At 68.3% G+C, this 47,830-nt stretch carries 40 protein-coding genes (1 of these 40 running past the window's edge); 13 read left to right on the top strand and 27 right to left on the bottom strand.

From position 1 onward, the window contains the following. The 18 genes from ACNFIA_RS27510 to ACNFIA_RS27425 all read right to left on the bottom strand — a co-directional run. On the bottom strand, nucleotides 1-414 hold a 414-nt coding region (locus tag ACNFIA_RS27510; RefSeq protein WP_416790166.1), incomplete at its 3' end, for an electron transfer flavoprotein subunit beta/FixA family protein. Nucleotides 415-730: 316 nt separating this feature from the next. After that, a complete protein-coding gene (locus tag ACNFIA_RS27505; protein ID WP_416790164.1) occupies nucleotides 731-1,870 on the bottom strand; it encodes an acyl-CoA dehydrogenase family protein in 1,140 nt (379 codons plus the stop codon). Nucleotides 1,871-1,883: 13 nt separating this feature from the next. Further along, the gene (locus ACNFIA_RS27500) at nucleotides 1,884-3,077 is read right to left on the bottom strand and encodes an acyl-CoA dehydrogenase family protein (protein WP_416790162.1); all 1,194 of its coding nucleotides are present in this window, start codon (nucleotides 3,075-3,077) and stop codon (nucleotides 1,884-1,886) included. A gap of 536 nt (nucleotides 3,078-3,613) precedes the next feature. Continuing rightward, complete coding sequence (locus tag ACNFIA_RS27495) at nucleotides 3,614-4,765, bottom strand: thiolase (RefSeq protein WP_416790160.1); 1,152 nt, start codon at nucleotides 4,763-4,765, stop codon at nucleotides 3,614-3,616. Continuing rightward, the gene (locus tag ACNFIA_RS27490; RefSeq protein ID WP_416790159.1) at nucleotides 4,762-5,151 is read right to left on the bottom strand and encodes a Zn-ribbon domain-containing OB-fold protein; all 390 of its coding nucleotides are present in this window, start codon (nucleotides 5,149-5,151) and stop codon (nucleotides 4,762-4,764) included. Before ACNFIA_RS27490 ends, ACNFIA_RS27495 begins: the two co-directional genes overlap by 4 nt. Nucleotides 5,152-5,165: 14 nt before the next feature. After that, nucleotides 5,166-5,612, bottom strand: coding sequence for a PaaI family thioesterase (locus tag ACNFIA_RS27485; protein ID WP_416790157.1), 447 nt, complete (start codon nucleotides 5,610-5,612; stop codon nucleotides 5,166-5,168). Next, nucleotides 5,609-6,586: an NAD(P)H-dependent flavin oxidoreductase gene (locus ACNFIA_RS27480; RefSeq protein ID WP_416790156.1), complete on the bottom strand. Its 978-nt coding sequence runs from the start codon at nucleotides 6,584-6,586 to the stop codon at nucleotides 5,609-5,611. The genes ACNFIA_RS27485 and ACNFIA_RS27480 overlap by 4 nt, the downstream gene beginning before the upstream one ends. A 16-nt stretch (nucleotides 6,587-6,602) precedes the next feature. Then, complete coding sequence (locus ACNFIA_RS27475; protein WP_416790155.1) at nucleotides 6,603-7,694, bottom strand: Zn-dependent alcohol dehydrogenase; 1,092 nt, start codon at nucleotides 7,692-7,694, stop codon at nucleotides 6,603-6,605. Between the two features lie 9 nt (nucleotides 7,695-7,703). After that, the gene (locus tag ACNFIA_RS27470) at nucleotides 7,704-9,110 is read right to left on the bottom strand and encodes a coniferyl aldehyde dehydrogenase (RefSeq protein WP_416790153.1); all 1,407 of its coding nucleotides are present in this window, start codon (nucleotides 9,108-9,110) and stop codon (nucleotides 7,704-7,706) included. A 26-nt stretch (nucleotides 9,111-9,136) separates the two neighbouring features. Next, a complete protein-coding gene (locus tag ACNFIA_RS27465; protein WP_416790152.1) occupies nucleotides 9,137-9,931 on the bottom strand; it encodes an enoyl-CoA hydratase/isomerase family protein in 795 nt (264 codons plus the stop codon). Between the two features lie 67 nt (nucleotides 9,932-9,998). Next, entirely contained in the window at nucleotides 9,999-11,147 is a 1,149-nt protein-coding gene (locus ACNFIA_RS27460; RefSeq protein WP_416790150.1) for an acyl-CoA dehydrogenase family protein, read from the bottom strand. 66 nt (nucleotides 11,148-11,213) lie between these two features. After that, nucleotides 11,214-12,041 carry an SDR family NAD(P)-dependent oxidoreductase gene (locus ACNFIA_RS27455; protein WP_416790149.1) on the bottom strand — a complete coding sequence of 276 codons (828 nt, stop codon included), beginning with the start codon at nucleotides 12,039-12,041 and terminating at the stop codon, nucleotides 11,214-11,216. Between the two features lie 15 nt (nucleotides 12,042-12,056). Beyond that, a complete protein-coding gene (locus ACNFIA_RS27450; RefSeq protein ID WP_416790147.1) occupies nucleotides 12,057-12,464 on the bottom strand; it encodes a MaoC family dehydratase in 408 nt (135 codons plus the stop codon). A 10-nt stretch (nucleotides 12,465-12,474) separates the two neighbouring features. Continuing rightward, nucleotides 12,475-12,918: a MaoC family dehydratase N-terminal domain-containing protein gene (locus tag ACNFIA_RS27445; RefSeq protein ID WP_416790146.1), complete on the bottom strand. Its 444-nt coding sequence runs from the start codon at nucleotides 12,916-12,918 to the stop codon at nucleotides 12,475-12,477. 16 nt (nucleotides 12,919-12,934) lie between these two features. Further along, entirely contained in the window at nucleotides 12,935-14,119 is a 1,185-nt protein-coding gene (locus ACNFIA_RS27440; protein ID WP_416790144.1) for a lipid-transfer protein, read from the bottom strand. A 35-nt stretch (nucleotides 14,120-14,154) separates the two neighbouring features. Further along, nucleotides 14,155-15,711 carry an acyl-CoA synthetase gene (locus ACNFIA_RS27435; RefSeq protein WP_416790143.1) on the bottom strand — a complete coding sequence of 519 codons (1,557 nt, stop codon included), beginning with the start codon at nucleotides 15,709-15,711 and terminating at the stop codon, nucleotides 14,155-14,157. A 305-nt stretch (nucleotides 15,712-16,016) separates the two neighbouring features. Next, on the bottom strand, nucleotides 16,017-17,705 hold the full coding sequence (locus ACNFIA_RS27430) for a GMC family oxidoreductase (RefSeq protein WP_416790142.1): 1,689 nt from the start codon (nucleotides 17,703-17,705) through the stop codon (nucleotides 16,017-16,019). Between the two features lie 48 nt (nucleotides 17,706-17,753). Further along, nucleotides 17,754-18,884, bottom strand: coding sequence for a CaiB/BaiF CoA transferase family protein (locus ACNFIA_RS27425; RefSeq protein WP_416790141.1), 1,131 nt, complete (start codon nucleotides 18,882-18,884; stop codon nucleotides 17,754-17,756). Between the two features lie 261 nt (nucleotides 18,885-19,145). Between ACNFIA_RS27425 and ACNFIA_RS27420 the strand changes: the two genes are divergently transcribed. Then, nucleotides 19,146-21,863, top strand: a complete 2,718-nt coding sequence (locus ACNFIA_RS27420) for a LuxR C-terminal-related transcriptional regulator (protein ID WP_416790140.1) — start codon at nucleotides 19,146-19,148, stop codon at nucleotides 21,861-21,863. Nucleotides 21,864-22,455: 592 nt separating this feature from the next. Here ACNFIA_RS27420 and ACNFIA_RS27415 read toward each other — a convergent pair. From ACNFIA_RS27415 to ACNFIA_RS27395, 5 genes are all read right to left on the bottom strand, one after another. Beyond that, entirely contained in the window at nucleotides 22,456-23,289 is an 834-nt protein-coding gene (locus ACNFIA_RS27415) for an HpcH/HpaI aldolase/citrate lyase family protein (protein ID WP_416790139.1), read from the bottom strand. A 14-nt stretch (nucleotides 23,290-23,303) separates the two neighbouring features. Next, nucleotides 23,304-24,494, bottom strand: a complete 1,191-nt coding sequence (locus tag ACNFIA_RS27410) for a CaiB/BaiF CoA transferase family protein (protein ID WP_416790138.1) — start codon at nucleotides 24,492-24,494, stop codon at nucleotides 23,304-23,306. A gap of 79 nt (nucleotides 24,495-24,573) precedes the next feature. Then, nucleotides 24,574-25,923 (bottom strand): MmgE/PrpD family protein, encoded by a 1,350-nt coding sequence (locus ACNFIA_RS27405; protein WP_416790137.1) that lies wholly within the window; start codon nucleotides 25,921-25,923, stop codon nucleotides 24,574-24,576. Nucleotides 25,924-25,941: 18 nt separating this feature from the next. Further along, complete coding sequence (locus ACNFIA_RS27400; RefSeq protein WP_416790136.1) at nucleotides 25,942-27,102, bottom strand: acyl-CoA dehydrogenase family protein; 1,161 nt, start codon at nucleotides 27,100-27,102, stop codon at nucleotides 25,942-25,944. Nucleotides 27,103-27,149: 47 nt separating this feature from the next. After that, nucleotides 27,150-27,977 carry an FAS1-like dehydratase domain-containing protein gene (locus ACNFIA_RS27395; protein WP_416790135.1) on the bottom strand — a complete coding sequence of 276 codons (828 nt, stop codon included), beginning with the start codon at nucleotides 27,975-27,977 and terminating at the stop codon, nucleotides 27,150-27,152. 150 nt (nucleotides 27,978-28,127) lie between these two features. Between ACNFIA_RS27395 and ACNFIA_RS27390 the strand changes: the two genes are divergently transcribed. Continuing rightward, nucleotides 28,128-29,042 carry a LysR substrate-binding domain-containing protein gene (locus tag ACNFIA_RS27390; protein WP_416790134.1) on the top strand — a complete coding sequence of 305 codons (915 nt, stop codon included), beginning with the start codon at nucleotides 28,128-28,130 and terminating at the stop codon, nucleotides 29,040-29,042. On the opposite strand, the gene ACNFIA_RS27385 is transcribed toward ACNFIA_RS27390, so the two are convergent. The 3 genes from ACNFIA_RS27385 to ACNFIA_RS27375 all read right to left on the bottom strand — a co-directional run bounded on the left by ACNFIA_RS27385 (nucleotide 29,022) and on the right by ACNFIA_RS27375 (nucleotide 34,832). Continuing rightward, a complete protein-coding gene (locus ACNFIA_RS27385) occupies nucleotides 29,022-31,439 on the bottom strand; it encodes a LuxR C-terminal-related transcriptional regulator (protein ID WP_416790132.1) in 2,418 nt (805 codons plus the stop codon). The genes ACNFIA_RS27390 and ACNFIA_RS27385 overlap by 21 nt on opposite strands. Before the next feature lie 156 nt (nucleotides 31,440-31,595). After that, the gene (locus ACNFIA_RS27380) at nucleotides 31,596-32,963 is read right to left on the bottom strand and encodes a DUF1329 domain-containing protein (RefSeq protein ID WP_416790131.1); all 1,368 of its coding nucleotides are present in this window, start codon (nucleotides 32,961-32,963) and stop codon (nucleotides 31,596-31,598) included. Nucleotides 32,964-32,975: 12 nt separating this feature from the next. After that, nucleotides 32,976-34,832 (bottom strand): DUF1302 domain-containing protein, encoded by a 1,857-nt coding sequence (locus ACNFIA_RS27375; protein WP_416790129.1) that lies wholly within the window; start codon nucleotides 34,830-34,832, stop codon nucleotides 32,976-32,978. 319 nt (nucleotides 34,833-35,151) lie between these two features. On the opposite strand from ACNFIA_RS27375, the gene ACNFIA_RS27370 reads away from it, so the two are divergent. Continuing rightward, on the top strand, nucleotides 35,152-37,125 hold the full coding sequence (locus ACNFIA_RS27370; RefSeq protein WP_416790127.1) for an alkyl/aryl-sulfatase: 1,974 nt from the start codon (nucleotides 35,152-35,154) through the stop codon (nucleotides 37,123-37,125). A gap of 37 nt (nucleotides 37,126-37,162) precedes the next feature. On the opposite strand, the gene ACNFIA_RS27365 is transcribed toward ACNFIA_RS27370, so the two are convergent. Further along, complete coding sequence (locus ACNFIA_RS27365) at nucleotides 37,163-38,059, bottom strand: LysR family transcriptional regulator (RefSeq protein WP_416790126.1); 897 nt, start codon at nucleotides 38,057-38,059, stop codon at nucleotides 37,163-37,165. Nucleotides 38,060-38,169: 110 nt separating this feature from the next. Between ACNFIA_RS27365 and ACNFIA_RS27360 the strand changes: the two genes are divergently transcribed. The 10 genes from ACNFIA_RS27360 to ACNFIA_RS27315 form a co-directional block, all read left to right on the top strand. After that, nucleotides 38,170-38,643, top strand: a complete 474-nt coding sequence (locus tag ACNFIA_RS27360; protein WP_416790124.1) for a MaoC family dehydratase — start codon at nucleotides 38,170-38,172, stop codon at nucleotides 38,641-38,643. Next, nucleotides 38,640-39,788: an acyl-CoA dehydrogenase family protein gene (locus ACNFIA_RS27355; protein ID WP_416790175.1), complete on the top strand. Its 1,149-nt coding sequence runs from the start codon at nucleotides 38,640-38,642 to the stop codon at nucleotides 39,786-39,788. The genes ACNFIA_RS27360 and ACNFIA_RS27355 overlap by 4 nt, the downstream gene beginning before the upstream one ends. Nucleotides 39,789-39,796: 8 nt before the next feature. Next, nucleotides 39,797-40,795 carry an acyl-CoA dehydrogenase family protein gene (locus tag ACNFIA_RS27350; protein ID WP_416790122.1) on the top strand — a complete coding sequence of 333 codons (999 nt, stop codon included), beginning with the start codon at nucleotides 39,797-39,799 and terminating at the stop codon, nucleotides 40,793-40,795. An 81-nt stretch (nucleotides 40,796-40,876) separates the two neighbouring features. Next, nucleotides 40,877-42,199 (top strand): MFS transporter, encoded by a 1,323-nt coding sequence (locus tag ACNFIA_RS27345; protein ID WP_416790120.1) that lies wholly within the window; start codon nucleotides 40,877-40,879, stop codon nucleotides 42,197-42,199. Nucleotides 42,200-42,223: 24 nt separating this feature from the next. Then, nucleotides 42,224-43,504: a CaiB/BaiF CoA transferase family protein gene (locus tag ACNFIA_RS27340; protein WP_416790119.1), complete on the top strand. Its 1,281-nt coding sequence runs from the start codon at nucleotides 42,224-42,226 to the stop codon at nucleotides 43,502-43,504. Nucleotides 43,505-43,600: 96 nt separating this feature from the next. Beyond that, the gene (locus tag ACNFIA_RS27335; RefSeq protein ID WP_416790117.1) at nucleotides 43,601-43,807 is read left to right on the top strand and encodes a ParD-like family protein; all 207 of its coding nucleotides are present in this window, start codon (nucleotides 43,601-43,603) and stop codon (nucleotides 43,805-43,807) included. Further along, on the top strand, nucleotides 43,804-44,577 hold the full coding sequence (gene map / locus ACNFIA_RS27330; RefSeq protein ID WP_416790116.1) for a type I methionyl aminopeptidase: 774 nt from the start codon (nucleotides 43,804-43,806) through the stop codon (nucleotides 44,575-44,577). The genes ACNFIA_RS27335 and map overlap by 4 nt, the downstream gene beginning before the upstream one ends. A gap of 228 nt (nucleotides 44,578-44,805) precedes the next feature. Continuing rightward, a complete protein-coding gene (locus ACNFIA_RS27325) occupies nucleotides 44,806-45,552 on the top strand; it encodes an AraC family transcriptional regulator (protein WP_416790115.1) in 747 nt (248 codons plus the stop codon). Nucleotides 45,553-45,653: 101 nt separating this feature from the next. After that, nucleotides 45,654-47,141: an efflux transporter outer membrane subunit gene (locus ACNFIA_RS27320; RefSeq protein WP_416790113.1), complete on the top strand. Its 1,488-nt coding sequence runs from the start codon at nucleotides 45,654-45,656 to the stop codon at nucleotides 47,139-47,141. Continuing rightward, nucleotides 47,138-47,830: the 5' portion of an HlyD family efflux transporter periplasmic adaptor subunit gene (locus ACNFIA_RS27315; protein ID WP_416790112.1), read on the top strand. 456 nt of this gene lie beyond the right edge of the window; the window shows 693 of its 1,149 coding nt (coding positions 1-693); it begins with the start codon at nucleotides 47,138-47,140; the stop codon falls past the right edge of the window. The genes ACNFIA_RS27320 and ACNFIA_RS27315 overlap by 4 nt, the downstream gene beginning before the upstream one ends.

Below are 47,830 nucleotides of genomic sequence, written 5' to 3'. Positions count from 1 at the left end.
CGCGTAGCCGGTCAGCGCAGCCAGCATCTGGCCGGTCTGGTTGTTGTCGCTGTCGATGGCCTGCTTGCCGAGGATGACCAGCTGCGGCTGCTCTTTATCGACGATGGCTTTGAGGGCCTTGGCGATGGCCAGGGAGTTCAGTTCGTCGTTGCTCTCGACCAGCACCGCGCGGTCGGCTCCCAGCGCCAATGCGGTACGCAGTTGTTCCTGCGCGCCATTGGGGCCAACCGAGACCACCACGATCTCGCTGGCGACGCCTTTCTCTTTCAGGCGAACGGCCTCTTCCACGGCGATTTCGCAGAAGGGGTTCATGGACATCTTGACGTTGGCGAGATCGACGCCGGAGTTGTCCGCCTTGACGCGGACCTTGACGTTGTAATCGACCACGCGCTTGACGGCTACGAGGATTTTCATGGGAACTCCTGAAAAAAACCGGGCCTCGCGGCCCGGAACAAGGGGTGACTCTGGAATGGGTGCAACCTGTAGGAGCGAGCTTGCTCGCGAACAGACCCCGCTGCGGAGCTGTTCGCCAGCCACGGCCAGGTGTCCCCTTTGGTCGTACGAAAAACGGTCCGACCGCCAGCGTTATCCGGACCATCGGCGGATAACGATGGCGCGTGATACGCCCTGCGTTCTGCGGTTGGGTCGGGTTCGCGAGCAAGCTCGCTCCTACAGGTTCCGGCTTGCGCCGCTGCGCTCTTCGTAGGAGCGGCTTGGGTCGCGAACGGTGTCAGGCCGCCTCCATCAACCGGGCGAAGGCCTGCAAGTGATGGTCGTCGTCGCCGAACTGGTGGCTGATCATCACCAGGTGCTTGGCGTAGTGCGAGCCCAGGTATTCGTCGGTCAGGCCGATACCGCCGTGCAGCTGGATGCACTGCTCGGAGATGAAGCGCCCGGCGCGGGTGGCGATGTACTTGGCGGCCGCCAGGGCGCGGCTGCGCTCGGCGCTGTCGGGCTGGTCGGCGACGCAGGCGGCGAGAATCGCCATGCTGCTGGCCTGGTCCAGCTCCGCGCGCATGTCCACCATGCGGTGCTGCAGCACCTGGAAGGAGCCGATGGCCACGCCGAACTGCTTGCGGGTCTTCAGGTAGTCCAGGGTCAGCTCGCAGGTGGCTTCCATCGCGCCCACGGCCTCGGCGCACTGCGCGGCGATGGCGCGGCCCTGCTGGTAGCGCAGCGCGTCAAAGGCCTGTCCCGGTTCGCCCAGCACGCGCTCACTGGCGACGAAGGCGCCGTCCAGGTACAGCTCGCAGGCCTTGAGGCCGTCCGCGGTCGGGTAAACGCGGCGCTTCACGCCGGATTCCGCCGGGTCGAGAAGGAACAGGCCGATACCCTGCTCGTCCTGCTCGCCGCCGGCGACGCGGGCCGACACCAGGATCAGCCCGGCGCTGTGCCCGCCGATCACCGCGACCTTGCGCCCGGAGAGACGCCAGCCGCCGTTCACCGGCTCGGCGCGGGTGGCCACACTGTTCAGTTCGTAATGGCTCTGCGGTTCCTCGAAGGCCACTGCCAGTTGCAGCTCGCCGCTGGCGACGCGGGTCAGCAGCTGGTCCTTCTGCGCGTCGCTGCCCAGCTGGGCCAGCAGGCCGCCGGCGAACACCACCGATTGCAGGTAAGGCTCCAGGCACAGGCCGCGGCCCAGTTCGGTGTGCACCAGCATGCTCTCCACGCCGCCGCCAAAACCGCCGTAAGCCTCGGGCAGAGACACGCCGGTCAGCCCAAGCTCACCGAGTTGGCGCCAGAAGTCGGCGCTGAAACCCAGCTCGCCGCGGCGGTAGGCCTCGCGCTGTTCGAATCCATAGGCGTCACGTACCAGACGCGCCGCCGTGTCTTGCAGCATCTGCTGCTCTTGCGTGAGTTTGAAGTCCATGGTCGGCTGCCTCTCAGAGTCCGAGGTTCACTTTGGAAACGATATTCTTCTGGATTTCGTTGGAACCGCCGTAGATCGACAGCTTGCGCATGATGAAGTACTGGCTGGCGGCGGTGGCGCTGTAGTCGGTGTGCAGCAGGTCACCCGAGCAGGCCTCCATTTCCTCTTCGAGGAACGGCAACGCGTAGGGGCCGACGGCCTTGCGCAGCAGGTGGGTGATGGCCTGGCGGATCTCGGTGCCGCGTACCTTGAGAATCGAGCTTTCCGCGCCGCTGCCACCACCTTCGCGGGCGGCGGCGAGGATGCGCAGGTTGCTCATCTCGGCGGCCATCAGCTGCATCTCCAGCTCGGCGACCTGGGCGCGGAACAGCGGGTCGTCGATCAGCGGCTTGCCGCCCTTGCGCTCGCGCGCCGCGATGGCCTTGAGCTGGCGCAGCAGCTGCTTGGAGAAGCCGATGCCGGCCAGCCCGGTGCGCTCGTGGGTGAGCAGGTACTTGGCGCACGTCCAGCCGTCGTTTTCCTGGCCCACCAGGTTGGAAACCGGCACCTTGACGTTGTCGAAGAAGACTTCGTTGACCTCGTGCTCGCCGTCCAGGGTGATGATCGGGCGCACGCTGATGCCGGGCGTCTTCATGTCGATCAGCAGGAAGCTGATGCCGCGCTGGGCCTTCGCCTGCGGGTCGGTACGCACCAGGCAGAAGATCCAGTCGGCGTGCTGGCCCATGGTGGTCCAGGTCTTCTGGCCGTTGACGATGTAGTGGTCGCCCTCGCGCACGGCGCGGGTCTTCAGGCTGGCGAGGTCGGAGCCCGAGCCCGGCTCGGAATAGCCCTGGGCCCACCAGTGGGTCATGTCGAGGATGCGCGGCAGGAAGTAGGCCTTCTGCTCCTCGGTGCCGAAGTGGATGATCACCGGGCCGACCATCACCGCGCCGAACGGCAGCACGCGCGGCGCGCCGAAGATCGCACACTCTTCCTCGAAGATGTACTTCTGCACCACGCTCCAGCCGGTGCCGCCGTATTCCACCGGCCAGAGGGAGGCGTGCCAGCCGCGATCGTTCAGGGTACGCATCCAGAAGACGTTGTCTTCCTTGGAGAGGCGCTTGCCGAGCTTGACCTTGGCAGCCAGTTCGGCCGGCAGCTTGTCGCGCAGGAAGGCCCGCACTTCCTCACGGAAGGCCAGCTCTTCGGGCGTGTAGTGGATGTCCATCGAGGCGTTCCTCAGACCTGTTGTTCTTGTGGGCCGCTTTCACGGCGGGGGTTCACTGTCGAGTATCGGGACGTGGCGCGGGGCTGGCTGTAGTTCGTTCGGACCAATTTCGGGAGGGATTTTTTATCTTGTTCGGAAAGCAGAAAGCCCGCGCGGCATGGGCCGGGCGGGCTTTCTGTGCTTACCTGATGATTGCGTGCCTGGGCTACCCCCTCACCCCCAGCCCTCTCCCTCAGGGAGAGGGGGCAGCACGTGCCGGCTGACGCATTGGCTTCCTCCTGCACCGAACGGTCCCCTCTCCCTTCAGGGAGAGGGTTTCTCGTAGGAGCGAGCTTGCTCGCGAACAGGAGTCACCGGCCGCACCTACGCATCCGGAAAATCGGGTTCGCGAGCAAGCTCGCTCCTACAGGGTCATTTCCCCGTGGGATGTTCGTAGGAGCGGATCTTATCCGCGAAATCCTGACAGGACGTGCCATGCCCACCCTTCGCGGACAAGGTCCGCTCCTACAAGGGCAGGCACCGCGAACCATGTCCGGTCAGAGCGCCGCCTCGCTCCCCAGCAATGCCGTCACCTGGCTCGATAGCGTCCCGCCGTTGCCATGCAGCAGCGCGATATCGGCCTTCTTCAACTGCCGTTCCCCGGCCTGGCCGCGAATCTGCGTCACCGCTTCGAGGATCAGGAACATCCCGTACATCCCCGGATGCACGCAGGACAGTCCGCCGCCATTGGTGTTCACCGCCAGCTCGCCGCCAGGGGCGATGCGCCCACCCTGGACGAAGCGCCCGCCCTCGCCCTTCGGGCAGAAGCCGAGGTCTTCGAGGAAGAGGATGGTGTTGATGGTGAAGGCGTCGTAGAGCATCACCAGATCAATATCGGCGTGACTCACGCCGGCCATCTGCATGGCCCGCGGGCCGCTTTCCGAGGCGGCGGTGACGGTCAGGTCCGGCATGCACACCACTGAACGGTGCCACTGGGCGCCACCGGCGCCGAGGAAGTACGCCGGTGTGTTCGGCAGATCCCGCGCACGGTCGGCGCGGACCATCACGCAGGCGCCGGCGCCATCGGTCACCAGGCAGCAGTCGGCGGCGCTCAGCGGGTCGCTGACCATCCGCGCGGCCAGCACGTCGTCCATGCTCAGCGGGCCGCGGGCGAAGGCTTCCGGGTTGAGGTTGGCCCAGCCGCGAGCGGCCAGCGCCACTTCCGCCAGTTGCTCGCGGGTGGTGCCGTACTGGTGCATGTGCCGGCTGGCCGCCAGCGCATAGGAGGTGATCGGGTGGCGCGGTTTGTAGGCCGTCTCGTGCCATTGCGGCTCGCTCATCGACACCAGCTTGCCGCCGGCCGTGCGCTGGTTGGAGCCGTAGCAGATCAGCGCCACGTCGCACAGGCCGGCCTGCAGCGCCAGGGTCGCCTGCAGCAGGTGCCACTCGAAGCTGGAACCGCCGACGTTGGTGCCGTCGACGAACCTGGGCTTGATCCCCAGGTACTCGCACACCGACAGCGTCGGGAAGGCATGGGAACTGGTGGCGGAGAACACCGCATCGACGTCGGAGAGTTTCAGCCCGGCATCGGCGATGGCTTTCAGCGACGCCTGGCCGAGCAGTTCCATGGCGCTGAAGCCGTGGGCTTCACCGATGCCGGCGCTGCCGATGCCGACGATGGCGGTCTTGCCACGAAGGGACGTGTTCATGCCTGACCCTCCTCGACCACGTCGAACACCACCAGGGCCTGCCCGTCTTCCTCGATGACCCGCGCCTTCACGCGGCTGCCGATGGGCGCGGTTTCGCGGCCTTCGATGCGCGCCATCATGCGCACGCCTTCGTCGAGATCGATCAGCGCCACGTTGTGGCTGGCATTGCGCGAGCGGTTCACGGTGATGGCGTAGAGGCGCCCGGTGCCGGTGGCCTCGACCCACTCCAGGTCGGTCTCGCCGCTGCCGGGGATGGCCACGCGGGGGTAGAACACATGGCGGCCCGTGGAGGCGCTGCGCTGGAGCATGAAGCGGCCCCGCTGGAGGAACCGCTGGTACTGCGCCTCCGGCCCGATGGGCGCGGCGGCTGGGGAAGTCTCGACCATGACTGGCTCCTGGTTCATGGCGCACGGCCGTGCAGGCTGCGCGTGTTGTTGATGAAGGTGCCCTTGCCGCGCGCCACCAGGGTGTCGCCGTCGAGCAGGTCGCAGCTGGCCACGCTGATGCTGCGGCCGAGCTTGTGGATCTGCACCCGGACCTCGATCCAGCGCCCGAGCAACGCCGGGCTCAGGTAATCCATGTCGAGGTTGATGGTCGCCGGTGGCAATTCAGTTCCGGCGGTGAGCTTGATCGCCGTGCCGAAACCGGTGTCGGCCAGGGTCGCGAGGAAGCCGCCGTGGGCGATACCCAGCGGATTGAGGTGTTCGGGCAGCACCCGCGCGGCCACCCTGCGCAGTTCCACGTTGACGTAGACGCCGCGGCAATGGGTGACGAAGCCCGGCCGTTCCATGGGCTGGAAACCGGCGGGCACGGCGCCCTCCTCCTGGATGAAATCACGGGCACTCATGCGTCGCCCTCCGCGTAGCGCCGGGCCCGCTGCAGGCTGGCCCGGCACTCACTGACCATGCGCTCGAGCAGTTCGGCACAGCTGGGAATGTCGTCGATCAGCCCCACGCATTGCCCGGCGGTGACGATGCCGTCGTCCGCCTCGCCGCTTTCCAGTGCCGCACGGCCGCGGGCGCCGGCCACCAGGTGGCGGATGTCCTCGAACTGCGCGTTGCCGCGCTGTTCGATGCTCACCACCTCCTCGGAGATCGGGTTGCGCAGTACCCGCGCGGTGTTGTGCAGGGTGCGGAAGATCAACCGGGTGTCGCGCTCGGTGGCGCCCACCAGCGCACGCTTGATGTTGTCGTGGATCGGCGCCTCGACGGTGGCGCAGAAGCGCGTGCCCATGTTCACCCCTTCGGCGCCCAGGGCCAGCGCGGCGGCCATGCCTTCGCCATCGGCGATGCCGCCGGACGCGATCACCGGCACCTGCAGGCGCCGTGCCGCCAGCGGGATCAGCACCAGGCCGGGGACGTCGTCCTCGCCCGGATGCCCGGCGCACTCGAAGCCGTCGATGGATACCGCATCCACCCCCAGGCTCTGTGCCTTGAGTGCATGGCGCACGGCCACGCACTTGTGGATCACCGTCATCCCCGCGGCCTTGGCGCGGGCGATGTGCTCGCCGGGGTTGTTGCCGGCGGTCTCCAGCACCTTCACGCCGCTGGCGATGATCACGTCCAGGTAGCGCTCGTAGGGCGGCGGGTTGATCGACGGCAGCAGCGTCAGGTTCACGCCGAAGGGCTTGTCGGTGAGGCGCCGGCAACGCTCGATCTCCTCGCCCAGTGCCTCGGACGTCGGCTGCGTCAGCGCGGTAAGAATGCCCAGGCCGCCGGCGTTGGATACGGCGGCGGCCATCTCGGCGCGACCGACCCACATCATGCCGCCCTGGATGATCGGGTAGCGGATGCCGAGCAGTTCGGTAATACGTGTCTTCATGTCGGTTCTCCGCGATTCACTGGTCGAAGACGATGACCGAGCGCGCCAGTTCGCCTCGGCGCAGCTCGTCGAAACCCTGGTTGATCTGCTCGAGGCTGATGCGCTGGGAAATCAGCTCGTCGAGTTTCAGCCGGCCCTGCAGGTAGAAATCCACCAGCCGCGGCAGGTCCACCGGGAAGCGGTTCGAGCCCATGAATGAGCCCTGGATGCGCCGTTCGGCGAGGAAGTGCAGGCCGCTCAGTTCCAGCTTCACGCCGGGCTTGATCATGCCGATGACCGTGGCGCTGCCGCCGCGCGCGAGCATGGCGAAGGCCTGCTCGGCGGTCTGCTTCAGGCCGATGCATTCGAAGGCGTGCTGCACGCCGCCCCGGGTCAGCTCCAGTACCTGCTGCACGGCGTCGCCGTCGGCGGCATTGATCACGTCGGTTGCGCCGAAGGCCCTGGCCAGCTCCAGCTTCGACTCCAGCCGGTCGATGGCGATGATCCGCCCTGCTCCGGCCAGCGCCGCGCCGTTGATAGTCGACAGGCCGATGCCGCCGCAGCCGATCACCGCCACGGTCTCGCCCGGTCGCACCTGGGCGGTGTTGAACACCGCGCCGGTGCCGGTGATCACTGCGCAGCCGAGCACGGCGGCACGGTCCAGCGGCATGTCGCGGCGGATGGCGACGCAGGCGTTCTCGTGCACCAGCATCTGTTCGGCGAAGGCCGAGAGGTTCATGAACTGGTTCACCGGCTTGAGGCTGGCGACTTCGCTCAGGCGCGGCTCATCGTTCTTGCCGCGCTTGGTTTCCGGCGACACGCACAGCGACAGGTGCCCGGAAACGCAGTGCGGGCAGTGCCCGCAGAAGGCCGAGAGGCAGGTAACGACGTGGTCGCCGGGCTTCACCGAGCGCACCTCGGAGCCCACCTGCTCGACGACACCGGCCGCCTCGTGGCCGAGGATCACCGGCAGCGGCCAGGGGTAGGCACCCTCGATGAAGTGCAGGTCGGAATGGCACAAGCCCACCGCGCGGGTACGGATCAGCACCTCGCGCGGGCCGGGCTTGCCGATGGTGACGTCTTCGATGGTCAGCGGCGTGCCGGGTTGGCGCAGTACAGCGGCTTTCATGGCGGCTCCTCAGCGGGTGATCAGGGCGGCGACGGCCTGGCGCAACGGCTCGACGTAGGGCGGGCGCATCAGGTCCGGGCCGTCGGCCGGCTTGAACACCGCCTTGGCGTGGCTGAAGGTGCGGAAGCCGTCGCGACCGTGGTAGGCGCCGATGCCCGAAGGGCCAACGCCGCCGAAGGGCAGGCTTTCGACGCCGACGTGCTTGATCACGTCGTTGATCGTCACCCCGCCGGAGGTGGTGCGGCGCAGCACCAGTGCCTGCTCGTCGGCATCGCTGCCGAAGTAGTACAGGCCCAGCGGACGCGGGTGGGCGTTGATGTAGGCGATCACCTCGCCGATGGTCTTGTACGGCTTGAGCGGCAGCAGCGGGCCGAAGATTTCGTCCTGCATCACCTTCAGCTCGTCGCCGGGGTTGCGCAGCAGGGTCGGCGCAAGTTTGTGCCCGGCTTGCGCGGCGAAGTCCTCGCCGGCCGGGTTCAGCTCGATCAGCTCCACCCCCGATTCGCGCGCTTCGTCCAGGTAGCCTTGCAGGCGCTGCTGGTGGCGGGCATTGATCACCGAGGTGTAGTCGGGGTTGTCGCGCAGGCTCGGGTAGAGGCGCGCGATCGCCTCGCGGGCGCTGGCGATGAAGTCGTCCAGCGATTCCTCGGGGACGAACACGTAGTCCGGCGCCAGGCAGATCTGCCCGGCGTTGTGCAGCTTGCCGGCGATGATCTTGTGCACCGCGGCCTGAAAATCGGCCGAGCGGGAAATGATGGTCGGCGACTTGCCGCCCAGCTCCAGGGTCACCGGCACCAGGTTCTCGGCGGCGGCGCGCATGACGTGACGGCCGATGCTGGTGGCGCCGGTGAACAGCAGGTGGTCGAAGGGCTGGGCGCAGAACGCCTGGCCGACCTCCGGCCCGCCGGTGATCACCGCGACTTCATCCTCGGCGTACACCGCGGCGATCATCCGGGCGATCAGCGCCGAGCTGTGCGGGGTGAATTCCGAGGGTTTGATGATCGCCCGGTTACCGGCAGCCAGCACCCCGGCGAGGCCGGTGAAGACCATGTTCACCGGGAAGTTCCACGGCGTGACGATGCCCACCACGCCCAGCGGCTGGTACTCCACCCAGGCTTCGCCGCGTTCGCAGTGGCGCGGCTCGGGCTGCATCCAGCCGGCGAGCTGGGCCTTGGTCTGCTTCAGGCTCATCAGCGGCGAGAGCACTTCCACCACGCGGGAAAAGTCGTCGCTGCGCTGGCCGAAGTCCGCGCGCACGGCGGCGATGATCTCGTCCTGGTGATCGACCAGCAGGCCGATGGCGCGGTCGATCAGCTCGATGCGTCGCTCGGCGCTCAGCGGTTCACTGGACAGGTGCGCGGCGCGCTGGCGGTCGAGCACGGCGCGGATGGCGGCGCCGGGGCTGGTCTGGGTCATGGCGGTCTCCTGATGGATTCTTCTGGTTATTCGTCGTTGCGCGGCGTCGGCCACTGGTACAGCGGGGCTTCCTTGCGCAGGAAGCGGCCCGAAGCCTCCTTCACGTAGCCGGAGGTGAGCGCCACGGCCTGGGCGGCGGCTTCGGCGTCGAGCTGGGTGGCCAGGTCGTTCTCGAAGCTGCGGGCCAGCAGGCGCTTGCTCATGGCGAAGGCCGGCGGCGACATACGGGCCAGCGCACGGGCCAGTTCCTCGGCGCGTTCGCTGGCGCGCTCGCCGGGGTGGCTTTCCAGGGCGATGCCCAGCTGCACCGCTTCGGCGGCGCCGATCTCGCGGGCGGAATAGAGGATCTCGCGGGCGCGCTGCATGCCTACCAGGCGCGGCAACAGCCAGGAAGCGGCCAGGTCCGGCACCAGGCCGATACGGGCGAAGGCCATGCAGAAGCGCGCGCGCTCGCTGGCGATGACGAAGTCGGCGGCCAGTGCCAGGCTGAACCCGGCGCCGTAGGCTACGCCGTCCACCAGCGCCACCACCGGGCGGTCGAAGTCGGCCAGGGCGGCGAGCAGGCGGTTGGTTTCCGCCATGCGCATGCGCACCGCGCCGGCTTCGGGGGTGCCGCCCATGCTGCCGACGTCACCGCCGGAGCAGAACGCCCCGCCCGCGCCGGACAGCAGCAGCGCGCGCACCTCGGGGTTGCGCCGCAGGGCGGTAAGCGCGTCGATCAGCTCGGCGACCATGGCCGTGGACAGCGCGTTCTTGCGTTCCGGATTGGCCAGCGTCAGGCGCGCCAGTCCGTCTTCTATGCAGAGTTCGATGCTCGACATGCGTACCTCGCGGCAGGCATCCCGGCGCGAGTGGCCGGACCGCACGCGGCGGCCCGGCCCACCCGCATCACAGGGTGCGGGCGATGATTTCCTTCATGATTTCGTTGGAGCCGCCGAAGATGCGGCCCACCCGGGCGTTGGCGTACATCCGCGCGATGGGGTACTCGAGCATGTAGCCGTAGCCGCCGTGCAGTTGCAGGCACTCGTCGATCACCTTGCAGTTCTGCTCGGTGCTCCACCACTTGGCGATGGCCGCCGTCTCGCCGGACAGCTTGCCCTTGAGCACCTTGACCATGCAGTCGTCGACGAACGCGCGGGCGATGACGGCGGTGCTCTGGCACTCGGCGAGCTTGAAACGGGTGTTCTGCAGGTCCAGCAGGGTCTGGCCGAACACCTTGCGGCTGCGCACGTACTCGACCGTCTCGGCCACGGCACGCTCCATGGTCGCCAGCGCACCGAGGGCGATGATCATGCGTTCCTGGGGCAACTGCTGCATCAGCTGGACGAAGCCCTTGCCCTCCTCCGGGCCGAGCAGGTTCGCCGCCGGCACGCGCACGTCGTCGAAGAACAGCTCGGTGGTGTCCTGGCCCTTCTGGCCGATCTTTTCCAGGATACGGCCACGGCGGAAGCCGGGCAGGTCGCGGGTCTCGACCACGATGATGGAGGTGCCCTTGGCGCCCTTCTCCGGGTCGGTCTTGGCCACCACCAGGATGATGTCGGCGTGGTAGCCGTTGGTGATGAAGGTCTTCGAACCGTTGATCACGTACTCATCGCCGTCACGCACGGCGCGGGTCTTGATCGCCTGCAGGTCGGAGCCGGCGCCCGGCTCGGACATGGCGATGGCCGCCACCAGCTCGCCACGGGCCATCTTCGGCAGCCAGTCGAGCTTCTGCTGCTCGCTGGCGTAACGCAGCAGGTAGTGCGCGACGATGCCGCTGTGCACGTTGGTGCCCAGGCTGGTGCACATGGCGCGGCTCTGTTCCAGGGTGACGATGGCGTCGTGAGCGAAGTTGCCGCCACCGCCGCCGTACTGTTCGGGAATGCTCGGCAGCAACATGCCGAACTCGCCGGCCTTGAGCCACATGTCGCGGTCGATGTACTGCTGCTTCCACCAGCGCTCCTCATGGGGCACCAGCTCGTTGGCGATGAAGCGGCGAATGGAGTCCTGGAAGATCACCAGGTCGTCGGTGATCCACGGCGATTGAGTGGCGCTCATGGCGGCTCCTCGGCAAGCGATTCGGATAAGAAAGCCGGCCGCGCGAGGCGGCCGGCAAAGGGACGGTCAGGGACGACCGCCGCCGACAATCAGCACCTGGCCGGAGACGTAGTTGGACTCCGGGATGCAGAACAGGTACACGCCACCGGCGGCCTCTTCCGGGGTGCCGGCGCGGCCCATGGGGATCAGCGCAGCGGCGTTCTTCGCCATCTGCTCGCTGATGCCGACCTTCAGCTCGCGGCCGCCGACGTTGATGGTGGCGCCCTCGCCGGCTGCGGCGGAGGTCAGGCGGGTCTCGATCAGGCCGAAGGCGACGCTGTTGACGCAGACCTTGTAGCGGCCCCATTCCTTGGCCAGGGCCTTGGTCAGGCCGTTGATCGCGGACTTGGCCGCCGAGTAGTTGGCCTGGCCGGGGTTGCCCATCACGCCGGAGACGGAGGAGATGTTGACCACCTTGCGGAACACCTCGCGGCCTTCCTCGGCTTCCTTCTTGGCGGCTTCGCGGAAGTGCCCCGAGGCGGCGCGCAGGATGCGGAACGGCGCGGAGACGTGGACTTCCATGATGTCGTCCCACTGCTGGTCGGTCATCTTCTGGATCACGTTGTCCCAGGTGTAGCCGGCGTTGTTGACGACGATGTCGAGGCCGCCGAAGGACTCCAGCGCGGTCTTCACGAAGCGCTCGCCGAAGTCCTTGTCGGTGACGCTGCCGACGCAGGCGACGGCGCGGCCGCCCTCGGCGACGATCTGCGCGACCACTTCCTCGGCCGGGGCCGCGTCAAGGTCGTTGACCACCACGGCGGCGCCGTCGCGGTGCAGCTTGAGGGCGATTTCACGGCCGATGCCACGGCCGGAACCGGAAACGATGGCGACCTGGCCTGCGAGTTTGTTGCTCATTGTTGTTCTCCTGTTTCAGGCGTCCAGGGCCACGACGGCTTCGCCGGACAGTTTGATTTCACCCGCCTGGTTGCGGGTGGTGATTTCCAGGCGCAGGGTGCCGGCGGCCTCGTCCTTCTCCAGCACGCGGCCGGTGCAGGTGATGGCGTCGCCCAGCTGGGTGATGGCGGCGAAGCGCACCGAGAAGCTGCGCAGGCGTTCCTGCGGTACCCAGTTGGTCAGCAGCCGGCCGAGGTAGGCCATGGACAGCATCCCGTGGGCGAACACGTCGGGCATGCCGGCCTTCCTGGCGAAGTCGATGTCGACGTGGATCGGGTTGTGGTCCCCCGAGGCGCCGCAGTACAGCGCCAGGGTGGTGCGGTTCACCGGGTCGGTGGTGAAGCTTGGCAGTTCGTCGCCGACGGCGATGGCATTCAGGTTCACGTTCGGCTCCTTATCCGTTGCGCACGACGAGGCTGTTGCGCAGCTGCGCCACCAGTTCGCCGGCTTCGTTGCTGACGCGGGTCTCGCGCACCACGAACTCCAGGGCGCCGCCCTTCTTGTCGTAGATGTCGACGATCTTCGTCTCGAAGCAGAGGCGCTCGCCGGCGAAGGCCATGCGGTGGTAGGTGAAGCCCTGCTCGGCGTGCAGGATGCGGCCGAGGTCGATGTTCAGGCGCTTGAGCACCGAACCCGAGCCGCCGGCTTCCATGTCCAGGCAGAAGAGGAAGGTCGGCGGCACCGGCAGGCCGGGGTAGCCGGCGTCGCGGGCGGCGGTTTCGTCGGTGTAGCGCGCATCCGCCTGGCCGGTGGCCTTGGCGAAGAAGCGCAGGCGCCCCGCCTCCACCAGTTGCGTGTGGCGGGAGACCACCGCGCCGATATGGCTCTTGTCGATCATGCTCGCGGCTCCCGAATCACTGGCGCTGGAACAGGGTGACGACGCAGGCGCCGCCCAGGCCCAGGTTGTGCTGCAAGGCGAAGCGTGCGCCGTCCACCTGGGTGGCATCGGCGGTGCCGCGCAGCTGGCGGGTCAGTTCGAAGCACTGGGCAAGGCCCGTGGCGCCCAGCGGGTGGCCCTTGGACAGCAGGCCGCCGGAGGGGTTGGTGACGATGCGGCCGCCGTAGGTGTTGTCGCCGTCGAGGATGAACTTCTCGGCGGTGCCTTCCGGGGTCAGCATCAGGCCTTCGTAGGTGATCAGCTCGTTGGCGGTGAAGCAGTCGTGCAGCTCGACCACCTGGATGTCCTGCGGGCCGACGCCGGCTTTCTCGTACACGAGGTTGGCGGCGTTGCGGGTCATGTCGTAACCGACGACCTTGCGCATGTCGCCTTCGTCGAAGGTGCTGTTGCGGTCGGTGGTCATGGCCTGGGCGGCGATCACCACGTCGCTGCGCAGGCCGTGCTTCTTCGCGAAGGCTTCGGAGCAGACGATGGCGGCGGCCGCGCCGCAGGTCGGCGGGCAGCACTGCAGGCGGGTCAGCGGGTCGAAGATCATCGGCGAGGCCATCACTTCGTCGACGCTGACCACGTTGCGGAACACCGCCAGCGGGTTGCGCGCGGCGTGCTGGCTGGCCTTGACACGGATGCGGGCGAAGGTCTCGCGGCTGATGCCGTATTCCTTCATGTAGGCGCGCCCGGCGCCGCCGAAGAACTGCGCGGCACGCGGCGCGGCCTCGTCGAAGCCCTGCACCTGGGTCATGGTCTTGGCGAAGCGGTCCATCGGGCCGGTGCGGTCGGTGTAGGCGCCTTTGAGCGCGCCGGGCACCATCTGCTCGAAGCCCAGGGCGATGGCGCAATCCACGGCGCCGCTTTCCACGGCCTGGCGCGCCAGGAACAGCGCGGTGGAGCCGGTGGCACAGTTGTTGTTGACGTTGACCACCGGGATACCGGTCAGGCCGACGCCATACACCGCCGCCTGGCCGCAGGTGGAATCGCCGTAGACGTAGCCGACGTAGGCCTGCTGCACCAGCGCGTAGTCGATGCCGGCGTCGGCCAGCGCGGCCTTGGCCGCATTGGCGCCCATGATGTGGTACTCGTCGCTCTGGCCCGGCTTGGTGAAGGGGATCATGCCGACCCCGGCCACCACTACTTTATTGCTCATGTGTTTCTCCTTGGGGATGGGCGTGCCGCGCGCGGTCAGTTGACGGCGCGGTTCTGGTCTTTCCAGTAGGGGGCGCGCAGGTCGCGCTTGAGCACCTTGCCGGCCGCCGAGAGCGGCAGCGCGGCAACGAACTCCACGGATTTCGGGCACTTGTATCCAGCGATGTGCTGGGCGCAGTGGGCGCGGATGTCGTCGGCGCAGACGTCGCTGCCGGCGTGCAGCACCACCACCGCATGCACGGCCTCGCCCCAGCGCTCGTGGGGGATGCCGATCACCGCACAGCTCTGCACGGCCGGGTGGCGGGCCACCACGTTCTCGACCTCGGCGGAGTACACGTTCTCGCCGCCGGTGACGATCATGTCCTTGAGCCGGTCGACGATGAACAGGAAGCCGCGCTCGTCCATGTAGGCGCCGTCGCCGGTGTGCAGCCAGCCGTTGCGCAGGGCCTTGGCGGTTTCCTCCGGGCGGTTCCAGTAGCCGAGCATGACGTTGGGACCGCAGACGATGATCTCGCCGACCACGCCGCGCGGGACCTCGTTGCCCTCCTCGTCGACGATCTTCACCAGCCCGCCGTAGCCACCGCGACCGGCGCTGCGCACCAGGCCGCTGGCGATGCCCTCGGCCTCGTGGGTATAGGCCGGGCTCACCGAGATCACCGGCGAGGATTCGGTCATGCCGTAGGCCTGCATGAAGGCGATGCCGGGGAACTTGGCCAGGGCCTGCTCCAGCACCGGCAGGGAGATCGGCGAGGCGCCGTAGGCCATGCGCTTGAGGCAGGACAGGTCGAAACGCTCGAAGTCCGGGTGGTTGATCACCGCCTGCAGCATGGTCGGCACCAGCAGCATCTCGTTGATGCGCTCGCGCTCGATGGTCTGCAGTACTTCCAGCGGGTCGAACATCGGGATGAACACGTTGACGTCGCCGCTGATGACCTGGCTGATGCAGCGCGCCATGGCCGCGGTGTGGAACATCGGCGCGGCGTGCAGGGTGCGCGACTGCTCCTCGGCCGGGTATTCGGCCATGCGCGCCACGGCGGAGGACCAGAGGTTCAGGTGCGACTGCATCACGCCCTTGGGCAGGCCGGTGGTGCCGCCGGTGTACATGATCGAGGCGAGGTCGTTGCCGCCGCGCATGGCATCGGCGATGGGCGCGTGGCTGGCGATCAGGCCTTCGAAGGAATGCATGCCCTCGGGCGCCGCGCCGTCACCGACGTGGATCATCACCGGGGCGCGCTTGGCGCCGGCGCGGATGCCTTCGGCCAGGTGCAGGAAGTGGTCGTCGATCAGCAGGATTTCGGTCTGGCAGTCGTCCAGGGAGTAGACGATCTCCGGCACGCTCCAGCGGATGTTCACCGGGTTGAGCACGCCGCCGCCCCACCAGGTGGCCAGCATGTATTCCAGGTAGCGGTCCGAGTTCAGGGCCAGCATCCCGACCCGGTCGCCGCTGCGCATGCCCAGCGCCTGCAAGGCCGCCGCCAGGCACGCGACGCGCTCGCCCTGCTCGCGGAAGGTCCGCGTGCGGCCGCGGAAGATGGTCGCGACGTGGTCCGGGTCCTGCTGCAGCATGCGTTGCAGGCCTTGGGTCAGGTACATGGCAGGTCTCCAATCGATGTTGTTCTTGTGAGTTCGATACTAGGGATGGCCGTTGCCCGCGGCGTCGGTCGAAGGGATGAAGCTGCGGGGGATTGGCGGGTGGTTCGAAGGGACTAGGGCGGCGGGTCGGCCGATGAGTGTGCCGTTGGGCGGTTCGCGAGCAAGGACTAGGCGTCCCCCTCGGTCCTACGCAGAGCGGCTCGGAGCGAATCTGTAGGAGCGAGCTCGCTCGCGAAGCGGACTTGCCGGCAGCGCCATAAAAAAGGGCCGGGCGCCCGAAGTCGCCCTCCCCCACAACCTGCGTGTCAGCCCGCCAGCATCTCGCGACGGGCGGTGGCGCGGTCGCCCTGGCTGGCGCGCCGCTCCGCCAGCACCAGGTCGGCGCATTTCTCGCCGATCATGATGGTCGGCGCGTTGGTGTTGCCGCCCACCTGCAGCGGAATCACCGAGGCATCCGCCACGCGCAGGCCCTGCACGCCGCGCACGCGCAGCTGCGGGTCGACCACCGACTGCTCGTCGCCGCCCATGCGGCAGCTGCCCACCGGGTGGTAAACGTTGTCGCAGTGCTCGCGGATCATCTGCTTCACCGCCTCGTCGTCGCTGCCATCGAACTTCAGGTGGCCGTGGAACAGCGGCTTGCCGCCGAAGCGCGTGAGCACCGGTTGTTCAAGGATCCGATGCACGAGCTTGACGCCCTTGACCATGGTCGCCATGTCGCGCTCGTCCTGCAGCAGGTTCAGCTCGATCAACGGCTCGTCGCGCAGGTCGGCGCTGCGCAGGCGGACCTGCCCGCGGCTGTGCGGACGCAGCACGCAGACGTGGATCGAATAGCCGCTGCCGTAGTGGAAGGTGCGCCCGTGGTTGTCGCCTGACGACATCACGAAGTGCAGCTGGATGTCCGGGTCGGCCAGCGATGGATCGGTCTTGAGGAAGGCGCCTGCCTCGGTGAAGGTGCGGGTGAACAGGCCGCCGCGCTCGCGCTGGTACTTGCGCCACTGCCACAGGTAGCTCAGCGCGCCGCGCACGGTGACGCCGAACAGGTCGGTGCTGAAGATGCGCTTGTGCAGGATCAGGTCCGGGTGTTCCTGCAGGTTCTGCCCCACCTCGGGCGCGTCGTGCAGCGGCGCGATGCCCAGCTCCCGCAGGTGCGCCGCCGGGCCGATCCCCGAGGCCATCAGCAACTGCGGCGATACCAGGCTGCCGGCGCAGACGATCACCTCCCGCGAAGCGCGCAGCGTCAGCTCCTGGCCTTCGCGCTCCACCAGCACGCCGCTGGCGCGTTTGTCCTGGAACAGGATGCGCAGCGCGCGGGTACCGGTGAGCACCTCGAGGTTGGCGCGGCCTGCGTTGTGCGCGGGATCGGCAGCGTTGCCACGGTGCAGGTAGGCCCGCGCGGCGTTCCAGCGCTCGCCATTGAACTGGGTGACCTGGAAATAACCCACGCCTTCCTGCTGCGGCCCGTTGAAATCGGGGTTGTAGGGGTGGCCGGCACTGGCCGCGGCCTCGATGAAGTGGCGAGCCCAGGAGCACGGCGAACGGGGGTCGGTGACATGCAGCGGGCCGCTGCCGCCGTGCAGCGCGTCGTCCTTGCCGGCCACGCGCTCGTTGTTCTCGGCGCGCTTGAAGTACGGCAGCACCTCCTTCCAGCTCCAGCCCTCGCAGCCAGCAGCGGCCCAGCCGTCATAGTCCGAGGGCGTGCCGCGCAGGTAGAGCATGCCGTTGATCGAGGAGCTGCCGCCCAGCCCGCGCCCGCGCGGCAGGTAGCTGGCGCGCCCGGCCAGGCTGGGCTGCGCGGTGCTTTCGTAGGCGTAGTTGTAGTCGCCCTTGCGCGGGATGGTCAGCACCAGGCCCACCGGCACCGTCACCTTGCCGTGGTGGTCGTGGCCGCCGGTTTCCAGCAGCGCCACCGTGCAGCCGGCATCGGCCAGCCGCCCGGCCACGGCGCAACCCGCCGAGCCGGCGCCTACCACGATGTATTCGTACGAGCGTTCCATGGGTTCACCTTTCTTGTTGTTGTCCGTTCGGCCCCGCCACTGCGGGGTTCAGATGACGCCGGCCTGCTGCAGGTCGGCGATGCGTTCGTCGCTCAGGCCCCAGTCGCGCAGCACCGCTTCGCTCTGCGGCGCGCCCGGTGCCGGCGTCGGCGTGGCCGCGGGGGTGCGGCTGAAACGCGGCGCCGGTGCCGGCTGGAGCACGCCATCGAGTTCGAGGTAGGTGCCGCGTTCGCGGTTGTGCGGATGCCCGGCGGCTTCGGCCCAATCCAGCACCGGGGCGAAGCACGCGTCGCTGCCTTCGAGCAGGTCGCACCACTGGGCCCGGCTGCGTTGCTGGAACAGCGCGGCGAGCTTGGCCTTGAGCTGCGGCCACTGGGACGGGTCCATCTGGCGCTGGAACTGCGGGTCGTCGATACCGCAGCGTGTGAGCAGCTCGGCATAGAACTGCGGCTCGATGGCGCCCAGGGCGATGAAACGGCCGTCGGCGCATTCATAGGTGTCGTAGAAGTGCGCGCCGCCATCGAGCAGGTTGGCGCCGCGCTCGTCGCCCAGGCGGCCGGCGGCGCGGAAGCCGTACATCATCGCCGAGAGCAATGCGGTGCCGTCGGTCATGGCCGCATCCACGACTTGCCCCGTGCCGGAACGCTGCGCTTCCAGCAGCGCGCAGAGCACGCCGAAGCCCAGCAGCATGCCGCCGCCGCCGAAGTCGCCGATGTAGTTGTGCGGCACCACCGGCTTCTCCCCCGGCCGGCCGATGGCGTGCAGCGCGCCGGCCAGGGCGATGTAGTTGATATCGTGGCCGGCCGCCTGGGCCAGCGGGCCGCTCTGGCCCCAGCCGGTCATGCGGCCGTACACCAGCTTCGCGTTGCGCTGCAGGCAATGCTCCGGGCCCACGCCCAGGCGCTCCATCACACCGGGGCGGAAGCCTTCGATCAGCGCATCGGCGCCCTCCACCAGCTGCAACAGGGTTTCCACCCCTTCGCTCTGGAGCAGGTCCAGGGCGACGGCGCGACGCCCGCGAGCGAGCACATCGAAGCGCGCCCGCTCGCCCAATGCCTGGCCGGGGCGCTGCACGCGGATCACCTCGGCGCCCATGTCGGCCAGCAGCATGGCGCAGAACGGCGCCGGCCCCAGCCCGACCATCTCGATAACCTTCAATCCCGTCAGTGGGCCCGCCATCGCATCGCTCCTGTCTGGCTGTGCAAGCGCCGGTATCTCCGGCGGCTCCCCAGCCTAGCGACGGGGCGGCGGGCAACAATGGATCGAACGGACGAAACGCCGGCTAGTCCCTTCGGGGCTCTGGCGTGCCTCAAACAATCGAGTAGTTCGAATGGACGACTGCGGTCCGCGCGCCGGCCGTGGCAAGATGCCGCGACACAGAACAACAAATGAGCCGGCGGCGCGCCCAGCGCAGCCACACGACCGGCCAGCGGAGTCACCATGCCTGCCCAGTTTTCCGCCACCCCTGCCCTCTCTGCCGGCGCAGCCGCCACGCCGCCGCGCATCCTGTCGAGCAAGTTCGCCACGCCGTCGGCCTCTGCCAGCCACCTGCCGCGACAGCACCTGCTGGAGCAGATGGAACAGTCCAGCGCGCGGCTGATCCTGATCCGCGCCGCCGCCGGCTTCGGCAAGACCATCCTCCTGCAGCAGTACCGCGACCGCTGCCTGGCGAACGACCGGCAGGTGCTCTGGCTCAACCTGGACGCCGCGGACAACGACCTGCAGCGCTTCGTGGCGCACCTCGCCAACGGCCTGCGCCAACTCGACGCCGCGCCGCCAGCGGAGCCGTTGGGCCTGGCGCAGCAGATGCAGGGCCTGCTGGAGGAGCTCTCGGAGCGCGCACAGCCCTTTGCCCTGCTGCTGGATGAGTTCGAGGCGATCCACAACCCGGCGGTGCTCAATTTCGTCCAGCAACTGATCGACACCCTGCCCCCCTGCGGCGTGCTGGTGCTGGCCTCGCGCTCGACCCCGGACATCGGCCTGGGCCGCATCCGCGCCCGTGGCCAGTTGCTCGAGTTCAACCCCGGCGCGCTGCGTTTCTCCCTCGAAGAAGCGACCCGCTTCATCCGCGACAAGCGCGAACTGCCGCTGCGCGACGCCGAGATCGCCACGCTGTACCGCTGCACCGAGGGCTGGATCACCGCCATTTACCTCGCCAGCCTGTCGCTGCAGGGGCGCAACGATCACGCGGCCTTCGTTTCCAGCTTCTCCGGCAGCAACCTGGAGCTGGCCGAGTACCTCACCGAGGACATCCTCGCCCGGCAGAGCGAGGCCTGCCGGCAGTTCCTCCTGCGCACCAGCGTGCTCGACCAGCTCAGCGTGCCGCTGTGCAACGCCGTCACCGGCGGGCAGGACGGCCAGGACATGCTCGCCTACCTGGAACGCGCCAACCTGTTCCTCTTCCCGCTGGACAGCGAGCACCAGTGGTTCCGCTACCACAGCCTGTTCGCCAGCTACCTGCGCGACGCGTTGCAGCGCGACTACCCCGGCCAGGCCGCGCAACTGCACCAGTTGGCGGCACAGTGGTACCTGGGCGAGCAGCGCCCGGTGCCGGCCATCGACCACCTGCTGCAGGCCGGCGCCCGCGACGAGGCCGCCCGGCACCTGAGCCGCCACGTCGGCGAGTTCATGGACGTCGGCCGCTCGCGCCTGCTGCTGCGCTGGCTGGACCAGATTCCGCCGTCGATCCTGCAGCGCTACCCCAACCTCTGCCTGGGCTATTCCTGGACCCTGGCGCTGCACCGCCGCTACAACGACGCCCTGGCCAGTATCGCGCTGGTCGGCTGCGCCGGCGACGGCGAGCAGCCAGCGGCGCTGGAGGCGGAGACCATCCGCTGCCTGCTGTTCGCCCTCACCGACCAGGTGGAAACCTGCTGCGAGGCAGGCCTGGCGCATATCCAGCGGATCCCCGACGAGGAACAGTTCCAGTACGGCGTGATCGCCAACTGCCTGGGCTACAGCCTGGTCTCCACGGGCCGTTATGAGGAGGCGCGGCGGCTGCTGTCGCGGGCCATCCTGCGCTGCTCGCAGAGCCGTACCCAGTCGATGGGCAGCGTGGCCAGTTGCCTGGAAGGCGTGCTGGACATGATCCAGGGACGCCTGGGCAATGCCCTGGCGCGCCTGCAGGCGGCCTTCCCGGCGCAAGCCTCGGGCAGCGCGGAGAAGATTCTTGCCGGACGACCGTCGCTGGAGATCACCCTGTCCATCGCGCTCTACGAAACCGACGCGCTGGACGAGGTGGAGCAACTGCTGGGCGAAGTGCTGCCCCATGCCAAGGAGAGCAGCCCGCCGGACTCGCTGATTTCCTCCCACGTGCTGCTGGCCCGCGTGGCGCTGCTCAAGGGTGATCGCGACGCCTGGCTGCGCCTGCTGGCGGACCTGGAGCAGATCGGCCAGCAGGCCGGGTCCGCGCGAGTCATCTGCTCCGCCTGGCTGGAGCGCGCCCGCGCCGCCACCCTGGAGAATCGCCTGGAGTCGGCGCGGCAGGCGCTGCGCTACGCCGAGCTGCATGCCGACTGGGAGCGACCGGGTATCCTGCTGCATGGCAACGACGTCGATACGCCGAGCATCGCCCGCTTCCGCCTGCACATCGCCCAGGGCGACTGCCAGGACACCGAACGCGACCTGCGGCAAGCCATGGCCGAGGCCAATGCCCGCCAGCACCACCGTCGCGAACTCAAGCTGCGCCTGCTGCATGCCCTGGCGCTGAACGCCCTGGAGCGCAGCGAGGAAGCCTTCGAGGCGCTCAGCGAGGCGCTGCGCTTCGCCAGCCATGAAGGCTTCATGCGCACCTTCCTCGACGAAGGCCCGCGCCTGGGCAGTCTGCTGCAACGCTGGGCCGTGCTGCATCAGGCACAGTCGCGGGCGCTGGGCATCGAGCCGCGGTTCCTCACCACCTTGCTGCAGCGTTTCGTCGGCCACGGCGAAGCGCCCACCCCCGGCCAGGCACCCGGCGCCGTGGGCGAGGGCCTGACCACGCGCGAGATCCAGGTGATCCGCCTGCTGGCGGCCGGGCACCGGAACAAGGTGATCGCCGAGAAGATGTTCCTCTCCGAGTTCACGGTGAAGTCGCACCTGCGCAACATCAACGCCAAGCTCGGCGCCCAGGGCCGCACCGAAGCAGTGGCGATCGCGCGGGCGCGGGGGTTGTTGGATTGAAGTAAACCCTGCGCTGGCTCCGCGCCCCGCTCGAATAGCATAGGGCGCATAACGCGCCCGCGTTACCGCCGCGGGGCCATTGGCGGATAACCGGTTCCGGGTTATGCGCCCTGCGGTTGCCGTGCCATGGCAGGGACTCGCGGACAAGGTCCGCTCCTACGGGAGCGGTGCCCTCGTAGGAGCGGATCTCACCCGCGAAATCCATCGCGGAAGAATCCGTAGGTCAAGGGAAAAACCGCGGCAGGACGCCTGCTGTAGGAGCGAGCTTGCTCGCGAACCCATGGCAGTTCGTAGGGCGCATAACGCGCCAGCGTTATCCGCCACGAGGCCATCGGCGGATAACCCGTTCCGGGTTATGCGCCCTACGGTCCTGCGCTGCTGCCCAGGCTTCTTCGGCCGGATTATCCCTCACCCTGACCCTCTCCCCCAGGGAGAGGGGACCGTTCGGCACAGGGTGAAACCGTGGCATCAGCCGGCACGATCTGCTCCCTCTCCCTGAGGGAGAGGGCTGGGGTGAGGGGGAAGCGCAGGCGCGGGGTTCCAGAAGCGCACAGATGCTCCTACACCTGGACCTGCATCTACACCTGGACCGTCAGTCGCCAGCGCTGGCCAGCAGCCGCCGGGCGCGCCCCAGCACCGGGGCATCGACCATCTGCCCGTCCACCTGGAAAGCCGCCGCGCCGCTTTCCGCGGCAGCCACCACCCGCCGCGCCCAGTCCAGTTCGTCGGCGCTGGGGGCCAGCGCCGCGTGGGCCACGCTCACCTGCCTGGGATGGATGCACAACGCGCCGAGCATGCCGAGGTCGCGGCCATGGCGGATGGTCGCGGCGAAGCCTTCGGCATCGTCGAACGCCGGGAATACCGTGTCCAGCGGCGGTTGCAGGTCGTTTACCCGCGAGTGCAGCAGCAGGCTCAGGCGTACCTGGTCATAGACCACCGCGGCCGCCGGGGTGCCACTGGCCATGCCAATGTCCAGCGCCAGGTCGAGGCCGCCGAAGGTCAGGCGCTCCACGCCCTCGCACGCGGCGATTTCGCCGAGCGCGAGCAGGCCGCGGGCACTCTCGATCAGCGGCCACACCGGCTTGCCGCAGGACGCGGCGATGCGCACCTGCATGGCGCGCTCGGCCTTGGGCAACAGGATGCCGATGACGCCGGGCAACCGCCCGCACAGTTCCAGGTCGGCGGCCTGCTCGGGATCGCCAGCGGCGTTCACCCGCACCCGCACGCGGGCCTCGGGGTTGGCTTCGAGAAAGGCCGCCAGGTTGTCGCGGGCCTGGGCCTTGAGCGATGCCTCGACGGCGTCCTCGAAGTCGACGACCACCGCGTCGGCGCCGCTGGCCAGCGCCTTGGCGAAACGCTCCGGACGGCTGCCGGGCACGAACAACGCAGTTCGTACGATGGGCTGCGCCGGGCTTTGCTGAATCATGGGGTTCTCCTGGGTCATACCGCGCCCTGCTCGTGCAGGCGCTGGATATCCCCGGCGGTATACCCGAGTTCCGCCAGGACGTCATCGGTTTGTTCGCCCAGCGCCGGCACGGCGTCCATGCGTGGCGCATAGGCGTTGCTGCTCGCCGGCGGTAACAGCGCCGGCAGGCGGCCGGCGGGGCTGTCGATTTCGCGCCAGCGGTCGCGGGCGGCCAGCTGCGGGTGCTGCCAGAGGCCGCGCATGTCGTTGACGTGGGCATTGGCGATCTGCGCCTGTTCCAGGCGGTCGACCACCTGCTCGGCATCCAGGCTGGCGAACGCCTCGACGATCAGCGTGCGCAACGCATCGCGGTTGGCCACGCGCAGGCTGGTGGCCGTGAAGCGAGGGTCCGCCGCCAGCTCCGGGCGCCGCAGCACGACCTCGCAGAACAGCTTCCACTCGCGCTCGTTCTGCACGCCGAGCATGACGCTGCCGCCATCGCCGGTGGGGAACGGCCCGTAGGGATAGATGGTGGCGTGGGCGGCGCCGGCGCGCGGCGGCTGTGACTGGCCATCGAAGGCGTAATACAGGGGGAAGCCCATCCACTCGGCCATGCCTTCGAGCATCGACACCTCGACGCGGCTGCCCTCCCCCGTGCGCCCGCGCAGCAGCAGCGCGGAAAGGATGCCGCTGTAGGCATACATGCCAGCGGAAATGTCGGCGATGGAGCAGCCGGCCTTGGCCATCTCGTCGGCGCCCGGCCCGCCGGTCACCGAGAGGAAGCCGCTCTCGCTCTGGATCAGAAGGTCGTAGGCCTTTTTCTGCTCGTAGGGACCGCCTTCGCCATAGCCGGAAATATCGCAGACGATCAGCCGCGGAAAACGCTCGTACAGCGCCCCGAACGACAGCCCCAGGCGCGCGGCGGCGCCCGGCGCGAGGTTCTGCACCAGCACGTCGGCGGTTTCCAGCAATTGTTCCAGCACGGTCTGGGCCGCGGCCTGCTTGAGGTCCAGGGACAGGCTCTCCTTGGAGCGGTTGGTCCAGACGAAGTGCGAGGCGAGCCCGCGCACACGCTCGTCATAGCCACGGGCGAAGTCGCCGACGCCGGGGCGTTCGATCTTGATCACGCGGGCGCCGAGGTCGGCCAGCTGGCGGGTGCAGAACGGCGCTGCGATGGCGTGTTCCAGGCTGATGACGGTGATGCCGTCGAGGGGACGCGAACTCATGGGCAACTCCAGACGCCGGCCGGCGGCCGACGCGCATAGTCAGAAATACCGGGCGGCCATCCCGCCGCCCGCTGCGGGCTCAACGGAAGTCGCCGAGGTCCGGCAGCGCATGCAGCCGCCAGGCGGCCTGAACCAGGCGCTGTGCCTCGGCCTCGCTGCGCTGGCCGGCAAAGGCCAGCAGGCGGCGGAACTTGTCCTCCAGCTCGGCGCGGCTCAGGCCGTTGCCCGGATCGCCCTTGGGCTCGTCGATGGCGCCGTGCAGCTGGCGGCCATCGGTGGTGAGCACATCGACGCGGCCGAGCCAGCGACGCGGGTAGGCGCCGTCCACGTCCGCATCGAGCTGCATGCTGACCTTCTCGCGGAAGGCCTCGACCTCGGGATCGCTCAGGGAGAACTCCTCGAACTCCACCAGCCCGGCCTTGCCGTGCACGGCGATCAGCCCCAGCACGGTGCCCATGGAGAACTTCGCCTGGTGCACCGTCTGCGGCACCACCACGCGGCCGAGCACATCGATGGCGCCCTGGTGCACGCGGGCGGTTAGCTGGGCGATGTCGCCGTGCTTGAGCCCCTCGCGCTGCATCAGGCCCAGCAGCGCGTCGGCGGCGGGATGGGTATGGCGGCAGGAGGCGTGGAACTTGTAGGAGGTCTCGCAGAGCGCCCAGCGCGTGCCCAGGCCGTCCACCAGCCGGCTCGGGTCGGCGTCGCTGGACATGCCGGCGGCCATGCCCTGCTCGCCTTCGAGGATGTTCTGCGCGCCGCTCAGGCCGTCGGCCGTCAGGTAGGCGGCGAGCAGGCCGTCGGCGGCGGCCTTGGCGGTGTGCAGCTGCTTGGAGTCGGCGGCGTCACGGAGGAACTCCCAGAGCCCGGCGGCCTGGGTGCCGGCGCTGCCCAGGCAATGGACGAACTGCCGGCTGTCCAGGCCCAGCAGCTTGCCCACGGCCACGGCGGCGGCCAGGGTGCCGACCGTGGCGGTGGTGTGGAAGATGCGGTAGTGCGAGCGGCCGAGGAACTCGCCGATGCGGATGCCCGCCTCGTAGCCGGCGACGCTGGCGAGGATCAGTTCGCGGCCGGACTTGCCCAGTTCCTGCGCCGCCGCCAGGGCCGCCGGGAAGACCACAGTGGCCGGGTGCAGCACGGAGCTGTTGTGCAGGTCGTCCTGCTCCACCAGGTGCGAGCTGGCCGCGTTGACCAGCGCGGCGAAGTAGGCGGACGTGGAGCTGCCGTCCACCAGCACGCGGCTGTTGCCGCTGGCCGGGCCCATGCGCCGGGCGTAGCGCTGGAACAGCGGGATCGGGTGGCGGTCCTGGCTGGCCAGGGCCGAGCCGAGCCAGTCGAGGAACAGCTCCTCGGTGTAGGCGACCACGGACGCGGGCAGGTCTTCGTAACGCAGGCCGGCGAGGAACTCGGCCAGGGCGTGGGTATTGTTCATGGTTGTTCTCGTCCCGGCTTAGAAGGAGCGCGGCAGTTCGAGCAGGTGCTCGGCCACGTACGACAGGATCAGGTTGGTGGAGATCGGCGCCACCTGGTACAGGCGGGTCTCGCGGAACTTGCGCTCGACGTCGTATTCGTTGGCGAAGCCGAACCCGCCGTGTGTCTGCAGACAGGCGTTGGCCGCTTCCCAACTGGCCTTGGCGGCGAGGTACTTGGCCATGTTGGCGGCGGCCCCGGCGTTCCTGCCGCTGTCGTACTCCTGGCAGGCGCGCCAGCGCATCAGGTCGGCGGCCTCGATCTCGATATGCGCCTCGGCGATGGGGAACTGCACACCCTGGTTCTGCCCGATCGGGCGGCCGAACACCACGCGGTCGCGGGCGTACTGTGCGGACTTCTCGGTGAACCAGCGACCATCGCCGATGCACTCGGCAGCGATCAGCGTGCGCTCGGCGTTGAGGCCGTCGAGGATGTACTTGAAGCCCTTGCCTTCCTCGCCGATCAGGCTGCTGGCCGGCAGCTCCAGGTTGTCGAAGAACAGCTCGTTGGTCTCGTGGTTGACCATGTTGGCGATCGGCTGCACGGTCAGGCCGTTGCCGATGGCCTCGCGCAGGTCGACCAGGAAGATCGACATGCCTTCGGACTTCTTCTTCACCTCGGCCAGCGGCGTGGTGCGGGCCAGCAGGATCATCAGGTCGGAATGCTGGATGCGCGAGATCCACACCTTCTGCCCGTTGATCACGTACTTGTCGCCCTGGCGCACGGCGGTGGTCTTGATCTTGGTGGTATCGGTGCCGGTGGTCGGCTCGGTGACGCCCATGGACTGCAGGCGCAGTTCGCCGCTGGCCAGTTTCGGCAGGTAGTAGGCCTTCTGCTCGGCGCTGCCGTTACGCAGCAGGGTGAACATGTTGTACATCTGCCCGTGGATGGTCCCGGAGTTGCCGCCGCAACGGTTCACCTCCTCGAGGATCACCGACGCCTCGGCCAGGCCCAGGCCCGAGCCGCCGTATTCTTCCGGGATCATCGCGCTGAGCCAGCCGGCCTCGGTCATGGCACGCACGAACGCCTCGGGGAAGCCCTTCTCTTCGTCGATCCTGCGCCAGTACTCGGCGGGGAACTCCGCGCACAGGGCGCGCACGCCGTCACGGATGGCCTGGAGTTCTTCGGGGGTGGACGTCATCGAAACACCTCATGTCGTTCTTGTTGGAGGCACCGGAAACGGTGCGGTCAGTCGAATTCCACGTCGCCACGCTGGGCGATGCCGGCGCCGTTGCCGGCCCAGACTTCGGCCTTGCCGGGGCCACTCAGGCGGCCGCCGGCTTCGAACGGCTCGGGGCTGATCAGCGGGCGCAGGCCGCGGTAGGCATAGCGGCGCAGGCGCGCGTCGGGGTTGGCGCGGCAGAACGCGCGCAGGTTCAGGGTGGCGATCAGCGGGCCGTGCACCACCAGGCCGGGGTAGCCCTCGGTGTCGGTGACGTAGGGCCAGTCGTAATGGATGCGGTGGCCGTTGAAGGTCAGCGCGGAGTAGCGGAACAGCAGGATCGGCGACGGCACCACGGCCTCGCTCCAGTCCGCGGCGGGCAGTGCGTCGCCGCTGGAGAGCTTGGGCGGGCTGGGCTCGCGGTAGACGATGTCCTGCTCTTCGCTGAACGCCAGGCGACCGTCCTGCTGGAAGTCGTGGCGCAGGGTGACGAACAGCAGCGAGCCGGTGCGGCCGTGCTTTTCCTCGACATTCAGGATGGTGGTGGTGCGTTTCGCCACGCCGCCGACGCGCAGCGGTGCGTGGAATTCCAGGCGGCCGCCGGCCCACATGCGGTTGCGCCCCTCGGCCGGGGGCAGGAAGCCACCGCGCGCGGGATGCCCGTCGGCGCCCAGGCCCGGCTCGGTCACTTCATCCTGGAAGAACATCCAGTGCCACAGCGGCGGCAGCGCCTCGCCGGCGGCGGGCGCGTCTTCGGCCAGGGTCACGGCCAGGCGGCGGACCAGCAACGTACTCAGTTCTTCCTCGCGCTCCTGGGAGCGGCCGATCCAGTCGGCGTAGGGCGAATCGCTCATGTCGGACCTCTTGGCGTCATCGATGGACGGAGCATGCAACAGGGCTTGCGTTCGTCGAATCCACATTTTCATAATCCAGCGTTAAGCACTGCCGAACGCTGCCTCCACTCTTCAGCCTGTCGGGGCTGCCTGCCGTTTACCGGAGACCCCATGCATTTCGATCTCGCCGACCTGCGACTCTTCGCGCACATCGCCGAAGCCCCCAGCCTGACCCAGGGCGCGCGCCGCGCTCACCTCTCGGCCGCCGCCGCCAGCGCGCGGATCAAGGCGCTGGAAGGCCAGCTCGACTGTCGCCTTCTGTACCGCGACAACCGTGGCGTCGAGCTGACCCCGGCCGGCCAGCGCCTGCTGCAGCACGCGCGGCTGATCCTGCGTCAGGTGGACCACCTGAAGAGCGACTTCAGCGGCCAGGCCGGCGACCAGGTCGGGCACATCCGCATCTTTGCCAACACCACGGCGGTGACCGAATTCCTCCCCGAGCTGCTGGCGGACTTCCTCGCCGGGCGGCCCGGCGTCAGCATCGACCTGCAGGAGCGGCTGAACCGCGACATCGTCCGCGCCATCCTCGACGGCTCGGCGGACCTGGGGATCGTCGCCGGCCCGGTGCGCGCCGAAGGGCTGCAGATCGTTCACTTCAGCACCGACCGCCTGGTGCTCGCCGTGGCGCCGGAGCACCCGCTGTGCGCCCTGCCCCGCCTGACCCTGGCCGATACGCTGGACTACCCGCACATCGCCCTGCATGAGGGCAGCACCCTGCAGAGCTTCCTGCGCGAACAGGTGGAGCGCGTCGGCGGCGACCTCAACCTGCGCATTCAGGTGGCCAGCTTCGAAGCCATCTGCCGGATGGTGGAGGCCGGGGTCGGCATCGGCGTGATCCCCGAAACCGCCGCCGTGCGCCACAGCCGCACCATGAACCTGCGCATTCTGGCGCTGGACGAGCCCTGGGTGGTCCGCGAACGCAGCGTGCTGCTGCGCGAGCGCGAAGCCCTGCCGGCCTGCGCCCGCGCGCTGGTGGACCTGCTGCGCGGCGCGCCGCGAGCCGGCTCATCCGAGCAGCCCCAGTGACTTGGCGCGGACGATGGCCTGGGTGCGGCGGCGCACGCCCAGCTTGACGTTGATCTTCTTGGCGTGGGTTTTCACGGTGTTGAGCGAGATGAACAGGCTATTGCCGATTTCCTGGTTCGACAGGCCCTCGGCGAGCAGGCGCAGCACGGCCACTTCCCGCGCGGTAAGGCCATGGGCGGAGTCTTCGCCTTCGCCGCTGACGGTGGGCAGCAGGCTGGGCAGGCGCTCCGGGGCGATCTCGACCTGCAGGCTGCGCCAGGCGTGCTCGGCCTCGCTCGCCAGCGCCTGATAGCCCAGGGCCTGGCACTCTTCGCGCAGCTGCTGCAGGCGTGCCCGCGCCGCCTCGATCCGCCCGCAACCCGCCTCGGCCAGCGCCAGCAGATAGCGCACGCGCTGTGGCAGTGACGGGGTATGCAGTGGCGCGACGCGCTCGGTGCGCTGTACCAGTTCGGCTTCCAGCACCGTCGCTTCGTGGTGCAGGCGCGACCACTGCCCCTGGCGCGCCAGCAGGCGCAGCTTGAGGCTTTCCAGCGGCAGCCGATAGCAGTCTGGCTGCACCTTCCACAGGTGCATTCGGCGCTCGGCCTCCTCGCTGAAACGCTGGGCGGATGCCGCGTCAGCGCTGCGCGAGGCCGCTTCGCCAAGACCCAGCAGGCCATGGAGGATGTAGGGGTCGGCGCAGGACCGCGCCAGGCGCACGCCGCTCTCCAGCACCGCCGCGGCCGCTTCGGCATCGCCCTGCAGGAGCAGCAGTTCGCCATCGAGGAAGGCCAGGCGCCCTCGCAGCAACTCATGCCCTTCGCCGCTGGCCGGCAATCGCTCGTGGCAGGCGTCCAGCACCTGGCGGGCCTGTTCGCGTTCGCCGGCCAACAGGCACAGCCGTATACGGTCACAGTCGATCAGCACTTCGCTGGCCAGGCAGCCCTGCCGCCGCGCCAGCTCCAGCGCGGCCTGGAGGGTGCGCCGGGCCTGGGGCAGCGCGCCGGTGGCCATGTCCAGACGTGCCAGGGTGGTCAGGCACAGCAGGGTCGAGCGCCAGTCGCGGGGTTCGAGGTCGCCGAGCGCCGCGTTGCAGTAGTCGCGGGCCTGTTCCAGGCGGCCGTGCATGCCGTCCAGCGCGCCACGCAGGGCCAGCCAGTTGGCCAGCAGGCGGCGATTGCGCGGAGCCTGGGGCTGCGGCAGGAAATTGCCCAGGCGTTCGATGCAGCGATGCGCGTCGTCCAGGCGCCAGCTGAACAGCAACGCCCGGGCGCTCAGGCTGATCAGCCGTGGCGTGCTCTCCAGCAACGTCGCCGGCAGGCGCTCGCGCCACTCCAGCAGCAGCCCGAGATGACGGCCGCTGAACAGCCAGTCCATGTCCAGACGGTCCATGTAGCCGGCGGCGACCTCCGGCTGGCCGGCCTCCAGCGCCATCTCGATGGCCTCGTCCAGCCAGCCGGCCTGGGCCAGCACGCCACAGGCGCGCAGGCGCAGGCGGGTCAGCGCCGGGCCTTGCAGGTGACATTGCAGCGCCTTGGCCACCAGCGGCGGCAGGCGGAAGCAACTGGCCTCGGCGTCCATGGCGAGGAAGAAGCCCTGGCCCTGTTGCAGGCGCTCGAAGAGCTCGCCGCCCTGCTCTTCCCACAGGCTCGCGCAGATGTCGCGGTTGAAGCGTGGCAGGTACGCCAGGCCGCAGAGCATCTGGCCCGTCTCGGCATCGAGGCGTCCGAGCAGTTCCTGCGACAGGTAGGTGCGCAGCCAGGCCGCCACTTCCCCCGGCGCATGCACGCCATCGCGCGCGCTGAGGACCAGCCGCACACCGGCGCACCAGCCCTGGGTGGCGCTCCACAGGCGCTGCCGGCAGTCGCTGTCGTACCCCTGCGCCAACGCCAGCTGGTCGCATTCCTCGCGGCTGAACGCCAGGTGCGTCGGGCCCAGCTCGCACAGGCGCTGGTCGAGCAGCAGGCGTGAAAGGTTCCAGGCCGGCCGCTGGCGGCAGCTGAGCAGCAGGTGCAGCGACGCATCCGCGAGCCCGAGCTGGCATTGCAGCCACGCGTCCAGTTCCGCATCGGCGACCTGTGGGTAGTCATCCAGCACCAGCCACAGCGGCTGACGGCGCGATTGCAAGGCGCGTTGCACGCTGGCCGGATCGCCTTCGAGCAGCCCGAGCTGGCGGGCGATCTGCGTACAGCAGGCGCCCAGCGTCAGGGCCTGGCCGGCGAAATCCAGCCAGACGCGGGCGCAACTCGAGGGCAGGCGCTCCAGCACCGCGCGGGCCAGCGCACTCTTGCCATAGCCGGCCGGCGCGCAGAGCAGATTCAGGCGCCGGGGGGACTCCAGCAGCGCTTGCAACAGAGGCTCGCGGGGCAGTTGCAGGGCGACCGGCGCACCGGTGGCAAGGGCGGGGAAACTGGACATGGCGACACCCGTTATCGTTGTAGTTCGTACTGCATCGGGTGTCAGAAGATCATTCGCGGGCGCGGCGGGACAATCGGTCGTTCGGACTAGCCGCAGGACTAGCCCGAACCCGGCATCGCCCCCGCAGGCGCGACGCCGGGCCGATCAGAGGACGACTCAGCGGATGCCGGCGTTGCGCAGGGCCGCGGGGGTGAAGTCATTCATGGCCGCGCTGACGCCGAACTGGGCGCCCTTGCGGGCCTCGTTGACCAGGCCCATGGCGATGTAGCGCCCGGCGATCAGGTCGTTCAGCGACTGCACGGCGTACACCGAGATGCCCTGTTCGTAGTCGTTCACCTGGAAGCCTTCGCCCACGCGCCAGAGCTGGCCGCGACCGTCGTACTGGTCGGTGGCGAGGATCGCCCAGGTGTCCTCGTCGACGTACATCCGGCGGCTGCCGTAGATGTGCCGCTCACCCGGCTTCAGCGTGGCTTCCACCACCCACACGCGGTGCAGCTCGTAGCGGGCGTAGTCCGGGTTGATGTGCCCGGCCTTGAGGATGTCGTCATACTTCAGCTTCGTGGACCACAGGCGGTAGTTGTTGTACGGGACGTACATCTCCTTCTTGCCCACCAGCTTCCACTGGTAGCGGTCCGGCGCGCCGTTGTACATGTCCAGGTCATCGGCGGTGCGCAGGCCGTCGGCGGCGGTGCCCGGGCCGTCGTAGGCCACCTGCGGGGCGCGGCGCACGCGGCGCTGGCCGGCGTTGTAGATCCACGCCAGGCGCGGCTCCTTGACCTGGTCGATGGTCTCGTGGACCAGCAGCACGTTACCCGCCAGGCGCGAGGGCGCGGTCACCTGCTGCTTGTAGTAGAACAGCACGTTCTCGCTCTGCTTGCTGTCGGCGCCGCCGGTGAGCGTCTGCGGGTAGGCGATGTCCTCGACCATGCTCACGGTGTTGTACGAGCCGTTGGTCTGCGGCGTGGCCTGCACCGTCTCGCGGTGCTGGTTGCTGCCGCGGTAGCGGGTCATGTGGTTCCAGATCACCTGCACGCCGTTCTGGGGAATCGGGAAGGCGTAATAGTGCGAACTGAAGTTGGCCAGGCCGTTGCCGTCGTTGGCTTCCTGGGTGGTTACCGCGCTCTGCTTCACCGCGTCGTACACCGCCTGCGGGCTGGCGGCCGTGCGGCGGGTGGCGAACACCGGCATCTTGTAGGTGTCCGGGTAGCGCTTGAACATCGCCAGCTGGCCGGCGGTGAGCTTGTCCTTGTACTGCTCGGCGTTGGCCGCGGTGATGACGAACAGCGGTTTGTCGGCCGGGAACGGATCGGCGAGGAAGCCGTTCTCCACCTTCGCCGCGCCGGGCTTGAGGCCGCCGGTCCAGGCCGGGATGCTGCCGTCGGCATTGCCTTCCTTCTGCGCGCCCATGGGCGTCAGCGTGGTGCCGAGTTTTTCCGCTTCCTGGGCGGAGACCGCCGCCTGCACCGAACAGGCCAGCAGGCCGAAGCCGAGGATGGCGCCCTTGATCATGGTCTTTGCTTGCATGTGCTCACCTGCTCAGAAGTTCACGCCGACGCTGACCGACATGTAGTCGCGGTCGGTCAAGGTGTTGTAATCGCCGCCGAAGTAGTTGGTGTAACTCAGGCTCATGGTGTAGGTGTTCTGGTAGTCGGCATCCACGCCCAGGCTGATGGCCTTGGCGCCTTCCTCGAAGCTTGGGCCGGTGCCGTTGATGTCCTGCGACCAGGCCATGTTCGGCTTGAAGTTGATGCCGGCGATGACGTTCGGGTAGTCGAGGATGCCGCGCACGCGGTAGCCCCACGAACTGGTGGTGTAGAAGCCCTTGTTGTTGCACTCCTGCTGGGGGTTGCTGGCGGTCTTGGTGCCAGGGGCTGTGCCCACGCACACCGACTGGTCGACCAGCTCCCCGGCGCCGAAGGTCGGGCTGCGGCCGAAGCGCAGGTCGCCCACCGAGCTGCCGATGCCGCTGATGTGGTCGTAGCCCACTTCGCCCACCAGGGTCAGGCGCTCGGAGCCCAGCACCTGGTCGAAGAACTGCGTGGCGCTGACCTGCACCTGGGTAAAGGGCAGGCGCTTGTAGCCTTCGATCGCCGCGCCCGGCGCGTTCACCGCCTGGCCGTCGACGAACACCGGCGACACGGCGGTGGTCACGCCGTTGACTTGGCCAACCTGGTTGACTGCGGCGAGGTTCAGGTCGGCGGTGTTGATCTGCATCGGCATGTTCGGCCGGTAGCTGACCTCGCCGTTGAGTGCCACGCCGCCCAGGTTGGTCTGGAAGCTCAGGCCGTACAGGCGGATGTCTTCGGGGTAGTCGACGAAGTAGCTCGCGCCGCGCACGCGGCTGGCGGTGGTCAGCGCGTTGGAGGCGCCGGCGTAGGTGGTGCGGGTAAAGCTCAGGAACGGGTTGCGGCTGTGATAGTTCATCACGTAGGCGCCGAACTCGGTGTCGTTGAAGTCCGGCAGGAACCAGCGCATGGCCAGGCCGAACTGCCCCGAATCGCCCGGCTCGTGGTCGTCGGTGCGGGGGATGTAGGCGTTGGCGCGATTGCCCGCCACGTCCAGGATGCTGCCGGCGTTGGCGCGCGGATCGTTGGGCGCGAAATCGGGGCCGGCAATCACCAGGCGGTCGTTGCAGCCCTTGGCCACCGCGTCCACGGCGAAGAAGGTGCCGCAGTTCTCGGTGACCGTCTTGTCCCACTTGATCTGGTAGAAGGCTTCGGCGGTGACGTTCTCGGAAAGCCCCTGGGAGAAGTACAGCAGCTGGATCGGCACCAGTGCTTCCTTCACCTCGGCGCCGGGGCGGCGCAGGGCCGAGACATCCACCGGGTTGATGGAGTTGATCGAGTTGGGGATGAAGGTGCTCTCGCCCCAGCTCACTACCTGCTTGCCGAAGCGCACGTTGCCCGGCAGGTCGCCCAGCTGGTAGTTGTGGTAGACGAAGGCGTCGAGGAACTCGCCGCCCGAGGCCTTGGCCGACTGGTCGCGACCATGGTCGTCGATGTTGTAGTAGCGCAGGTCCTCGTCCTTGAGCTGGAAGTCGTACCAGTACTTGCCACGCAGGAAGGCGCCGGAGTCGCCGTATTTCAGCTCCAGGTCATGGGTGCCCTTGAAGATCTTCGAGAACACATCGCCCTTGCTGAAGTTCAGGCGGCCGTCGTCGGCGGTGCGCGAGGCGGCCTTGCCCTTGGCGCCGACCACGTTGTAGTTGGAGATGAACTTGGGGTCGGGGTTGCTCAGCGCCCAGCTCATCCCCAGGGACGCCGAGGAATCCAGCTGCCCCTCGATTTCCCCGATGGTGAAGTTCACGGCGTGTGCGCAGGGCGCGCTCGCCAGGGCGATGGCCAGCGCCAGCGCCTGCGGTCGAAAGTGTCCGCGCATTGTTATTGTTGGCATGCGGTACTCCAGGTGGTCCAGGTGTTGGAGTGCGCATGCTGGCAGTGCCCGACGCCCGCCAAAACCGCCCGATCAGGTGATTTTCGCCCTCACCCGTGCAGGTGATTGCCGCCTCTTTTCGCGGCGCGCGCCTCGGCATGCGGGCGCTCGATGGGGCAGGTTCGACCACAGGGCGATACCGCTGGTAACGCCCTCTTTCGCCGCCCGCCCCTGCCTTGGCCGCGAATCACCCTGACAGGTGATTGGCAGTGCGCCGGCGCGCCACTCAAATGCAGCCACGTCACGCATCCCTCGAAAACAAGAACGCCCAGGAGCCCCCGTGAAAAACGTAACGCTGCTTCACCACTGCCTGGCCGGCGTACTGGCCGCCAGCCTCAGCCCATCCCTGCTCGCTGCCGCGCCCGTGCAGCCGGCCAGCGCCATTACCGCGGCGAAGAATGCCGAAGTGCTGAAGAAACTGCCGTTCAGCGATCGCGACGACTACGAGTCGGTCAGCCGCGGACTGATCGCGCCCTTCCACGGCCAGATCAGGAACGCCGCCGGCAACGTGGTGTGGGATACCCAGCAATACGACTTCCTCGACGCCGACAAGGCACCGGACACGGTCAACCCCAGCCTCTGGCGCCTCGCCCAGCTCAACAGTCACGCCGGCCTGTTCCAGGTGTCCGAGCGCATCTATCAGTTGCGCGGCATGGATGTGTCGAACATGACCATCGTCGAGGGGGATGACGGCCTGTTCATCATCGACCCGCTGACCGTCGAGGAGACCGCCAAAGCGGCGCTGGAACTGTACTACCAGCATCGCCCGCACAAGCCGGTGGTGGCGGTCGCCTACAGCCACAGCCACGCCGATCATTTCGGGGGCGTGCGCGGCGTGGTCGACGAGGCCGACGTGAAGAGCGGCAAGGTGAAGATCTATGCACCATCGGGCTTCATGGAGCACGCCATCAGCGAGAACATCTTCGCCGGCACCGCCATGGCGCGCCGTTCGCAGTTCCAGTTCGGCACCCTGCTGCCGCGCGGCACGCAAGGGCAGCTGGACGGCGGCATGGGCAAGGTGGCGCCCTCCGGCGGCACCCTGACGCTGATCGAGCCGACCGACCTGATCCGCCAGCAGTTCGAGTCCCATGACATTGCCGGCATCACGGTCGAATTCCAGCTGACGCCCGGCACCGAAGCACCGGCCGAGATGAACTTCTACTTCCCGCAACTGCGTGCGCTGTGCATGTCCGAGAACAGCACGCAGATGATGCACAACCTGCTCACCCCGCGCGGAGCCCTGGTGCGCGATGCCAAGGCCTGGGCCGAATACATCGATGACAGCCTGGTGCGCTATGGCGACAAGACCGACGTGATGTTCGTCTCGCACAACTGGCCGACCTGGGGCGCGCAGCGTATCCAGACCTTCCTCGCCGACCAGCGCGACATGTACGCCTTCCTCGACGCCCGCGCCCTGCACCTGATGAACCAGGGCCTGACGCCGGCCGAGATCGCCCAGAAGATGGACCGCCTGCCCGGCAACCTGGAGAACAAGTGGTACACCCGCAGCTACTACGGCTCGCTCAGCCATAACTCGCGCGCCGTGTACCAGCGCTACCTGGGCTACTACGACGGCAACCCGGCCAACCTCAACCCGCTGCCGCCGGTGGAGCTGGGGCAGCACTATGTCGAGGCGGTCGGCGGCGCCGACGCAGTGATCAAGCTGATGAAGACCGCCATCGACAAGGGCGACTATCGCTGGGCCGCGACCCTGGGCAACAACCTGGTCTTTGCCCAGCCGGACAACCAGCAGGCCAAGGCGCTGCAGGCCGACGCCCTGGAACAGCTGGGTTACCAGTCCGAAAACGCGCTGTGGCGCAACATGTACCTGACCGCCGCCATGGAACTGCGCAATGGCGTGCCCGCCGCCGGCACGGGTTCGGTGCGCACCGATCTGGTCAAGGCCATGTCACCGAGCATGTTCTTCGACTTCCTCGCCGTCCGCCTGGACAGCGAGAAGGCCGAGGGCCACGACATGGTGATGAACTGGGTGTTCGATGATCTGCAGGAGCGCTACGCGCTGACCCTGCGCAATGGCGTGCTGACACACCGCAACCAGCAACTGGCGCCCAAGCCCGACCTGACGGTGAAACTCAGCAAGGCCACCCTCGACCGCATCAGCCTGCGCCAGCTGGATTTCCCCACCGCGATCAAGCAGGGCGACATCAGGCTCGACGGCGCAGCCGGCAAGCTCGGCCAGTTCCTCGGCATGATCGACAGCTTCGCCCCGCAGTTCAACGTCGTCACGCCCTGACACGGCGCAGCGTCCGACCGCCGCCCGGCGGTCGGAGCTATGGCGCCGCGAGCAACTCCACCGCCATATCACGGAATTGCCCCACGACGCGGCTCTCGTTGTCGGGGTTATAGACCAGCGCGAGTGCCACCGTGCGTTCCTGGTGTGGCGTCTCCAGTTCCAGGAAGCACACCGGCGCCGACGAGTTGCGCGCATGCAGCGCCGGCACCAGCGCCACGCCCAGGCCGCATGCCACCAGGCTGATGGCCGCCTGCACCTGGGTGGTGGAATGCACCAGTTGCGGCACGAAGCCCGCCGCCTGGCACAGCTGCAGCAGCACGTAGTGCAGGCCTTCGGTATGCGGGTAGTCGATCAGCGGCTGATCGGCGACTTCCGCCAGGTGCACGCGGCTGCGTCCGCTCATCGCCAGCGGACTGCCCTGCGGAACGACCAGCATCATCGATTCCCATACCAGCGGGATCAGCTTCAGCGCGGTTGGCTGCGGCAGCGGAAAACGCACCAGGCCGACATCGGCGCCGCCATTCTCCACCAGTTCCAGCACGCCGCTGGAGGGCAGCTCGCGCAGTTCCAGGGTGATGCCCGGATAGCGCCGGCGAAACTCAGGGATCAGCCGCGGAATCAAGGAGAGTGTCGCCGAGCCCACAGAGCCCAGCGTCAGTTGCCCACGCGCCCCCGCCCCCGCCTCCAGCGCGTAGCGCCGCGCCTGCTGCAGGTGCAGCAGCGCCTTGCGCAACTCGGGCAGGACTGCCGCGCCGGCTTCGGTCAGGGTGACCTGCCGCGTGGTGCGCTCGAACAGCGGCAGGCCGATCTCCTCCTCCAGCTTGCGGATCGACACCGACAACGGCGGCTGGGACATGTGCAGGCGCTCGGCCGCCTCGCGGAAGTTCAAGGTCTCGGCCAGGGCGAGGAACTGGTGAATCTGGCGCAGCTCCATACTGATACTCCGTATGTATCAATCACTCTCCAAATAATATTGGATGGCTACCCGCTCTGCCCATAGCCTGACCCCACTCCACGACAACAAACCCAACAGGAGAGTGGTGCATGGCGCATACCGAAATCGCCCTCGGGCAAGGCTACTACTGGCAGCAGATCGAGGCGGGGCAACGCTTCCGCACGTTTCGCCGCACCGTCACCGAGGCCGACCTGATCGGCTTCGTCGGCGTCACCGGGCAGACCGAAGTGATCTTCATCGACAGCACCTTCAATGGCGCCATCCAGGGTCGACCGGTGCCGGCTGCGCTGAGCTACAGCCTGATCGAAGGCATCCTCATGCAGACCATGCTGCAAGGCACCGGCCTGGCCCTGCTGGAGCTGCACAAGAGCGTGAAAGGCCCGGTGGTCGTGGGCGACACCCTCGAAGCCGTGGTGGAGATCGAGGAAGTCCGTCCGACGTCCAGGCACAACCGCGCCGTGGTGACCTCCCGCGTCTTCGTGCTCAACCAGCGCGAGGAAACGGTAATGGAGTACAAGGTCAAGCGCCTGCTCGCCGGCCGCCCCGAACGGGGTGAAGGCTGATGCTCGACGCCCTCGATTTCCGCGCGCTGCCGCCGCAGCATGAGGCCTTGCGCACGGAGTTGCGCAGCTTCCTCGGTGAGCGCCTGCGGGACTATCCGACCGATCTGCGGGCGCGCAGCTGGCAAGGCTTCGACGCTGACTTCAGCCGCGCCCTGTCCCAACGCGGCTGGGTCGGGCTGACGCTGCCACGTGAATATGGCGGCGCGGGTCTCGACCCGCTGGCGCGTTTCGTGGTGGTGGAGGAACTGTTGTGTGCGGGCGCGCCGGTCGCTGCACACTGGATCGCCGACCGCCAGAGCGGCCCGCTGCTGCTGCGCTTTGGCAGCGAACAGCAGAAACGCCTGCATCTGCCGGCAATCTGCAGGGGGGAACAGTTCTTCTGTATCGGCATGAGCGAGCCGAACGCCGGCTCGGACCTGGCCAGCGTGCGCACGCGCGCCGAAGCCAATAGTGCCGGTTGGCTGCTCAATGGGCAGAAGATCTGGACCACCTACGCCCAGCACAGCCACTACATGATCGCGCTGGTGCGCACCTCCGGCAGCGCCCAGGACCGCCATCGCGGGTTGTCGCAGGTGCTCGTCGACCTGTCGCTGCCGGGCGTGAGCATCCGGCCGATCCGCGACCTCACCGGCGCCGAGCACTTCTGCGAAGTGTTCTTCGACAACGTGCAGTTGCCGGCCGAGGCGCTGGTCGGCGAGGAAGGCGATGGCTGGAAACAGGTGACCGCCGAGCTGGCCTTCGAGCGCAGCGGGCCGGAGCGCATCTACTCCAGCATCGCCCTGCTCGACGCCTGGCTGGACTGGCTGCGCAATCAGCCTCAGGCCGGGCAGGAGCGTCTTCTGGGCCAGCTGCTGGGCGAGCTGATGGTGCTGCGTGCACTGTCAGTCAGCCTCGCCGCGAAACTGGCGGAAGGCCACAGCCCGGTGGTGGAAGCGGCGCTGGTAAAGGACCTGGGCACCAGCTTCGAGCAATCCATTCCGCGCCTGCTGGGCGACCTGCTCGGTGCCGTGGATGGCCATGCCGTCCCGCACGTGCTGCAACGCACCCTGGCCTACCTGGAGCGCATGGCCCCGGTGTTCTCCCTGCGCGGCGGCACCCGTGAAATCCTCCGCGGCGTGATCGCCCGCGGCCTCGGCTTGCGATAGGAGCCCCCATGAGCCTCGACAACCTCATTCTCGACGCCTTCGGCCAATGGCTAGAAGGCGAAGTCAGCGCCGAGCGCGTGCGCCGCATCGACCTGGGCGAACCCGCCGACGGGCTGTGGCGCTCGCTGGCCGAACACGGTTTCGCCGACCTGCTGCTACCCGAGGAGCTCGGCGGCGCAGCGGCCAGCCCGGAAACCGCCTGCCACCTGCTATTCGCCGCCGGCGGCGCGGCCCTGCCGCTTCCGCTCGCCAGTACCTGGTGGGCACGCCTGGCACTGGCCGAAGCTGGCTTCGCGCTGCCCGAAGGCCCCATCGCCCTGGCCAGCGGTGAGCGCAACGGACAGGGCCTGCGCTGCCAGACAGTGGCCTTCGCTGCCCAGTCAGGCTGGGTGCTGGCGACCCTGCCGGAAGACGTCTGGTTGCTGCCGCTCGACAGCGCGCAACACCAGGCGGACGGTGTGCATGCCAGTGCCACCGAAGAGCTCTTCTGGCCAGAAATCCCCAGCGGCGCCTTGCGTCTGTCGACGGATCGAGACTGGCATGCCCTGGGCGCGACCTGCACCGCAGCGCTGATCGCCGGCGCCGCCGAACGGGTACTGCAACTGACCCTGGACTTCGCCACGACTCGCCAGCAGTTCGGCAAGCCAGTCGGCGGTTTTCAGGCCGTCCAGCAGCAGATCAGCGTGCTTGCCGAGGAAGTCTTCGCCGCGCGCATGGCGGCGCAACTGGCGCTGCGCGGGCCAACCTGGCCGCAAGGTGTTCCGGCGGCGGTGGCCAAGGCTCGCTGCAGCAGCGCGGCGGTGCGCATCTGCACAATTGCCCACGCGGTGTTCGGCGCCATCGGCGTTACCGAGGAATGCGACCTGCAGCTCTATACCCGGCGCCTGTACGCCTGGCGCTCGGACTTCGGCAGCGAGGCGTACTGGCAGCTGATGATCGGCCGCGCGGCCTTGCGCGAGAGCGGCGACAGCCTGGCCTTCCTGCGCCGCCACCTGCCCGCCGTCTGAAGCGTGCCGCCCGCCGGCGGCACCTTCACCACCGTCTCTCACAAACCGTGCTTCTCAAAACAATGACAAGGGAGAACACCGATGGCCCACCTTCTCAGCCAACCGCATCGCGCCGCTGCAGCGGGCGTAACCGCCAGGGCCCGGCCCATCGCCTGGCGAACCATCATCGCCGGCAGTGTCGGCAACACCGTGGAATGGTTCGACTGGACGGTCTACACCGCCTTCGCGCTCTATTTCAGCCATCAATTCTTCCCGTCGGACAACGAGACCACCGCCCTGCTCGCCTCCTTTGCAGTGTTCGCCATCGGCTTCGCCATGCGTCCGTTGGGGGGCTGGCTGATCGGCATCTTCAATGACCGCGCCGGGCGCAAGGCAGCGCTCAACCTGACCATCCTGATGATGGCGCTGCCCTCGCTGCTGATCAGCCTGATGCCCACCTACGCGAGCATCGGCATCGCCGCACCCGTGCTGATGGTGCTCGCGCGCATGGTCCAGGGACTGTCGGTAGGTGGCGAATACGGCGCCGCCGCGACCTTCCTTGCCGAATCCGCGCCGGCCAGCCAGCGCGGCCTGTACTCGGGCTTCTTCTTCGCCAGCATCGCCCTCGGCCTGTTGTTCGCCTCAGGCCTGGCCTGGGTGCTCGGCCAATGGCTGAGCCGCGACGAGCTGATCGACTTCGGCTGGCGCATTCCCTTCTTCATCGGCGGCCTGGGCAGCCTGGCCGGCTTCTGGATTCGCCACGGCGTCGAGGAGACAGCGGCCTTCCGCAAGGGCCGGGAACAACGTCGCGGCCAGCGCATCGAGCGGCCGCTGCGCACCCTCTGGCGCGAGCACCCGGAAGCGGTGAAGCGCCTGGTCGGCATCAGCCTGCTGGGGGCCTTCGCCTTCTATCTGTTCGTCAGCTACCTGCCGGTGCACGCCATTCGCACCCTTGGCGTGGAACCGGCCACTGCCTATGCCGCCAGCAGCCTGGCGCTGGTGGTGTTCATGATTTCCCAGCCGCTGTTCGGCTGGCTATCCGACCGCATCGGCCGGCGCCCGCAGCTGATCGTTTTTGCCCTGGGCTACGCCGCGCTGCTCTACCCGGTGGTGCGCTCGATGAGCGCCTCGTTCGCGTCGATTCTCGCCGTCGAGTTGTTCGGCCTGCTGCTCTATGGGCTGTATTCGGCCATCGCCCCGGCGATCAAGTCGGAGCTGTTCAGCACCGACATCCGCGCCCTGGGCATCGGTCTGCCCTACAACCTGGTGGTGGCGATCTTCGGCGGCACCACGCCTTACCTGATGACCTGGCTGCAGAGCCGCGGCAACGAACAGTGGTTCCTGGTCTACGTCTCGGTCATGGCGGTGATCACCCTGGTGGCCTTCATCCGCATGCCCGAGACCCGCGGCAACGACCTGCACTGAAGTCCAAGCGATCTGGAGAACAGCATGAGCAATACCCAAGCCACCTCGCAGGGCCCGCTCTCGGGTCTGCGTGTCCTCGACCTCTCCCGCGTACTCGCAGGCCCCTGGGCCACGCAGATACTCGGCGACCTGGGCGCGGACGTGATCAAGGTCGAGCACCCCACCCGGCGCGACGACACCCGCACCTGGGGGCCGCCCTTCCTCGAGGACAGCAGCCCGACCTGGGACGCCGCCTATTACTTCTGCGCCAACCGCAACAAGCGCGCCATCGCCGTGGACTTCGGCCACCCCGACGGCGCCGCACTGCTGCGTCGGCTGGCCGCCTCGGCGGATGTGCTGGTGGAGAACTACAAAGTCGGCACTTTGGCGCGCTACGGCCTGGATTACGCAGAGCTCAAGGCATTGAACCCGACGCTGATCTACTGCTCGGTCACCGGCTTTGGCCAGACAGGCCCCTACGCCGGGCGCGGCGGCTACGACTTTCTGGTGCAGGGCATGAGCGGGCTGATGAGCATCACCGGCCGCCGCGACGACGAACCCGGCGCCGGGCCGCTGAAAGTGGGTTTGCCGGTGAGCGACCTGTTCTGCGGCCTGTACGCGACCATCTCGATCCTCGCCGCCCTCAACCACCGCCACGCCAGCGGCGAAGGCCAGCATATCGACTGCGCGCTGCTCGACAGCCAGCTGTCGCTGATGGCCAACCAGGCGATGAACCATCTGGTCAGTGGCCAGATACCGCAGCGCCTGGGCAACGCCCACCCCAACGTGGTGCCCTACCGCGACTTCGCCTGTACTGACGACTACATCCTCGTTGCCTGCGGCTCCGACGGCCAGTTCCAGGCGCTGTGCCGGCTACTGGGCCGCGACGATTTGGCCGACGATCCACGCTTCACCCGCAACCCCGGCCGCAGCCAGCACCGCCGCGAGCTGGAAGTGGAGCTGGCGAAAAGCATCGCCGGCTGGCGCGCCGCCGACCTGCTGGCGGCCATGGAAAAGGCTGGCGTGCCCGGCGGGCCGATCAACACTCTGCAGCAGGCCCTCGCCGACCCGCAGGTGCAGGCGCGCGGCCTGTTGCAGACATTGCCCCGGCAGGATGGCACCCACGTCACCCTGCTCGGCTACCCGGCGCGCTTCTCCGCCTCACCGCCCAGTTACCGCCTGGCGCCACCGATGTTCGCCCAGGACACCGCGCAGGTCCTGGGCGAACAACTGGGGCTTGCAACAGAGCAACTGGCGGAATTGGCCGGCAAGGGTGTGATCGCCCTGGCCGAGCCACTGGTGGAGGCTGTCTCGAAGGCCGGCTGAGCCGCCGGGTTTGCACTGACTCGCCTCGCTCAATATGATGCATATATGTTTTGTTATGCTTCATAACGTATTGCATTCACGAGAGACGAGAGAATCATGGGCATCATCAACCTCGACGACGACCTGCACGACCAGCTGCGCCGCGCCAGCTCCGTGGCCTGTCGCTCGATCAACGCGCAGGCGGCGTTCTGGATCAAGATCGGCATGCTCTGCGAACTGGAGCCGACCCTGAGCTTCAACGAGATCGTCACCCGCGAGCTGCAGGAAGCCGGGGTCCGGTACGCCGCCGGAGGCGCCAAGTGATCAAGACCGCGGCGGAACTGGCGCTGATGGCCGAATCCGGCCGCTTGCTGGCGAAGGTCTTCGGCTTCGTCGATACGCTGCCACTGGAAGGCATGACGACCCTGGAGGTAAATGACCGGGTCGAGCGCTACATCGTCGACGAGCTGCAGGCCAGGCCGGCCAGCAAGGGCCAGTACGGTTTCGCCTTCGTGCTCAACGCCTCGCCCAACCAGGTGGTCTGCCATGGCGTGCCGTCCGAGGCGGACCGGCTGCGCGACGGCGACATCGTCAACTTCGACATCACCCTGGAAAAGAACGGCTTCATCGCCGACTCGAGCAAGACCTACCTGGTCGGCAACGTCTCCCCCTCCGCCCGACGCCTGGTAGACGTCACTTACGAGGCGATGTGGAAAGGCATCCGCGCGGTGAAACCCGGCGCCCGCCTGGGTGACATCGGCCACGCCATCGAACGGCACGCGCGGCAGCACGGCTATACGGTGGTCGAGGACTACTGCGGCCACGGCATCGGCCGCGAGATGCACGAGTCGCCGCAAGTGCTGCACGTCGGTCGTCCCGGCACCGGGCAGGTGCTCAGGCAAGGCATGACCTTCACCATCGAGCCGATGCTCAACCAGGGCCACTCCGGCGTGAAAACCCTGGCGGACGAATGGACCGTGGTCACCCTCGACGGCCAGCTGTCCGCGCAGTTCGAACACACGGTGGCCGTCACCGCCAAGGGCGTCGAGGTACTGACGCTGCGCGCCGAAGAGCGCGCCGCAGCGCTTTCGTAGAGCGCGAGAGGGAAGTTTCCGCGCCACATGCCAGACCTGTAGGAGCTGGCCATGCCTGCGACAGCACAACCAATGCCTTTCAGGATATTGCTGGAATTCCAAGATAATCAGAATTCTATTGCGCACCTGACAAAATACGAGCAATCAAACGCCAGTCAACGTCCCATCACATTCCCTAGAATGTTCTCCTGCTGCTCTTCCACCTTCCCGGCCCCAAGGAGGCCCGCGATGACCTGTGCCCTCTCCCTCGAAGCGCTGGCCTACGACCACCACGATGGCGAGGAAATCCTGCCGCACTGCCACAACCAGGCGCAGCTCATCCATTCCCTCTCGGGCGTGATGCTGGTGGGCGCGGCGCAGAAGAACTGGGTGGTTCCCGCCGGCCACGCGCTGTGGGTACCGCCCGGCACCGAGCACCAGATCCGCATGTTCGGCAACGTGCGGATGCGCACGCTGTTCATGCCCGCTTCCACCTGGCCCTGGGGCGGGCAGCAGTGCCAGTTGATCGAGGTAACGCCGCTGCTGCGCGAGTTGCTGGTCGCCGCCAGTGCGCTGCCGGCCGGCGCTGGCAGCGCCCACCGCCGCCGCTGCCTGCACGAACTGCTGCTGGTGGAGATGGATGCGGCGCAGACGGTCGCCATTCACCTCGCCATGCCCCGTGACCCGCGCCTGCTGCGGCTGTGCAACGCGGTGATCGCAGCGCCAGCGGACGAAACCGGCATGGAGGACTGGGCGCAGCGCTTGAACATGAGCAGCCGCACCCTGGCCCGGCTGTTCCAGCGCGAGCTGGGGATGAACTTCGGCGATTGGCGCACCCGCGTGCGCATGGTGCTCAGCCTGCAACGGCTGACCGCCGGCGCCTCGGTGCTGGAAGTGGCGCTGGAACACGGCTACCAGAGCCCCAGCGCCTTCTCCCAGAGCTTCAAGCGCATCCTCGGGCAGTCGCCCAGCCACTACCTGGCCGCGCGCAGCTGAGCAGCGTGTCCGTTTCGCGAGGCTGCTTGTCCGCCGCGCGAGAGAGCCGCGGCGGCTGAATCCCTAACCTGCGGAAGTCCGATTACAAGTGACTTCCCGACATGCCCAACCCATCCCCGAAACCGCGACACTCGCTGTTCGCGCTGGCCTGTGCCGGCCTGCTGCTGGGCGGCTGCGCGGCCGTCAGCGAACCCGCGACGCCGCCTGCCCGGCTCTCTCCCGGCGGAGACTGGCAGGCCCTCGCCCGCGGCACCGACGCCCAGGAGCCGCCCGCCGACTGGTGGCGGCTGTACCAGGACCCGCAGCTCGACCACCTGGTAGCCCAGGCCCTGCAACACAACCAGGACCTGCAAGCCTCCCTCGCCCACGTCGACGAGCTGCTCGCCCTGCTCGGCCAGGCGCGGGCGCAGCGCTGGCCCGCCACCACGCTGAGCTGGCAGACCTTCTACGGCCGCACCGGCGACGACCAGACCCTGGCCCAGGCCACCGATCGCCGCGCCGCTTCGCAGTGGAACCAGGTGCCGGGGTTCGCGCTGGACTACCAGCTCGACCTCTGGGGCCAGGTTCGCCAGTCGATCCTCGCCGCCACGGCCAACGCCGAAGCGGCGCAGGCGGCCCACGACCAGTTGCGCGTCAACGTCGCCGCCGGCACCGCGCGCGCCTATGCCAATGCCTGCGCCTATGCCGCGCGGGCCGCCATCCAGCAGCACTCGGCCCAGACCGTGGAGCGCAGCCTCGACCTCACGCTGCGCCAGCGCCGCGCCGGCCTGGTCACCGAGCTGGAGGTGGACCGCGTGCGCAGCCTGCTGGAGGAAACCCGTGCCCTGCTGCCGCGCCTGCAGGCCGAACACCAGGCGGCGCTGGAAGAACTCGGCGTGCTCACCGGCAGCGAGCCAGGACACCTGCCGGCGGCCGTGAGCGACTGCCAACAGGTGCCGCAGCTCCGCCAGGCGCTGCCGGTGGGCGATGGCTGGGCACTGCTGCGGCGCCGTCCGGACATCCGCGCCGCCGAACGCACGTTGGCGGCCGCCGGGCATACCGTCGGCGTGCGCCAGGCGGACTTCTACCCGAACGTGTCCTTCGGCGCCTCGATCACCTCCTCCGCCGAGCGCCTGCATGACCTCGGCGACCACGAGGCGATCACCTATGCCGTCGGGCCGCTGATCCGCTGGAACTTCCCCAACCTGCTGGCCACCCGCGCCCGCCTCGATGGCGCGCAGGCCCATGAGCGCCAGCAGCTGGCGCGCTTCCAGCAGCAGGCGCTGGTCGCGCTCAAGGAGGTCCGCCAGAACCTGGCGCGCTACCGCGGCGAGATCGGCCACCGCGATGCCCTGGGCAGCGCGCTGGACAGCAGCCGCAACGCCTACCGCCTGGCGCAGCTGAACTACCAGGCCGGCGCCCTGGACTTTCTCGACGTGCTCGACAGCGAGCGCGCCATGGTCCGCCTCGAAGCCGAGAAGGCCGAGGCCGACCGGCGCCTGGTCGAGCGCCAGATCGAACTTTTCCACGCCCTCGGTGGCGGCTGGCAGGCAACGCCGGCCGGCGAACCCGCCGGGGTCATCACCGTTTCCACGAGACCCGCGCAATGAACATGGCCGTCGATGAACCGCAAACCGCCGCCGCACCCGCCACAAGGCTCAACAGCAAGCGCCGCCTGATCGGGCTGGGCGGTGGTGTTCTCGCCATCGCCGCCCTGGCCGTCGGCGTCTACTGGGTCAGCATTGGCCGCTACCTGGAGGAAACCGACGACGCCTATGTGCGCGCCGACTGGATCGCCATCAGCCCGAAGGTCGCAGGCTACGTCGCCGAGGTGCTGGTGGACGACAACCAGCGCGTCAGCGCCGGCACGGCGCTGGTCCGCATCGAGGACCGCGACTACCAGGCCCGCCTGCAGCAGGCGCAGGCACGACGCAACGCGGCGCAGGCCGCCATCGCCGCCCAACAGGCCGCGCTGGTGACGCTGGACGCGCAGCTCAAGGAACAGCAGGCGCTGATCGACCAGGCCGCCGCCGACGTCGCCAGCGCCCAGGCCGAACGCCAGCGCGCGCAACTGGATTACCAGCGCTACCGCGACCTGGCGGCGCAGCAGGCCGCCAGCAGCCAGCGCCTGGAAAGCGTCACCGCCGACTTCGCCCGGGCGCGCTCGGCACTCAGCCGCGCCGAGGCCGCCGCCAGCCGGCAACGCACCCGCCTGGGTGTGCTCCAGGCCAGCCACGCACAGGCTGCCGCCCAATTGCAACAGCAGCAGGCCCGTGCCGCGGAGGCGGACGCCAGCCTT

It is taken from the genome of Pseudomonas sp. NY15437 (genome assembly GCF_048068435.1).
GTDB lineage: Bacteria > Pseudomonadota > Gammaproteobacteria > Pseudomonadales > Pseudomonadaceae > Pseudomonas > Pseudomonas nitroreducens_B.
The sequence above is the reverse complement of the archived record's forward strand: the minus strand, read 5'-3'. Positions and strand labels throughout refer to the sequence as shown.

Coding starts and splice junctions, on each gene's coding strand:
- ACNFIA_RS27505 (WP_416790164.1), bottom strand. CDS start 1,870: ATGGACTTCAAACTCACGCAAGAGCAGCAGATGCTGCAAGACACGGCG.
- ACNFIA_RS27500 (WP_416790162.1), bottom strand. CDS start 3,077: ATGGACATCCACTACACGCCCGAAGAGCTGGCCTTCCGTGAGGAAGTG.
- ACNFIA_RS27495 (WP_416790160.1), bottom strand. CDS start 4,765: ATGAACACGTCCCTTCGTGGCAAGACCGCCATCGTCGGCATCGGCAGC.
- ACNFIA_RS27490 (WP_416790159.1), bottom strand. CDS start 5,151: ATGGTCGAGACTTCCCCAGCCGCCGCGCCCATCGGGCCGGAGGCGCAG.
- ACNFIA_RS27485 (WP_416790157.1), bottom strand. CDS start 5,612: ATGAGTGCCCGTGATTTCATCCAGGAGGAGGGCGCCGTGCCCGCCGGT.
- ACNFIA_RS27480 (WP_416790156.1), bottom strand. CDS start 6,586: ATGAAGACACGTATTACCGAACTGCTCGGCATCCGCTACCCGATCATC.
- ACNFIA_RS27475 (WP_416790155.1), bottom strand. CDS start 7,694: ATGAAAGCCGCTGTACTGCGCCAACCCGGCACGCCGCTGACCATCGAA.
- ACNFIA_RS27470 (WP_416790153.1), bottom strand. CDS start 9,110: ATGACCCAGACCAGCCCCGGCGCCGCCATCCGCGCCGTGCTCGACCGC.
- ACNFIA_RS27465 (WP_416790152.1), bottom strand. CDS start 9,931: ATGTCGAGCATCGAACTCTGCATAGAAGACGGACTGGCGCGCCTGACG.
- ACNFIA_RS27460 (WP_416790150.1), bottom strand. CDS start 11,147: ATGAGCGCCACTCAATCGCCGTGGATCACCGACGACCTGGTGATCTTC.
- ACNFIA_RS27455 (WP_416790149.1), bottom strand. CDS start 12,041: ATGAGCAACAAACTCGCAGGCCAGGTCGCCATCGTTTCCGGTTCCGGC.
- ACNFIA_RS27445 (WP_416790146.1), bottom strand. CDS start 12,918: ATGATCGACAAGAGCCATATCGGCGCGGTGGTCTCCCGCCACACGCAA.
- ACNFIA_RS27440 (WP_416790144.1), bottom strand. CDS start 14,119: ATGAGCAATAAAGTAGTGGTGGCCGGGGTCGGCATGATCCCCTTCACC.
- ACNFIA_RS27435 (WP_416790143.1), bottom strand. CDS start 15,711: ATGTACCTGACCCAAGGCCTGCAACGCATGCTGCAGCAGGACCCGGAC.
- ACNFIA_RS27430 (WP_416790142.1), bottom strand. CDS start 17,705: ATGGAACGCTCGTACGAATACATCGTGGTAGGCGCCGGCTCGGCGGGT.
- ACNFIA_RS27425 (WP_416790141.1), bottom strand. CDS start 18,884: ATGGCGGGCCCACTGACGGGATTGAAGGTTATCGAGATGGTCGGGCTG.
- ACNFIA_RS27420 (WP_416790140.1), top strand. CDS start 19,146: ATGCCTGCCCAGTTTTCCGCCACCCCTGCCCTCTCTGCCGGCGCAGCC.
- ACNFIA_RS27415 (WP_416790139.1), bottom strand. CDS start 23,289: ATGATTCAGCAAAGCCCGGCGCAGCCCATCGTACGAACTGCGTTGTTC.
- ACNFIA_RS27410 (WP_416790138.1), bottom strand. CDS start 24,494: ATGAGTTCGCGTCCCCTCGACGGCATCACCGTCATCAGCCTGGAACAC.
- ACNFIA_RS27405 (WP_416790137.1), bottom strand. CDS start 25,923: ATGAACAATACCCACGCCCTGGCCGAGTTCCTCGCCGGCCTGCGTTAC.
- ACNFIA_RS27400 (WP_416790136.1), bottom strand. CDS start 27,102: ATGACGTCCACCCCCGAAGAACTCCAGGCCATCCGTGACGGCGTGCGC.
- ACNFIA_RS27395 (WP_416790135.1), bottom strand. CDS start 27,977: ATGAGCGATTCGCCCTACGCCGACTGGATCGGCCGCTCCCAGGAGCGC.
- ACNFIA_RS27390 (WP_416790134.1), top strand. CDS start 28,128: ATGCATTTCGATCTCGCCGACCTGCGACTCTTCGCGCACATCGCCGAA.
- ACNFIA_RS27385 (WP_416790132.1), bottom strand. CDS start 31,439: ATGTCCAGTTTCCCCGCCCTTGCCACCGGTGCGCCGGTCGCCCTGCAA.
- ACNFIA_RS27380 (WP_416790131.1), bottom strand. CDS start 32,963: ATGCAAGCAAAGACCATGATCAAGGGCGCCATCCTCGGCTTCGGCCTG.
- ACNFIA_RS27375 (WP_416790129.1), bottom strand. CDS start 34,832: ATGCCAACAATAACAATGCGCGGACACTTTCGACCGCAGGCGCTGGCG.
- ACNFIA_RS27365 (WP_416790126.1), bottom strand. CDS start 38,059: ATGGAGCTGCGCCAGATTCACCAGTTCCTCGCCCTGGCCGAGACCTTG.
- ACNFIA_RS27360 (WP_416790124.1), top strand. CDS start 38,170: ATGGCGCATACCGAAATCGCCCTCGGGCAAGGCTACTACTGGCAGCAG.
- ACNFIA_RS27350 (WP_416790122.1), top strand. CDS start 39,797: ATGAGCCTCGACAACCTCATTCTCGACGCCTTCGGCCAATGGCTAGAA.
- ACNFIA_RS27345 (WP_416790120.1), top strand. CDS start 40,877: ATGGCCCACCTTCTCAGCCAACCGCATCGCGCCGCTGCAGCGGGCGTA.
- ACNFIA_RS27340 (WP_416790119.1), top strand. CDS start 42,224: ATGAGCAATACCCAAGCCACCTCGCAGGGCCCGCTCTCGGGTCTGCGT.
- ACNFIA_RS27335 (WP_416790117.1), top strand. CDS start 43,601: ATGGGCATCATCAACCTCGACGACGACCTGCACGACCAGCTGCGCCGC.
- ACNFIA_RS27325 (WP_416790115.1), top strand. CDS start 44,806: ATGACCTGTGCCCTCTCCCTCGAAGCGCTGGCCTACGACCACCACGAT.
- ACNFIA_RS27320 (WP_416790113.1), top strand. CDS start 45,654: ATGCCCAACCCATCCCCGAAACCGCGACACTCGCTGTTCGCGCTGGCC.